Consider the following 57,117-nt stretch of genomic DNA (forward strand, 5'->3'; position numbering starts at 1 on the left):
CCAAACATTAAGCTCACTTGTATTGATAAGGCAGACATCCTTGCTTGACGCTCGGGTGTCTTTTTGTTCCTTATGACTATCAGGTATTCGACAGAGGAGGAAAACAGATGGCGTGGGTGGCTGTAGCGGTAGGCGGTGCTGTCGGTTCATTGTTTCGCTATTGGTTGTCTTTGGCGGCGAATCAGCCGGGGTGGCCAATCGGCACCTGGTTAGCCAACATCATCGGCTCATTTTTGATCGGCGTGTTGTTTGTGATCGGCAAAGAGCGGGGAGGCATTTCTCCCGAAGTGTATATTTTGTTTACCACAGGGGTTATGGGTGGCTTCACGACGTTTTCCACCTTTTCTCTGGAGGTTATTTCTTTTTGGGGCGACGGGCAATGGCTGCGCGGGACGCTGTATGCACTCGCGAGTATCGTGGTCGGGCTGTCCTCATGCGCCGTAGGGATTTGGCTTGCCCGGCAAATGCAATAATAAAAAATAATGGATAAAGCTGAGAGGGGGGATGGGTGTGAGTACCCAGCACCGCGATTACGAAGCAGAACAAAACAAGCTGAAAGAGACGATTGCGCTCATTGACGACGAGATTGTTCAACTGCGTGAGGAAATTAACGAAGCAACCGATGACTATGTGAAACAGGTCGTGAACTACAACAAGGCCAAAGACTTGCGGTATCTGGAAGATCACGGGCGAGACAAACCGTATTTCGGGCGTGTTGATTTTCTCAAAGACGAGATTTACGAGCTGGATCAGGTGTATATCGGAAAACGCGGAATTGTCCGCAGCGATACGTTCGATTCGATTGTCGTGGATTGGCGAGCGCCCATTGCCAGTCTCTATTACTCCGGAGAGAGCAAGGATGCGTTTTACCGGATGGGGCGCGAGATTGTCCGTGGAGAGGTGCGGTTGAAGCGCAACTTTGCGATTGAGGACGGCGAGATTGTCGGGATTTACGATGGAGCGGTGAAAGAGACGATCAATCGGGAAATGGGGCATCCGGACGAGTTTTTGCAGGAAGGTTTCATCGACGAGTTTTTGAACGCGAATTTGAATATGGCCAATGACAGTCGCTTGAAAGATATCGTGGCGACGATCCAGTCGGAGCAAAATGAGATCATCCGGGCGGAAAAAGATCGGCCGATCGTCGTGCAAGGGGTGGCAGGTAGCGGAAAGACGACCATCGCCCTGCATCGGCTGTCGTACTTGATCTACAACTATCAGGATACGATGATGTCGAAAAAATTCATGGTGTTCGCGCCAAACCGGATGTTTCTTACGTACATATCAGAAGTGCTGCCTGAACTCGGCGTCGATGATGTCCAGCAGTCGACATTTGTGGATTGGGCGGCGCGGCTCGTCAAACCGCTCATGCCAAAAGGCTGGCGGATCGTCAGTCCCGACAAGCCGTTGCAGCTATTTTTTGAGGAAGGTCAGGATCAGCGTGAACAGGAGATTACTCGCAACAGGCTGCGCTTCAAAGGCTCACTGGCGTGCAAGGAAGCGATGGAGCAATACATTCGCTACGTGATTGAGACGAGAATCCCTTTCAAGAAACTGAGTTTTCTATACAACAAAACAAAGCAAGTCTTCTCCATTCCGGGAGAGACGATCCGGCAATTTTTCCTGGAGCAGTTCGGGGCGTTGCCGTACCAGCGCAGGGTAGACGCGCTGCGCAAACATTTGAAGCAGGAAATGAACAAGCAGCTGTTTTCGCATTTACGTGAACGAAAAGTCGATCTCGACAAGCAAGGGCTGGCCAAATTTGAAAAAATGCTGGAACAGATTTTGGATACATACCTGGTCAGCTTTCCACGTCTGGATATTTTTGCGGCATATCGGGAGTTGATTGCAGAGGAGGAATTGCTGTGCAAGCTTGCTCCGGCTGCGATCCCGGACAAGGTGATCCGTGATGTCAGCACCTCTTCTGCCGCACTGCTGGAACAGGAGCGCCTGGAGCCGGAAGACATCGCGCCGCTATTGTACTTGCAGCATATTATCGAGGGCATGAACAAAGCGGAGCATTTTGATCATACGGTTGTCGATGAAGCGCAAGATTTGAGCGCATTGGAGGTTGCGGTCATCGGGCTTGCGACGAAGCGAAATTCCATGACCATCGTTGGCGACATTGCCCAAGGCATCCACAGCTATCGCGGCATTCACGCGTGGGAAGAGCTGACGCAAGGCATTTTTGAGCAGCTTCGTCCCGCCTACTATACGCTGGCACAAAGCTATCGTTCGACGATCGAAATCATGCAATGCGCCAATGAGGTGCTGCGACAGATTGATCTGCCGGAGACGGTTCTCGCCAAGCCGGTTTTGCGCCATGGGGAAAAGCCGGTGATGGTTCATGCCCATTCAAGAGCCGAGCTGTGGGACGATATTCGTTCGCGAGTCGCCGCCTTGCAACAGGAAGGCTTTCAAACGATTGCGATTGTCACCAAAACGATTTTGGCGAGCAAAAAGGCGCACAAGGCTCTTGCCGAAAGCATCGCCGATCTGACGCTTCTCGGCAGCAAGGACAACCAGTTTCCGGGCGGCGTAACGGTAATGCCAGCTTATTTGACAAAAGGCTTGCAGTTTGACGCCGTGATTTTGCTCGATGTTGCATCTTATCAAAACAACGAGTGGGACGCGAAGCTGTTGTACGTGGCGATGACAAGACCTGTCCACCGGCTGGTGATGACGCAGATGGCAGGCGAAGAAGCGCCGCTTTTAGCTAACCTCGCACAAGAACTGTATACGCAGGCGTGAACAGGAAAAATCCCCTCTGACTGAATAACAGCAGAGGGGATTTTTGCTGGCTGAACCGATTAATGGTCGCCTGTATTTCCTTTGGACGGATTGGTGATGACGAAGCCTTCCTGTGGCAGGAACAAGTAGTCGATGATGATGCCATCGAGCAATGGCTCGTCTTTTTTCACGATGACGTCAATTTCCTTGTCGGTGGAAACAACTACATCCTCTTCGGTTGGCTTGTCCAGAGCAAGACCGTAGTGCGCATGGTCACCGTGCGCGTGAGTGATATAGGCACGCAGCTTCAGGTCTTTGTCTGCTTCTTGTTCCATGATTGTGCCGAGCTGCTTCGCTGCATTTTTGGTAATCTTTACCTTCATAGGTCAAGTCTCCTAACTGTATGTATGTGAGTTTCTTCTCCATCTTAGCAAAGAGGGAAATGCAGATGCAATGTGGAAAGTGTTCTGGGTGATAGAGTTGCTAGACAAACTTGCGAAAAGGGGACGCTTTCATGAAGATTGATTTGCGCAGCGATACCGTCACAAAACCGACTGAGGCGATGCTTCGGGCCATGGCAGATGCCGAGGTGGGCGATGACGTTTACCGGGAAGACCCGACCGTTAACCGACTCGAACAGATTGCAGCCGAGCTGCTGGGGAAAGAAGCGGCTTTGTTTGTCACAAGCGGCACGCAAGGCAATCAGATTGCCGTGTTGACGCACTGTGTGAACGGCGATGAGGTCATTGCGGAAGCGGATTCTCATATTTTTTATTACGAAGGCGGCGCGATGTCGGCTTTGGCTGGTGTGCAGACACGGACGCTGGCGGGAGAACGGGGCGCCCTGCGTCCAGTAGATGTGGAAAAGGCGATTCGCGGCAACAACATTCATTTTCCGCGCACGAAGCTGGTTTGTATCGAAAATACACATAACCGGGCGGGCGGCGCGGTCGTTACGATCGAGCAAATGAAGGGCGTGCATGAGGTAGCGCAAAAGCACAACATCCCCGTTCACTTGGATGGCGCACGACTGTTCAATGCGGCGGCAGCTCTGGGCGTGCCTGTGTCTGCGCTTAGCCAGCACACCGATACCGTCCAAGTCTGTCTGTCCAAAGGCTTGAGCGCGCCTGTAGGCTCTCTTTTGGCAGGGGATCGGGCCTTTATCGAAGAAGCGAGATGGTGGAGAAAAAAACTCGGCGGAGGCTTGCGCCAGGCAGGGTATTTGGCAGCGCCGGGAATCGTGGCTTTGACACAGATGACGGAGCGGTTGACGGAAGACCACGCGCGTGCGCAGCAGCTGGCTGAAGGGTTCCGCAAGCTGTCGCTCGAAGTGGAGCCTGTCGAGACGAACATCGTGCTGGTGAAGACGGATTCGATCCGGGAGACGGCAGTTGCCTTTTTGCAGCGTCTTGCAGACAAAGGAGTCTTGGCAGTCGATTTCGATGAATACGTGATCCGCTTTACCACTCATCGCCACATTGATGAGCAGCAAGCAAACAGGGTGCTGGAAATCGTGGAAGAGCTCATTGGCACGGCGAAGGTTTCGGGATAACTGTTGCGGGCACCAATCATGGACAAAGCCAGTCTGCTTGAATCGGGGAGCGGATTGGCTTTGTCTGATTGCACCGTTCACTTGCAGCCGACTTTCGACAAATTGTACAAAAATTTTCGGAATAAAGAGAATATTTTTAACCAAGTCGTCCAGTTCCTTTCTCACTGTAATGCGATAGCATAATGATGAGTTGGAGCCTATCTTTCAGTCATCATCGCGAACTCGATACAGACGAGGGGGATGCCAGATTTGAAAAAGCGAATGGGCGCACTTTTGGCTAGTTTTCTGATTTTTCAATTAGTAACTGGATGTAGCACAGCGCAGCCAACAGCTACAGACAACAAGGGAACCGAAGCACCCAAAACAGACACAGCCAAAGCGAAAGAAATGGTCCTGAACTGGAACGCAGATGGGGGAGAACCGCCTACGGCCGACCCGGGACTTGCTTCAGATGGAACTTCTTTTGACGTCATTACGGCCTGTTTTGAGGGTCTGACACGCTATGGGACGGACGGGAAAATTGCGGGCGCGATGGCTGAAACGTATTCGGTTTCGCCAGATATGCTGACGTATACGTTCCAACTGAAAAAAGACGCGCTTTGGTCGAATGGAGATCCGGTAACGGCACACGATTTTGAGTTTGCCTGGAAACGCAATCTCGACCCGCAAACAGGATCGGAATACGCCTACATGCTTTATTTCATCAAAGGAGCGGAAGAATTTAATACAGGCAAAGGCAGCAAGGATGATGTCGGGGTGAAAGCGATCGACGATCATACCCTGGAAGTCAAGCTGAACTCGCCAGCGCCGTTCTTTTACGAGCTGACAGCTTTCCCGACGCTGTTCCCGCTGCACAAAAAAACAGTGGAAACTAACCCGGCCTGGGCGGCATCTCCGGAAAATTACATCGGAAACGGGCCGTTTAAAATGGAAACGTGGGAACACAAAAACAAGCTGGTTCTGGTCAAAAACGACAACTATCACGACAAAGGTGCAGTGAAGCTGGACAAGATCGTCTGGAGCATGATTACCGATACCAATACAGCGCAAGCTCTGTTCGATTCGGGCGATCTGGATTGGGGAGGCCATCCGACGTATACGCTCCCTGTAGATTTGCTGCAAAGCTTGCATGACGAAGGCAAAATTGTCCTCGATCCGTATCCGAACACGGTAGCCGTGACATTCAACACTACAAAGCCACCTTTTACGAACAAAAAAGTTCGTCAAGCGTTCTCGTATGCGATTGAGCGTCAGCCGCTGGTGGACGGCATCGTCATGCCGGGTGTGCCCGCTGCGTATGCCTGGGTTCCGCCGTCGATGAAGCTCAGCGGCAATGATTATTTCCAAGAAGATTCGGCGAAAGCCAAACAGCTTTTGGCGGAAGGTTTGAAAGAGCTCGGTTTGACAACGATGCCGGAATTTACTTTCTCCTATGGAACAGGGGATGACAGGCAAAAGAAACTGGCGGAAGCGCTTCAGGATCAGTGGAAGAAAAACCTCGGCGTAGAGGTGAAGATCAGCGGGTTGGAAGAAAAGGTGTTCCTGCAAAACAAGCGCTCCAAAAATTATCAGTTTGCCTATCGGAACTGGGGAGCGGACTTCAACGACCCGATCAACTTCCTGGAGATTTTCAAAGACAAGACAGTCGGAACGAATGACGCCGCCTGGGAAAATGAACAGTACCGCAAACTGATCGTGGACAGCTATCTGGAACTGGATACAGCGAAGCGCAATGCGATCATGCAGCAAGCCGAGCAAATTTTGATGGACGAGATGCCGATTGCCCCGATTTACTATGGCGTGCGCCCGTACATTCAAAACGACAAGGTCAAAGGTCTGCTTCTGAATCCGTTCGGCGGCAGAGACTTTAAATACACTACCGTAGAAAAGTAAACGAAAAAGGTAGGAACCCCCTTTGTGCCAACGATCAGACCGGCGGCATGAAGGGGGTTTTCTCTGTTCAGCGCGTGTAATTCCGCACACCCAAAGAAATACTATAGCCATTGACTATGGAAGGAAATGAGGGATAGACATGATATCGGCCAAAGAGCGTGAGAGACTGCAGAACCAGATGAAACGCGATGAGAGCAAGATTGTCAACATTGTGCTCCAGGATGCCCGCCAAGTGGCAGGGGAGATTGAAAAAGCCACCCACCAAGGGATTTTCATGGTAGATGGCCGTTACTACGGATATGAAGACATCAAGGAAATCAACGGTTCACTCTAAACAGCGGATGTGCGTGTCCGCTTAAATCAACGGCGGCGGAAAAAAGTGACGCAAAGCATCGGGGAGTTCTTTTTGCCACAAGCCCCAGACGTGGTTGCCCGGTTTTTCCGAATAGGACAGGCTGGCGTTGCGGTCAGTGAGCAGTGTTTTTGCTTCCCGGTTCCATTGAACGAAGTCGAACGTTCCGATATGGGTTTCTACAGCGGTTTCATCCAGTCCCACCACCATCCAGAGCCGCAGCCAGGAAAGGTCTCCGCTGTTTTGGATGGCCGCTTGTGTCGGCTGGAAAAAGGCTCCTGACAGGGCAAGCACCTGGGAAAACAGTTCGGGGTGGTCCAGTGCGAGGTGCAAGGAAACCGTTCCTCCGAGCGAATCGCCCGCGAGCACGCGGGAAGCTTTGTCGCGTCTTACGGGATAGCGCTCCTCGATGTACGGCAGCAGCTCCTCGCAAAAAAAGCGTTTGTACGCTGCATTTTTTGCGCCTACAGGCGAATATTCACTCGTCCGTTTGCTGCGATCCACCGAGACGCCGACGACGAGGAACGGTTCGATGCCTTCTTCGAGAATCAACTGGTTGGCGATGGTGGCAATCCGCCCCATCGTAAAGAAATCGTTGCCGTCCTGACAATAGACGACAGGGTAAGAAAGCAGTTCATTATAGCCCGGCGGGAGGTACACTTTGACCGAGCGGGGAGTGTCTACGTGGACGCTTGGGACTTCTTCTTTTATGATTGTTCGTTTTACATAATCAGACATCGATTTACACTCCTGTTTGCTCAAATGTAAAACTAAGCCTTGAAAAAAACTGATACAGCTTATATAGTAAATGATAACAGAGAGGAAATAAACCCTGTAATATCAATACTATAACACGTTAAACAGACATTTTGTCTGCAATATAACAGGGTTGTGCGGACGGCGCTGTAAGCCCTTTCTTGCACACACAAACTTTCTTCTGCTTTTTATCAGGGGACACTTCCGACACGTTTCGTCTTCCTTGTCGATTGAGCACTGGCTCAGTTGCGTGGGACATGGCGAAGCAAGCAAGGAAGCCCCTTATTCTAGTGACGAGGTGAATGTGATGAGCGTAACCACTGCTGTTGAACAAACAGAGAACAACGCCCCGCTGCAAATTCTTGCTCCGGACGGTACGGTTGTTCGTCCTGACTTGATGCCTAAGCTCTCCGATGATGAACTGCGTGAACTGATGCGTAAAATGGTCTTTACCCGTGTGTGGGACCAACGCGCTATCAGCTTGAACCGCCAAGGTCGTCTGGGCTTTTACGCGCCTGTAGCTGGTCAAGAAGCAAGCATGATCGGTTCCGAGGCGGCTCTGTCCAAAGAAGACTTCATCCTGCCAAGCTACCGCGACATTCCGCAAATGGTCTGGCACGGTTTCCCTATGCACAAAGCGTTCCTCTACTCCCGTGGACACATCGAGGGTGGACGAATCCCTGAAGGCGTAAACGTTTTGATGCCACAAATCATCATCGCAGCACAATGTACACAAGCGACAGGTGTGGCAATGGGCTACAAGCTGCGCGGCGAAAAGCGCGTTGCGATCAACTACTTTGGTGACGGGGCAACCTCCCAAGGTGATTTCTACGAAGGTATGAACTACGCAGGTGTTTACAAACTGCCTGTGATCTTCTTCTCGCAAAACAACGGTTATGCGATCTCCCTGCCGTTCGAAAAACAAACGGCTTCTGAAAATATCGCAGTCAAGGCAGTTTCTGCCGGTATCGCAAGCGAGCGTATCGACGGCATGGACATCCTCGCTGTTTACTACGCAGTTCAAAAAGCGAAAGAGCGCGGTGTTAACGGCGAAGGCGCGACTTTGATCGAGGCGCTGACATACCGTTATGGTCCGCACACCATGGCTGGTGACGACCCAACTCGCTACCGTACTGGTGAAGAGCAAAGCGAGTGGGAACTGCGCGACCCATTGATCCGCTTCCGCAAATTCCTGGAGAGCAAAGGTCTTTGGAGCGAAAAAGACGAAGAAGCTGTCATTGAAGAAGCGAAAGCAGCAGTTGCAGACGCAATCAAAAAAGCGGACGAAACTCCGAAAATGAAAGTGACTGAACTGATCGATGTAATGTTTGAGACACTGCCGCCTGCACTCGAAGAGCAAAAGGCAGAATTCCTGGCGAAGGAGTCGAAATAAGCCATGGCACAAATGACAATGGTTCAAGCCATTACGGATGCAATGCGCGTAGAATTGAAGCGCGATGAAACCGTACTTGTCTTCGGGGAAGACGTAGGGAAAAACGGCGGGGTATTCCGTGCGACAGAAGGTTTGCAAGCTGAATTTGGCGAGCAGCGCGTATTCGATACGCCGCTCGCTGAGTCCGGAATTGGTGGACTGGCAGTAGGCTTGTCCATTAACGGCTTCCGCCCTGTAGCGGAAATCCAGTTCTTTGGCTTCGTATTTGAAACGTTCGATGCGATCGCTTCCCAAGCGACTCGTATGCGTTACCGTTCCGGCGGTCGTTTTAGCAGCCCAGTAACTTTCCGTTCCCCATTCGGTGGCGGCGTGAAAACTCCTGAGCTGCATGCGGACTCTCTGGAAGGCTTGATGATGCAAACGCCGGGTCTGAAAGTGGTTATCCCTTCCAACCCTTACGATGCAAAAGGTCTGTTGATCTCGGCGATTCGCGACAACGATCCGGTTGTGTTCCTGGAGCACATGAAGCTGTATCGCTCTTTCCGTCAAGAAGTACCAGAGGGCGAGTACACCATTCCGCTCGGAAAAGCGAACGTAGTAAAAGAAGGCAGCGATGTTACCATCATCACCTATGGTGCTATGGTGCATACCAGCCTGAAAGCGGCTGAAGAAATCGAAAAAGCTCGTGGCGCCAAAGTGGAAGTCATCGACCTGCGCACCATCAGCCCGCTCGATATCGACACCATCGTAGCATCCGTGAAGAAAACAAACCGTGCGATCGTCGTGCAGGAAGCGCAAAAAACTTCCGGCGTTGCTGCGGAAATCATTACGCAAATCAACGAGCGCGCTATTCTCCACCTCGAAGCACCAGTGCTGCGTATCACGGCACCGGATACCGTTTATCCGTTTGCACAAGCAGAAGACATCTGGTTGCCTGACGTGAAACGCGTGGTAGACGGATTGACTCAAGTGCTCGATTTTTAATCGGTAACAGACATAATGGCGGAAAAGTTGAAAGCTTTCCGCCTTCTTTCCGAAATTTACAGGCTGTGAATACGGCGTAGTGTTTACTAAGGAGGAGATACTGTGAGTCGTTTTACATTCAGACTCCCGGAGCTCGGTGAGGGTATCCATGAAGGCGAAATCGTCAAATGGCACGTTCAGCCCGGAGATTCCGTAGAAGAAGACCAAGTCATTATGGAAGTGCAAAATGACAAGGCGGTAGTAGAAGTGCCATCGCCTGTAAAAGGAAAAGTTATCGAGCTGAAAGTAACAGAAGGAACGGTTTCTGTTGTCGGCGATCCTTTGATCGAGTTCGAGGTTGAGGGCGAAATTCCAAACCTGCCAGACCACGGTCATGGCAGCGCACCTGCTGCTGAAGCGGCGCCAGCACCTGCTGCTGACAAAATGGAGCCAGGTTGCGATATCGGTTCCCAAGTGAGCGCGAATGCGAACCAAGCGCTGGAAACACCAATGGCGCAAGCAACTGCGACAGCAGTAGCGGCTCCAATCGATCGCAAACACGTATTGGCTACTCCTTCCGTGCGTAAATATGCGCGTGAAAAAGGCGTTCAGCTGACACTGGTTCCTGGAACTGGCAAGCTGGGTCGCATCACTCGCGAAGACGTAGATCGCTTCGTATCGGGTGGCGCTGTCGCTCCTTCTGCACAAGCAGTGGAAACGGCTGCTCCAGCAGCAACAGAAGCACCGGCAGCTACGGCTCCAACAGGCGTAGCACAAGCTGCTTCTGCGCCAACTGTTCACTACAGTGCGCAAGCAGGCGAGCTGGAAGAGCGCGTTCCTTTGAAAGGAATCCGCAAAGCGATCGCCAAAGCAATGGTCAAATCCGCTTACACAGCACCACACGTTACTATTTTCGACGAAGTGGACGTAACGGCGCTGGTAGCGATGCGCAAAGACGCGAAACCACTCGCAGAAGAGCGCGGCGTGAAGCTGACTTACTTGCCAATGATCGTCAAAGCAGTCGTTGCTGGTCTGAAAAAGTTCCCAGAACTGAATGCTTCTATCGACGAAGAAAAACAAGAAATCATCTACAAAAAATACTACAACATCGGCATCGCGACTTCGACAGAAGACGGTTTGCTCGTACCGGTTGTCAAAGCGGCTGACAGCAAGTCGATCTTCCACATCGCGGGCGAAATCAGCGAGCTGGCGAAAAAATCTCGCGATCGCAAAGCGAGTGCTGACGAGCTGAAAGGTTCGACTTTCAGCATCACCAACATCGGCTCTGCTGGCGGCATGTTCTTCACGCCGATCATCAACTACCCTGAGGTTGCGATCCTGGGCGTAGGTCGTATCAGCGAAAAACCAGTGGTGAAAAACGGCGAAATCGTGGTTGGCCAAATGCTGCACCTGTCCTTGAGCTTTGACCACCGCTTGGTTGATGGAGAACCTGCACAACGTTTCGTCAACTACGTGAAGCAGCTTCTGGAAAACCCAACGCTGCTCGTCATGGAGGGATAAGAGACAATGGTAGTAGGTGAATTTACGACAGAAGTAGACGTGCTCGTCATCGGTGCGGGCCCAGGCGGATACGTGGCAGCGATTCGCGCCGCGCAAATGGGAAAAACCGTAGCAGTAGTAGAAAAAGCGGAAGTCGGCGGCGTGTGCCTGAACGTAGGTTGCATTCCTTCCAAAGCGATGATCCATGCTGCACATACGTATGAGCACGCTCAACATACCGAATCCATGGGAATCACCATGGAAAACGTCAAAGTGGATTTTGCCAAGGTTCAAGAGTGGAAAAGCGGGATTGTGAAGCAATTGACAGGTGGCGTAAGCTCCTTGTTCAAAGGCAACAAAATCCAGGTGATTCCAGGTGAAGCACTGTTTGTCAGCGAAAACGAAGTGCGCGTCTTCCACGGCTATGACGTGAACCGCTATCGCTTCCAGCATTGCATCATCGCGACAGGATCTCGTCCGATCGAACTCCCTGCTTTCCCGTTCGGCAAACGCGTTCTGTCCTCGACAGAAGCATTGGCTTTGACCGAACTGCCTAAGAGCATGGTTGTAATCGGCGGCGGATACATCGGCATCGAGCTGGGTACCGTATTCGCGAAATTCGGCACCAAAGTAACCATTCTGGAAGGCTCCGATCAAATTTTGCCTGGCTTCGAGCCAGATATGCCTCGTCTCGTTGAGCGCAAGCTGAAAAAGCTGGGCGTGACCATCCATACCAAAGCGCTGGCGCAAGGAATGGAAGAAACCGAGAACGGTGTAATTGTCAAGGCAGAAGTAAAAGGCGAAGCGCAGCAAATCGAGGCGGAATACGTCCTCGTTACAGTTGGGCGCCGTCCGAACACGGATGAGCTTGGCGTTCGCGATATCGGCATGAACCTGACTGATCGCGGCCTGATCGTCGTCGACAAGCAAGGCCGTACGAACATTCCTAACGTGTATGCGATCGGGGATATCGTGGCAGGACCAGCTTTGGCGCACAAAGCTTCCTACGAAGGAAAAGTGGCCGCTGAAGCGATTGCAGGACATCCGGCTGAAGTCGACTACAAAGCGATCCCGGCAGTTGTTTTCTGCGATCCGGAAATCGCAAGCGTCGGTATCAACGAAAGAGAAGCAAAAGAACAAGGCATCGATTATGTGGTGGGACGCTTCCCATTCGCAGCAAACGGCCGTGCGCTCTCTGTCAATGCAGGTGAGGGCTACGTGAAGTTGATTGCCGAAAAAGAAACGAATCTCGTCCTCGGTGCGCAAATCGTTGGTCCAGAAGCTTCGAACATCATTGCAGAAGTGGGACTGGCGATTGAAATGGGCGCAACCCTTGAAGATATCGAATTGACCATCCACGCTCACCCGACTCTTGGGGAAGTGACGATGGAAGCGGCTGAACTGGCACTGGGTCGTCCGATTCACGTGATGAAATAACAGCAGCTTTTACGAAAAAAGCCTTGTACCTTTACGGTTACAGGGCTTTTTTCTTCCACATCTTACCCTTTCCACCTGTACTTATATAATGTAAAATAGTGGGAGACTGACGTGGGTGGAGGCTTGGCAGCATGGAGATTACAAATAAGATGATTGATGACTTGCGCCAAAAGCTGGAACGCGCAGCCAAAGAAGCAGGCTACAATTTTCTTGACCCCGAGATCGTAAAAATAAGTCAGCAGTTGGATAAGCTGATCGTCGCGCATATGTTGCATGAAAAACGCCCTTCGTAAGGGCGTTTTTAGTGGGCAAAATTAGGAGAAGGAATACAGCAGGTGGGCGTTAGACCCCATTTTTCGTAAACAAGGCTCTTGGGCATAATAATAGCTGGGGTACAAAATAAGCTGCTGCGCGTCATGGTTTGGCTCATCACTCGGGTGCGTCAAATGACGAGCCGCTTCATCAAAAACGAACGCAGGGGAAATGGTGTGCAAGTAGGCAAGCATGGCAGGAATATCTTGCACGGCATAGTAGATGCGCTCAGCTTCTTTTACAAACTGCGGGGCGATGATCTCCCAGTTCTCCTCGAAAACCATTTGCCAATAAGACGATACAAACAGGCTGAAGCGGCCTTTTACATAATCGGAGTCTTCCCGTATATCGAGAAGCACTTGTGGGATGCTGTGCTGCTCTAGCCATCGGTCCAGCATCGGGCTCACGCTTCGCACAAACTCTTCGGTTGGCAGGGTGACGAAGTATTCGTACTGATCGTCGACAGCCATGACCCCTTTGGTATGTACAGGATCGAACGAATCGGGGATGCCGTAACGAAACAGCGGCAGCAGATAGTCCCATTCTCTTTTCAGACGAACAGATTCAAATTGTTCAAGCTTGTCTTCCGACCATGAAATGAAGCGCTCAGGAGGAGTTGGCTGGGCAAGGGTATGCAGGCTGGCAGCCAGCTCGTACAAGGGAGAAACACTGTAGCTGATCGCGTTCGAAAGCGGGCTGTTGCCCGGAAGTGGAATAGTGATCATAGTGGGCTAAACCTCCATCATGGATACTGCATCCATCATAGATCATCCCTGTGGGACAATTCAATCTTTTTTATTGTAAGAAAAAGGAAAACCCGCACGGTCTAAACCGTCCGGGCTTCTGCACAATGCCGTTCTTGCATAGGGAAAATCGCTTTTAGCCTTCCCTGGTCTTGATGGAACGAGAATGGTTTTTTTGTTTTACTTTTTTGGAGCCGGAAAGAGGCTCGCCAGTCTGTTCTTGCGGTTTTGCGACATTATTGTAAGTTTGATGAGGGTTCTCATCCAAAATATGATCCTTTTCCATAAAATCAGCTCCTTCTTTCCGTAGTTTGTATCAATCAGATGGTGACGAACCATAGGAAATGCTGGTATTCTATAAGGAAGCGTGCCCGCGATTGGTAGCAATGGATAGGTTGTCAAAAGAGCCAAAAAGCACGATACTGAAAGCATAACAGCATGTTTATTATGCAAACAAAAAACCAGGCTTTGATGGATCGGAAAGGAGCAGCTCATGCCACTGTTGATTGCACCCGTGTTTAATTCGACGACAGAACAGCCCATTCGGATCGAGCTGCCCAATTCGTACTACTTGGTCTCGGGAGCAGAGCGGCCGTACGAGATAGCCTCGCGCTATTTGCGCAACGAAATGGACGAGAACAAGCGCATTTTTGATCAGCGCGTGAGTCGCACCAGTCTGTTTTTGGTTGCAGAGCATGCCGAGATGAAAGTAACGGACGATCGCCCATGGATTGAAGAGATCGAGAACAAGCTGAACTTGTCTGCGTTTGACGGGACATGCTCCATTCCATACGTGCTGACGGTTAGCGGGAATATGTGCGGGATCACGTACTTGAAGCGCTCTATCGACGGAAACAAGCTGGCATTTGACCAGTCGACGCAGAACACGTTTCTGCGGATTTTGGAACATCAGCTGCCATCCCTCGCTTTTCGCCGCTATGTGCTGTCTCTTGAGAAAAAAAGCAATGAAGACCAGCTGCTCGATTTGTGGATCGCGCTGGAATCGCTGTTTGCCCCTGACGGTAAAAAGGGAGAAATCACCTACAAACTGCGGATACGGATGGCGTACTACTTCGGAGACTCGTATGCCCAGCGGCAAAAGATTGCCCAATTCGTCAAAAAATCGTACAATCATCGTTCAGAGATCGCGCACAGCGGAAAAGTATTCGGCGATAAACTGACCGATGAAGTGAATACGCTCAGATTGATGGCGAGAGCGACGATTTTGAATACGGCTATGCAAGGCATCAATCTGCAAGACATGCGCGTGCGCTTGGATGAGTTAATATTGTCTGGCGAGACCTATGAAGAACGGTACGAGCCGGCTTATTTTGAAAGAATCATTTTGTAGACCTCACAGAGGAAACAGGAGGAAGAAGCAAGCATGAGTGTTTTGATTGTAGAAGATTTGTCCCATGGGTTTGGGGATCGGATTTTGTTCCGCGACGTGTCGTTCCGTTTGCAGCCGAATGACCGCGTAGGACTTGTTGGAGCTAATGGTACAGGAAAGTCCACGATGATGGGCATTTTGACGGGCCAAAACATCGCAGATCACGGCCGTATCGAGTGGATGCCGAAAATTCAATACGGATACCTCGATCAGCACACGAAGCTGCAAGCAGGCAAAACCATCCGTGACGTGCTGAAAGATGCGTTCCTGCCCCTTTTGGAGCAAGAACAGGAACTGATGGCGATCGGGGAAAAAATGGCCGAAGCAACGCCTGAGGAACTGGAAGAGCTGCTGGAGCGCATGGGCGAAATTCAGGATAAGCTGGAGACGAGCGGTTTTTATTTGATCGATGCCAAAGTCGATGAGATCGCGAACGCTCTCGGTTTGAGCGCTATCGGTCTGGAGCGCGACGTTGCTTCCTTGTCCGGGGGTCAGCGGACGAAGGTTCTTCTGGCAAAATTGCTGCTGGAGCAGCCGACTGTTCTGCTTTTGGATGAGCCGACGAACTATTTGGACGAAGAGCATATTGTGTGGCTGAAAAACTACTTGCGCGAATATCCGTATGCGTTCATGCTGATCTCCCACGATACCGCGTTCATGAACGAAGTCGTCAACGTGATCTACCATCTGGAGTTTACCAAGCTGAACCGCTATACAGGCAACTACGAGTCGTTCCTTGCACAGTCCGAGATGAAGCGCAGCCAGCACTTCGACGCTTTTGAAAAGCAGCAGGAAGAAATCGCCCGCATGGAAGACTTTATCGCCCGCAACAAAGCGCGTGCATCCACTACAGGGCGCGCGAAAAGCCGTCAGAAGCAACTGGATAAAATGGATCGCCTTGACAAGCCAGAAACGGCAGCGAAGCCTTCGTTCATTTTCAAAGAAGCACGCGCGAGCAGCCGCTTCGTGATTGAGGCAGAGAACCTGGAGATCGGTTATTCGCACCCGCTGCTGCCTAAACTCAGCGTGAAGCTGGAGCGCGGCGAAAAAGTAGCGATTGTCGGAATGAACGGTGTGGGGAAATCGACACTGTTGAAGACGCTGCTCGGCATCATCCCGCCACTTGGCGGCAAGCTGGAGCAGGGCGACTTCCTGCACCCTGCGTACTTCGAACAAGAAGTGAAAGCCAAGCCGATCACGGCACTGGATGACGTCTGGAACGAGTTTCCGGCCATGAACAACCACGAAGTGCGCGGAGCTTTGGCGCGCTGCGGTTTGAAAAACGAGCATATCAATCGCAACCTGAACGCACTGTCCGGGGGCGAGCAGGCAAAAGTGCGTCTCTGTAAGCTTCTGCAACGGGAAAGCAACTGGCTTGTATTTGACGAGCCGACCAACCACTTGGATGTCGTTGCGAAGGAAGAATTGAAGCGTGCATTAAAAGAATTTAAAGGGACTGTCCTGCTCGTATGCCACGAACCTGACTTCTACGAGGATTGGGTGACACAGACGTGGGATGTTGAGAAATGGAGTCTGGAACAGGCAAAAACACCAATCAAGCTGTAATAAAAAAACAGGCAGCCCATTCAGTGGGACTGCCTGTTTTCTTTTGGCCGAAAAGTCGTGAGCTTCGTCAGCGGGCGTTGCGCATGCGAATCATCGAGAAGTGCAGGCTGCTGTCGAGCAGAGCTTCTTTGAGCGGCGTCAGCGACGGTGTGATTCGCAGCTCAATGCCCGCCTCGCCAAGACAGGCGAGCAAATCGCATATGGCTGTGACTTGCAACGGTTGGACAGGCTCTTTGGAGACGAAGTAGCCCGCCCCTTCGTCGAGGCACGAAAAGGAATCGGCCGCAAACGTGTACTGGTAAAGCGTCGTCTGCGCAAGGATCGGATACCAGCGGCTTTCGATCGCAATGACCATTTTGGCGCTAGTCAGCCCGAGAAAACGTTCCTTGTCTGCCGAAGACGAATCTGGCTTCGCATAAAAAGCAATGCGCGGACAGTCGCGCGGGAAGTAATACATCGGTGCACGAGCCGCGTCAATCGCCCAGACGAGGGGAGGCAGGCTTGGGTGGCTGGGATGCAGCCGCGGCTGAAAATCGGCAATGGCAGAGTCTTCACTGTAATGAAACACCGTATGCATGTAAGCAAATTCCTTTCCGTAGGCAAAATGGAGGAAAGACAACCTAAATGACTGCCCAGGCATTTGGAAGGTATCGGCCCCGGTAGTATGGACACGATGTTTTCGTAATCGCTTCGCCGTTATGGAGCATCATCGAGCTGGAGCCGCCGTCCATCGCCATGGCAGTTACAACCCCATGCTCTTCCAGCAGTTCCGCCAGGTCATTCATGCTCGCCCCGATGGAATGCCCCGGCTGGCGGCCGTCGATGACGACGAATACAATCGTGCCGTCCGCTTTTTGCCCGATCGCGGTCCGTGGCTGAATGCCCCAGCTTTTGGCCGGCTTGTCTTTAAACATGTTTTTCCCGTTTACAATCAGTTGCGGACGGAAGCTCATCGCATCGCGAACGCCCATGTTGACCAATTGTTCGGCCGTGTAGTTGCCTGTAATCAGCTTGCCTTCGTAAGTGATGCCCAAGGCCGTCTCGCCGCTTTTGGGATTATAGCCTTGCAAAATTTTCCCGTCGTGGATGACCACGCCGTACGCCTTGGCTCCTTTTCCGTAGCCGTCAGGATCGGAGAAGCCGCTTGCGTTGACGATGCCGATTGCATTGGTTTTTTTGACAAATTCGTCGAGCAGATCGCCGCGGTCTTTGCGGTTTGTTACGACGAGCTGTACCCGTTTCGGGTCGTGGATGTACATGATTTTCCCTTTGAAATAGTACGTCTCTTTGGTCACGTCGATGTCTTCGATTTCGACCAACTCTTTCGGCTTTTCCGGCAGCGTGACGGTTACAGGCTGTTCTGTGGTAGGCGTTTCTTCCGGCTTGGTCGTGCCGTCAGGCTCTGAATTGATCACTTCCGGATTGCGAATTTGCTGCTTTAATGCATTCAATTTTTCTTCCGGCAAAAATGTATACGGCGCCCAGTAGTCGTGCTGCGTGGTCAGCAAGGTGCCTGCCGCCCACTCGCGCAGCTCTTCTCCGTTTTTCGTCCCAAACAAAAAGATGATACTTAACAAAGCGAGCGTCGTGCAAGTCAAAGCTGACACGAGCATCAGGCGCTTGACCCAGCGCCAAGGTCTTTTGCGAGTTGCGCGTTTGCGTGTGCGGGCACGTGATAAAGTTTGCATGATTTCTCCACATCCATCTGGTGTTAAAATTGACTGTTGCTATATGGTAAGGACGGATAAATGGGTAAAAAGTTTCAGGAAAATAATAAACGATCACCAGGGGAAAAATAGGGACAGGAGGTGAGGGCCGTGCGCGGCTATGATGAAGCATTTCAAAAGGAAGTAGAGGAGTATCAGGACAGTCCGAAAGGGACGCGAAACCAGACGACCAGTCGGGATCGCCAAGACCAGGGCGAGAAGCAGGAGACCCGAATCGATTCGAATAACGGGTAAAATGGCTGGCGGGCGGAGTCCACTTTGGATTTCGCCCTTTTTCCGCTCTGGGCAATCGGGCTTTCGCTGGAACGATTCAAGCGCAGGCCCTCTGTTATACATGGGCAAAGTGTGGTAAGCTTACCCAATGTACTTTTTTACGCCAGGAGGGTTCTTGTGAGCACCACGTTTGCAGATTTACAAATTAACGCGCCGCTCGTAGCGATTTTGCGCGACCAAAAAATGGAGACGCCGACACCCGTGCAGGTGGAAGCGATCCCATTGATATTAGCCGGACGAGACGCCTTGATCGAATCGCCTACGGGAACAGGCAAAACGTTTGCCTACTTACTGCCGCTGCTAACGAAAATCGATATGGATAAAAAAGATGTGCAGGTTCTTGTGCTGGCACCGACGCACGAACTGGTCGTGCAGATCGCCAAAGAAGCCGAAAAGCTTTTGCCGGGAGCCGATCATGCGGTTTTGCCGATCATCGGTGGGGTGGACGTCAAGCGCCAGGTGGAGCGCTTGAAGAAGAAGCCAGTGCTCGTCGTCGCTACGCCTGGTCGTCTGCTGGAGCTGATCGATCAAAGAAAACTGAAGGTGCACGAAGTAAAGACTGTCGTCGTCGATGAAGCCGACAGAATGCTCGATGCAGGCTTTGGCAAGCCGGTCCAGGAGGTCATGAAAAAAACATTGCGGGACACCCAGCGCCTGCTGTTTTCCGCAACGATTTCAGACCAGATCGTCGCGGCAGCCAAAGCGTTCACAAAAGAGGCTGCGCTTGTCCGGGCGCAAGCACCAGAAGGCGCAGCAGGAGTCGCGCATCTGTATCTCGTCTCTGATCCGCGAAAAAAAGTGGACACGCTCAGACGGTTGCTTCGGCTCGTCAATGTTCGCTCCTCGATCGTTTTTGTCAATCAGATCGAAAAAGTGGATGAGATCGTATCCAAACTGAACTACCATCATTTGGAATGCCGCCTGTTGCATCGCGATGCATCCAAGGAAGAGCGGGCGCGTACGCTGCAAAAATTCCGCGACGGCGCGTTCCCGGTATTGATTACGACGGATGTCTCGGCCCGCGGAATCGATATCCCGGAAGTCGAGTGTATCGTTCATTACGATCCGGCCCCAGATGCGGATACGTACATTCACCGCAGCGGACGGACGGGACGGATGGGCCGTGCCGGACTTGTGTTCTCGATTCTCAGTCCGCAGGAGCGGTTTATTATCCAAAAGTTCGCCAAGCAGACGGAACTGGCGATTGCAGAAAAAACGATGGCGTACGGCGCTTTGGAAGATCCAAGACCGGAGCGAAAGCCAGCGGCCAAACCAACAGCCAAGCCAGCCGGAAAAGGAAAACCGCAAGACCGCAAAGCTGGTGGCGGCAAACCACCAGTGAATGCAGGCAAAGAGTCTTCATCGGCAAAGCGCGTACATAAGAAGGGCGGCTTTGGAACAAAGTAGGACAAGAAGCACACGTCTTGTTCTAAGGAGGGTTCCATGCGCAAAGATCGTTTGTATGAAGAGGACTTGCTGGTGAATGGCGCGGTTGGGGGAGAAGTGTTGGGCAAGCAAGAGCGGCAAACGCTTCGCCGCGAAGCGGGCGAACTGAAAGAAAAGATAGAAGCGGCCAAACAGGAGCCAATTTCTGAGTAACCCCACTGTAACAGTAAAAAAGAGCAGGGCTGCCGACCAATGCGGCGCCCTGCTTATTTTGATCGATTACTCGTCTTTTGTAAGCTGACATTGTTGCAGCGGAATGACTTTGGTCTTTTTCACGAACTTGTAGCCAAGCCACAGCAGGATGAACATGGGCAAGCCGATGTAGGAGACGAGAATGCCGTTCCAGTCGATGGTGTCGCCAGTGAATGCGCTGTAGTTTTGCCCGATAATAATGAAGGAGCAAAGGACGAAGGCGAACACAGGTCCGAACGGATACCATTTGGCCCGGTAAGTTAAATCGCTGAGGCTGCGCCCTTGGGCAAGGTACGCTTTGCGGAAGCGGTAATGACAGATGGCGATGCCGACCCAGGCAATAAAGCCGGACATGCCGCTCGCATTAAGCAGCCACATGTACACGACGCCGTCGCCAAACAAAGAAGCGAGAAAAGCGAGCATGCCTACCGCTGTCGTCGCGTACAGAGCGCGTGTCGGAATGCCGCGCGAGTTGATCTTTTTCAAAAACTTCGGTGCCTTGCCTTCCATTGCCAAAATCCACAGCATGCGAGCGGAGGCGTACATGCCCGAGTTTCCGCAAGACAAAACGGATGAGAGAATGACTGCATTCATAACCGATGCCGCAAACGCCAGTCCTGCTCTTTCGTAAACTAAAGTGAAAGGGCTTACAGAAATGTTGTCCACATCACCGCTCATCAGGTTGGGATCTGTATACGGAATCAAAAGGCCAATGACGGCGATGGACAAAATGTAGAACAGAAGGATGCGCCAGAAAACTTGCTTGATGGCCCGCGGCACATTGACTCGCGGATTTTCGCTCTCGCCTGCTGCTACGCCGACCAGTTCCGTACCTTGAAAGGAAAATCCAGCCACCATGAACACGCCGATCATCGCCATGAACCCGCCGTGGAACGGAGCGTCGCCGACAGTGAAGTTTTTAAATCCGACTGCTTCGCCGCCCATAATCCCGACGATCATCATCAGTCCGATCGCGATGAAACAGATGATAGCAATGACTTTGATGAGTGCAAACCAATATTCACCTTCACCGAATGCTTTGACGGAGAGAAAATTCAACACGAACAACAAGGCGAGAAACAGACCGCTCCATAACAGCGATGAGCTTTCCGGCAGCCAGAACTTCATGATCAGGGCAGCAGCCGAAATCTCCACCGCAATCGTCACGGCCCAGTTGTACCAGTAGTTCCAGCCCAGGGCGAAGCCAAGTGCCGGGTCGACAAAGCGGGAAGCGTACGAGCTGAACGAGCCTGATACGGGGAGGAAGGTAGCCATCTCGCCCAAACTCGTCATCAAAAAGTAAATCATGATACAGATCAAACCGTAAGCGGCAAGCGCGCCCCCTGGCCCTGCGGATTGAATGGTCGAGCCGCTCGCCAGAAACAAGCCTGTCCCGATCGAGCCGCCGATGGCAATCATCGACATGTGCCTTGCGCGCAAACCTCTTTTCAACTCATACTGCTCTTTTCCCGTCTGTTTGTTTTCTCTAGTGGGTAGTGGAGTATGATTCAAACTTGATGCCCCCTTTTTTACTGTGAATGAAAATTCCTAATATTCAGGTTACAAATATGATAGTTGATTTGGGACAGATAATCTATTCGACCGGGTGTCATAAAAATGAAACCGATTTTTATCCAACATGTACAAATATTCCCTTTTTGTTCGCGGGGAATTATCCGTCTCTTTCTCGGAAAAAAGCAGGGCTGCCGTTTGTTTCCCGGCGCCCTGCTTTGTGTATGGCTTATGCCTGTTCGTATTCGCTGGCAGGGCACTCGCCGGTTTGCAAGTACGCATCCAGATCTGCGAGCCACTCGCGGACGGTTGAGTAGGGCGTGTCCAACTGGAACAGCTTTCGGATCATCAGACGAATCTCTGGCGATAAGGAAAGCTCTTCCTCCCAGCTTCGTTCCGGCGCATTCTCATCCGCAGAGTAGCCGGAATAGAGCAGAAACAGAAAAAAGTGCCCGAGCGCATACAGGTCGCTCGAAGGCGCTACTTCCCGCTTGAGCTGCTTTTCAGACGGATAGGCGCTGAGTGTCTCTTCCGTGTAAGTCGGCTTGTCACCGACGAACCGCGCCAGCCCAAAGTCAATCAAGTACGGATTTCCTTCCTGCCAGATGACGTTTGGGATGCGGACATCGCGATGGATCAGTCCGCGGTCGTGCAAGTAAGCGACAAGCTCGCCAATTTGCTTCATATAGAGGGCGCATTGCCGCTCCGGCACGACAATGCCGCGTTCGAACAGCATCTCTTCAAGCGTAGGCCCCGTCAAATACGTCATGACGAGAAAGGAATCGTTGCGAAACCGAAAGGCGTCCAGACACCGCGGAAATTGCGGGTGCGACAGCGAGGACAGCACTTTGCGCTCGTACTCCTGCATGGCTTCGCCCTTTGGCGTATGGCGCAAGCTTGGTTTGACCTGCTTGAGCACGACTTTCTCACCTGTTGCGCGATGGATAGCCAGGTAGGCGATGCCGTAGCTGCCCATCCCGAGCACTTGCTTGATCTGATAGGCGCCTGCCACCGTTCCCGCGCGATAGGGCTTGTCCCGGACATTGTTTGTCCACCATTCTTTTACTTCCGTCCACATAACCGTTCCCTCCTGTAGCCATCTTACCATGAATGGAAAAAGCCTGACCTTTTTTCATGCAGGTTTGCTATAATCAGTTCGTTACATGTAGACAGGAGCGACGGGTATGAATTTTATCATTGACTGGTTATCCTTTTATTTGATTGAACAACCTGAGGAAGAAGACGGCATCAAGCAGGTGCGCATGACCCGCTATTTGGGGCATGATGAATATCAGCGCAGCGAGTTGCGCGACTTTTTGGATGGCGAGTTCGCACGTATCGCCAAGCGCAAGGTGGAAATGAATCCGAAGACGGACGGGACGCCGACGAAGCTCGGACAATTTGTCCTGGAGCCGGGGCATCCGCTCGATTCCAATCCGAACTATGCCTTGCTCAACCGTTTGCTTGCAGCCGAGACGCCAAGCGAAAGCAGAGAGCCTTGCCAGGAGCTGATCCAGTCTTATTTGCGGACGTCGCAAGTAAGAGGCGGCGTGCTGATTGTGGTGCGCACGCGTCTGGAGCTGCTCGATGAGCGCTACGTCTTTATTTTGAAATGCGATTTTGAACAAAAAACAGCCGTCATTACGGATGAAAAGAGCCTGATTTCCAACGTGCGGATGGCGATCAATGCGAAAAACATGAAGTCGCTGATGTATCCGTACATGATCGAATCCGGGATGAATGATCCGTACCACGTCAAGATTCATCAGTTTTCCCACGCGCGTTACTTCGAGGAATTTTTGCGCTTTATTGAATATCCGCAAACGGTGACGCAAATCGTCTCCGACGAGGTTATTTCTCTCGCCCGCCAACATATCGAGTACACTTATCCGGAGGAATCCGAGGAGCGCGTGCGCGAAGTAGAGGCAATTGAGCTGATTGCCGCCAGCCCCAAGCGGGAGCTGTCCGAGAAGTGGGAGCACGAGACGGTGATGGAAGCGATGCAGATCATCACCGACCGCCAGCCGGAGGTCGAACTGAAGTTCAAGCTCGATCACATGCAAATTCGCACCTTGCTCGCGGATTACGGCTCTACTTTGCATATTGCCAAAGTCAACGGTCGTTATGTCGTCATTTTGGAAGGGGAGCAGCTTCAGTTTGAGCGTGGGGTGTCTCCTGTTGAATTTGCCAAACCGAAATCACTTGCGGAGATCGTTCAAGAAATCGAATCGCGCAGCAGCTATTCTCCGCCAATGGCAGCAATGCCAGGGGAGCCGGACGATACGCCGCCTTGGGAATAGGAGGAGCGAGCATGACGGACAAAAAACTCACTTTAAAAGGGCAGGAGCAAAACGTATACCCTGTCTTGCGCCATGCTTCCATGGTCAAAAAATACCCGGACCGCTGGGTAGTCAAAGAGCACACGGCAGATACACGCGTGCTGTATGCGCTCGATCAGGGAGAGGGCTACGGCTTGATTACGCCTGACATGCTGGTTGCGGCAGAATGGACGGCTGAACAGCTTTATGCGTACGCGATGGACAACTTGCAACAGCTGCCGTATACCGTGAAAACACAAGAGGTAGCGGGCAACCGGATTCATTTTATCAGCCCGCCAGACGGCTATGCGGCGAGCAGGGTGTTGCTCGATTCGCTGCTCCGCCAGTTTGACCAGGAAAAACAAGGAGATTCGCTTGGCGTTGCCATCCCGCATCAGGACGTACTCATTATCGCGGACATGAATGGCGAGGTCGGGGCGAACTTGCTGGCCCGTCTCACTTACGACTTTGCCTCAAAAGGGCAAGTGCCGATCGCCGTACTGCCGTTTTTCTGGGAAAACGGCGAGCTGACACCGTTTTTGGTCGTGTCGCATGATGCGGATACGAAGGGAACCACATAGGATAGAAACGCAACAAGAGAGAGTTGACCCTGGTGTGGTGCAACTCTCTTTTGCTATTTCGGGAAGGGTACGTCCATCTTTGTTGGCGCGATGGCGTTTTGTGTAACGTAGTCGACTACATGATCGTAAAGCTCTCTGCCAAGGGATGAAATCGAGCGCTCCAGGGAAAACCCGCCAATGAGACTGGTCCACCATACCTCGAAGCTACGGAATATTTCGTGGTACGCCTCTTCACTCGTTGCGCTTTTCGTAAACAACGCTTCATAAAACGAGCGATTTTGTTGGAACAATCAGGGAAAGGAGCGTATCCATGAAAAACTTCATGATCGGGCAATACGGGCATTTCGATCGGAAAAAGTACGAGCGAGACTTCCGCAAAGGATTTTATGGAATCGAAGCATGCCTGCTGCCTGCGGAAGAAGATCTTCGCTGCTTGCAGCGCGAAGCAGTGGCCAACGGTTTTCAGATTGGCGTTCATTTTCCGTTGCGGGCTGGTCAAGCGAAGCTGAGGGACGCGCTGTTTATGCACCCAGACGAAAAGGTTCGCGCAGAAGCATTTGCCCGGATTGTCGACGAGCTGGACTACATGCGCGAAATCAAGCCCGCCTACGTCCTGTTCCACTACCCGAAGCCTGTCATTTTGGACGACCGTGTGGACTGGCAAAATTGGCGGTTCGCCGATCCGAGCGACTATGTTTTCGAATCGCAGTATCCGCTCGCCGCGTTTGAGGAAAAAAGCGAGCAATTGTTTGCCTGGCTTAAGGAAATGGGCGAGAAATATGCGTTTGTGCCTGTGCTGGAGTTTGACGCGCTCAATCGTTACGTATACGAAACCGATGTGTTGGAAGTTTTGCTGAACAAGTACCCGAAAATCAAGCTGTGCCTCGATACGGGCCGATTGTTCGTCCAACAAAAAATCGACCCGTACTTCGACGCGAAGCGGGTCATTCAGAGCTATGCGAAATATGCCTGGAGTCTGCATCTTTGGACGATGAAAGCGACGGATACTTTTGCCTACAATCATTTTCCCGCCTTGCCGGAGTGCACAGCCGAGCAGGGCTGGGCGCCGATCGCAGACTATTTGCGCATCGTGCGGGACGAAAATCCGGATGTCAAAATTATGTTTGAACACCGCTCAGACTTGATTGACGACGAGCAGTTGAACATCTGCTACGCGTGGGTGAATCAACTGCTGCCCGGCTCCTGATCGTCCAGCAGCAACTCGATGAATCTTCCTGCTTCGTGAATCAGCCAATACGGCAAACGTGGACCGTGTATGTACAGGTTTGTTGCGGCATCGAGCATCGTGCGGACGCGCTGCTCATCGCCAATCATGCGGGCGCAAACGCCCATGACCATCCACGGGTACATATCGCCAGTGTCAAACGTGTCGAAGCGGGGGAATGCTTTCGTCATCCGCTGATACAGCATGGCGCCGATGTCCGGCTCACATAAGCCGTACACGATGGGAAACGCCTGCGAGGTCACGTCCGGGTACCATTTTCTCCAGCCGGGATGCGAACGGTCGTACATGGCGAACGAGCGGCGAAGACGGCTGTACATGTTGGCAATTCCCGTCTTGCAGGCAACGGCGCGCACAGACGCTTCCCGGGCGAGTGCTTCCTTGCCGAGCAACGCAAACAAATAGCTGGCGTCATCCAGCCCTTTGGCAACCTCGCAGTTGTCCATCAAATATTTGACGCGAAAAGAATGTTTGGCCCAGGTCAGCCCATCCTTTTGCTGCAACCGGGCGATGCCCCGGAACAAGTAAGCAAGCTGCTCCTGATTGGCGTACAGCCAGGAAGTGTCGCCACAACTTTCCACCCATTCGCTGACGAGACTGAAGTAAGTCGCATGGTAGCTGTCTTCGCTGTCGGCGGCTCCCGTGTCGATCTCTTGCCCGGAATCGAGACGAAAGTCGTTGATGTAGCCATTTTGGCTCAGATGCTGCAAATACCAGTCCAAATAGCGGCGCACCGCTTCCCGTTCCTGTAGCCGGACCAGCGAAATAAGGGCGAGGTTGGTAAAATACGGATTGATCTGATCCCGGTCAGGACCAAGGCGAAAAGCTCCGCTCGGAAGCTGGCAGGACAGGAGGTAATCTCGCTGGTGGGCAAGCAGAGCGTTGCGGGGCTCATCGAGCATGGCGGCATGCCCTCCCTTTTCTACGTGATTGCTGTCACCAATTTTACGCCGTATTCGGTCCAGTGCAAAGCCCGTATGTACGCGTCCGTGTCGATCAGAGGCAGTTCGGCTTGCTTTTCCACTTCCAATCGCCATTTCTCATCGCGAAACCAGTCGACGCCATCGGCAGGAGCGTGCTCGACATCTGCCCAGGCGGTTTGCAGCGCAGGGCTGTACAGCTTCGGTTTGCCAGAAATCAGGTTGTCGCCTTCCAGCCGCAGCTCATATCCGGTTTTTGTCTTTGCTTGCGGCAGGTGACGCGGGGTAAACAAGTGCGGCCAGTAGTCCGCGCGCGAGCCCGTATGGGGAATGCGTGTGCAAAACGTCACAATCTTGTCCAGCCGGTACGGATCGTCGAACAAGAGGCGGTAGAGCGTTTTTCCAATCGCGATCCGCTGGGTGAGTTCGGAAAAATGCTGCACGTTCAGGCCGACGATGTTCAACCTTTTGTCGGTCGGATGTGCTTTGTAAGGAAAGAGAATTTGATTGAGCGAAAACAGCGATTGCGTGAAAAATACATACGTCGAAAAAACGCGGTTCGTCGCAAGCGGCTTATGTACGACGCGCTGTTCGATATATTGCTGCTCGTTGACGATCAATGCGCGAGTGAGACGCGAGCTTTCCCGTGAAGCGAGAAACTCTTGCCAATACGAATGCATGAACAGAGATACGCCAAGAGGTTTCAACAGGGCGCTCAAGTCTTCCTGCCGCTGTTTCATCTGGGCATACAAGAGGAGTTGCGGGTAAGCATCGTGAAAAATGAGCCAGTTGCTTCTCTCCAACAACCAGAAAAAAGGCTTGATTTCTTGCGCATCCATGATCGCAGGAAGCCATTCGCCTTTTAGATCCGTCATATTCCAACCGCCATTTCGCGAGACGAGGTGGGCAAGCAAGGCCCAGTGAATCTCGGGATGCTCGCGGTAAAAATCAAGGTACGCTTGTGTCCGCGTGACATTGTTGCGATTGGCTCTCGCTGTTTGCCATCTGATTTGCGCGACCAGTTCTTGTTTGTCCAAGGAAGAAATCGTGGTAGTCGTCATGAATGGGATAGCTCCTTGCCGTTTGTCCGAATACAGGGGGAGGGGGCCTCTCTGCGGTTAAAAAAAGCAGGTCATCAAAAAACGACCCGCTTTTGATTCAGCCAATCATTTCGAGAACAAGAAGCCGCACCATCAGTTTTTCCTTGGCTTCTTCCCACGACTTGGCGAAGATGACTACATGCTCCGACTGGAACTGGGCTTCCGCGACAAACATGCCGTCCTGTTCGTAAATGTTCATAGAAGATCGTCCTTTCCGCTGCCTTTCAAGCATTGTATGCTATCATGAGAGAGTTGATGCATACAAAAGTGCTGGAAAAACAATGCAGGAGCGTGAACACGGTGAGAATCAAGCTGACGAAAGAAGCGGTAGACCAATTGCAAAAAGCGACGCGGCCTGTTCGCATTAGCGGTGAACTGGTAGGCGGCTGCGGAATGACCGTGGAATATTCGCTTTGGCTGGATGAAGCAACTCCAAATGACCAGGTGATGCAGGTCGAAGCGATGACTTTGCTGATTGATGCGGAGACGATCGGCTACATCGACTCGGATTCCTTGACGATCGATTATCGGGCACAGCAAGGGTTTCGGCTCGTGACCCCGCAGCAAATTTTGGCGTACGGCCTTACGTTGAAAGAGCGCTGGGGTTGACCCGTTCGCTTTCCGTTTTACTTGGGCAAAAATTGCAGGAGAAAAGCGAGCATTCCGGCGGCGATCAGCGGGCCGACGGCGACTCCGCGGAAAAAGGTGACGCCGATGATCGTTCCCAGCAACAAGCCCGTGACAATGAGCGGATTGCCGGACATCAGATCGGTTCCTTTTCCCGCCAGGTAGGCGACAAACACCCCCATGATGATCGCCAGAATCGTATGCCAATGGGTGAACAGGGCAAGCACGGAAGCCGGATTGACTTTTCCGCTTGCGAGCGGCGCGAGAATGCCGATGGTCAAGATGATAATGCCTACTTGCAAGCCATGCTGCTCAAGCAGCGGGAAATAGCGTTCGAGCGAAAACAGCCGCATCAAAAGCAGGATGGCTACGGCGATCGAGACGGTCGCGTTATTGCCGACGATGCCGAGCGCAAGCAAGAGGAGCAGAGTGAGGTTAATGACATCCATGCTGGTTGTGCCCGCTTTCGTTTTTGCCAGTAGTATATCCAGATGGGGCACGGCTTGTGTTGCCGCATACGAAAAAAGAGATCAGGCATGGCAGCAGCATGCACGGATCTCTTTTTGCTTAGTCGAACCAAAGTTCCAGCATCCCTACCGGAAAGCCTGTCTGCTCATCCGAATCAGGGAAGCGTCCCCAGGCGAATACACCGTTGAAATAATCAATCGTAAATGGCTGGTCGTATTCGGCAACGCTGTATTTTCCGCCAATGCGAAATTCTTTCGTCCCCAAATAATACGACTTGGCCATGAAATACTTTTGCGTAATGATGGCAAGCTGGGACTCGTCACCCAGTTTCTTTTTCTCCTTGGCTTCCACGTGCAGGCGTTCCATCTCTTCCTGCAGCTCAGCGAGTGTCATTTGACTGTACAAGCGCAACGGACTGCCTCCTTTCCCTACAGGTATATTGTAACAAAAGACAGGGGAAAAGGCGATGGATGGAGAAGTACGAGAGAACGAATGGAGGGAACATCATGACGAGATTTGATTTGACAGGCAAAAAAGCGATCGTAACAGGCGCTGGACGAGGCATCGGAAAAGCATTGGCGATCGGCTTGGCCGAGGCGGGCGCGGCGGTAGCCGTTGTCGCGCGCACAGAAGCGGACTTGCAGGAAGTGGTCCAGGAGATTCAGGCAAGCGGGGGAGCGGCTACGCCGATTACAGCCGATTTGACCGAGGCAGGTGCAGCAGAAAAAGTAGTGGCCGAGACGCTGGAGACACTGGGCGGCCTGCATATTTTGGTCAATAACGCCGGGATGAACATTCGCAAAAAAGCGCATGAGGTCAACGAGGAAGAATGGGATCGGGTTGTCGATCTGAATTTGAAGGGAGCGTTTTTTCTCAGTCAGGCGGCCGGAAAAGTCATGTGTGAACAGCGCTACGGGCGGATTGTGAATATCGCATCCGTGGCTGGACTTGTTGCGCTGCGCACGGGAGTCGCTTATGGGGCGAGCAAAGCGGGTGTCATCCAGATGACGAGAGTGCTTGCGTTGGAATGGAGCAAATTCGGCGTGAATGTCAACGCGATCGCACCTTGGTATTTCCGCACGCCGCTGACGGAAGCGTTGCTCGACGATGAAGCTTTTTTGCAAGAAGTGCTGCAGCGGACGCCGAGCGGAAGAATTGGCGATGTCGAAGATTTGGTTGGTCCTGCGATTTTTCTCGCTTCGGATGCGGCCAGTTACATATCGGGGCAAACGATTGCGGTCGATGGCGGAATGTCGGTCTACGGCTTCTAGCGCGAAAAGGAGAGAACCAGCATGAATAAGGCAAATAGCAAAAAAAGGGGCATTCCCGGCGTGGGAATGCCTAATTATTGGGGGCGATTGAGAAAATGAACGATTGGCGCACATGACCGGATTGCTCTCACCCAACACAGTCAATAGCCAGCTACTGTTAGCGTAGGCATATTTAGATGGAAAAATCGATCTACCCATGCTTACGTTAAAGAAGTCATTCTAGGAAGAACATCGAACTTTTTCTCAATGCGTTGAAAAAGTGCTTACAATGAAAAGATAACAGACAAAAGTAAAGTCGCAATAAAATAAAAATAAATCATTATTAAATTTTTCGGCGTTATCGGGCGAAGCGGTGATTTCCGATCACGACCGTTTGGGGCCTGGACCAAATCCATTTGGATGTTGCGGTATCAGGATTGAAAAAATAAAGGGAACCGTTTGTCGGATCCTTTCCATTCACTGCATCCGCGACAGCCTTTCTGACGCTCTCGTTCGTTCTCGACGAGAGTCTGCCGTTTTGGACAGGCGAGAATGCGTTGGGAGCAAAAATAACCTCCCGCACCGTATTTGGAAATTGTGATGAAGCTACCCGATTCAATACGACAGCAGCAATCGCTACTTGTCCTTCATACGGTTCACCCCGGCCTTCCGCATATACCAACCGGGCAAGCAGTTCCATATCCCTATCTGAAATTTTTACGTTTCCATGGCGAATCACTTTGCGGCGATCATCTCGACTGACTTGGATATGATCGCGTTTTGCTTGCGTTTGAGGGATAGACATTTTTGTTTGCTTCTTGGCTGTCGGCACAGGTGCTGTTGCTGTTTGGACTACATCTGCCAGAGCGGACGCGGACGGCGTTCCCTTTGAATGAGGTGCCATTGCGCTCGTCGGCGTGACGAACAGGCAGAGAAGAAGCAAGGCAAAACTGTTGAGAAAGAAGAAAAAGCGCGTTCGCGCTTCTCGTGTCTTCATGGTAAGAACCACTCCTTTTCGCTTTTTGCTTTTGTGTGCGGAAGCGAATCGGGTCTTTTGCAAGTCTAGCGACAATGTATGCGAAGTGCAAGAGGAAATTGGTTCCATAGGACTATTTACTGTCTGGAAGAGATGGATGAATACAGGGGAGAAGAAGACGAGGGGAGCGGAAAAAATCTTGTTTTTGCAAGGAAAAACACCACTGCGCATAGACAGTGGTGTTTGGTGTGAGCTAGTCACAAAGGCTTATTTTTCCGTAATCGTAATTGTATTGATTTTGATCGTTTGCTCTGGAGAGCTGGGTTCATTTGTTTGCGGGTTCGGTTTCACTTTTGTGGCTGCGATTTTTTGCACGACGTCCATGCCACCCACGACTTTTCCGAAAATCGTGTAATTTGGCGCGTTTTCCAAACCTTCTACATCTTTTCCCGACCCGATGAAAAATTGGCTGCCGTTTGTGTTTGCTCCGGCGTTTGCCATCGCAACAACGCCAGGCTCGTACTTGTGGCCGTTTTTCAACTCATCCTGGAACGTGTAGCCCGGGCCGCCAACTCCGATTCCCAGCGGATCGCCGGTCTGAATCATGAAATTTTGGATCACGCGGTGGAAAATAACGCCGTCATAAAACTTGTCTTTGGCCAAAAAGACGAAGTTGTTGACAGTGACAGGCGCGTCTTTGGCGAACAAATCAATCGTGATGTCGCCCATCGTCGTAGAGATTTTCGCTTGGTAGGACTTGTTTTTGTCGATCTGCATGTCAGGGGCTTTCTCGTACTTCTTTTCCCCGGTAGGAGCAACAGGTTGGGAAGGCTCATTGGAGCCAGGTTTTTCAGTTGGCGCAGTCGGTTGTGTCGGAGCGGTTTCGTTTTTCGCACTGGAACAACCCGCGACCAAGGCGATTGCCATCAGACATGTGAACAGGGTCATGAAAAACTTTTTCATCTTGTGCACCTTCCTTTGTTTCTTGCCATTAGGGTGGTTCGGTTTCGAATTATAGCATAAATGGACAGGCAAATGCCAATCGGGTAGTCTGTCCCGCTTGTGGCGTGGTATGATGGGAGGAAAAGGGTGATTGATGTGGGAGAACGGTTCGAAACAGCTACGGTACATATTGGGCATTCACCTTTGAAACAGGTAACAAGCAAGTCTACGCCGATCTATCAGACATCTGTTTTTGCCTTCGACGGCTTGGAGGAAGTAGAAAAATATTACGCTGGTGAAGGCGAATATTTGTATACGCGAAACGGCAATCCCAATCAGGTAGAACTGGCTGATGCCATCGCCCGGCTCGAACAGGCAGAGGCTGGAGTCAGTGCGGCTTCCGGCATGGGAGCGATCATGGCTGGCCTGCTTTCGATTCTTTCCCCTGGCGATCACGTACTCGCATCGCATGAAATATACGGGGGCACTTACGCTCTTTTGCATAAGGAATTGTCGCGGTTCGGCATCGAGCTGGAGTGCATTGTACTGGATCAGGGCACCAGGCTGAGCGATCATGTCCGCCCGGCGACGAAGCTGTTTTTCCTGGAGACGATTACGAATCCGTTGCTCACGGTTGTCGACTTGCCGCAGTGGATTCGTCAGGCGAAAGAACTCGGTCTGACTGTCATGGTCGACAACACGTTTGCCACGCCTTATTTGGTGCAGCCAATCGCGTTTGGCGCCGATCTCGTTGTTCACAGCGGAACCAAGTACATCGGTGGACACAGTGACGTTACGTGCGGTGTTCTGGTCGGGAACCGTGCCCTGGTGAAACGCGCAGCCGAAATCGTCGTCAATTACGGTGCGTCCCTCAGTCCGTTCGAAGCTTGGTTGACGGCGCGCGGTCTGAAAACATTGGCAGTGCGAATGGAACGGCAGTGCGACAATGCAAAGGAAGTGGCCCGTTTCTTGCAAAGCCATCCTGCTGTTAGCCGCGTCTACTATCCGAGCGACGAAGCGACTTCCTTTTTCACAAGGCAAAAGCAAGGGGCGATGGTTTCCTTCACGCTCAAGGAAGAGAGCAAGATTTACGACTTTTACCGCGCACTGGATTGGATTCAATTCGCGCCATCTTTGGCTGGAGTAGAGACGAGTGTGTCCCATCCGGTTACGACTTCGCACCGGGCGTTTACCGAGGAGCAGAGACTGGCGACCGGAATTACGATGGGACTGGTGCGCATGTCTGTAGGGATCGAAGCGGTCGACGACATTGTCAGCGAGCTTTCCCGTGCTTTAAGGAATTAATTGAAAAAAGCAGGGAACCTTGTAACTTCTTGGCGGGCTTATCGTATAAATTAGGTAGGATGGAGTCAGGATGAACGAGGGTTATGTATCTTGACTCGATGCAACAAAATGGGAGAAACCGAGGAAAACCGCAATGGGAATGGCGATACAGCGTCCCGCGCAATCATCGGACCAAGCATCTGGAGACTATTACGAATCTCGTCCATTTACAGAACTGTACGACGAGTATTTTGATCGCGTGAATCGTTATTTGCGATGCCGTGTCCAGAGTACGTGGGATGCCGACGATTTGACCACCGTGGTCTTTTTGAAAGCGCTGGAAAAATTTGAACAATATAGCAGAACAAGTCCGTTTGCCTCTTGGATTTTTCGCATTGCGCACAATACATACGTGGATTTCATGCGAAAAAACAGAGAGCTTCCCGTCGATCAGGAAGATTTTTTGGGAGCTGAGCCGGATGATACCTGGCAGCCGGAGCGGCAGGCGTTGACCAACGAGGAAATTCGCCTGCTTCGCGACCGGCTCGACTTGTTGTCGCAGGATCAGAAGGACGTTCTCATGCTGCGTTATTTTGCCGATTTGAAAATCAGCCAGGTTGCTGAGGTGCTGGGTAAGACAGAATCAAGCATCAAAATGATCTCCTATCGAGGCTTGCAAAAACTTCAGAAGATGTATGAAAGGGGGGACTCCGAGTGAGAGAAGAGGAGAAATACCCCCAAGGTCATACCGATGATCAGACTGTAGCTCAACTCTTGACCCATTTAAAACGCATGCGCCGTTCTGTTCCCGTCAATTATCAGTTGAAGGCTGATTTGAAAAAGCAGTTGCTGGAACGAATGAAAGAGTTGGAAGCGAAAAAGGTTCAGCCTCAAGCGGAGCGACCGTGGATGAAGCGAAAGTGGGTCTGGTCCGGTGGTACTGTCCTGGCAGCCGTATTGCTCATCGGCGCTTATTTATTATGGTGGGGCGACAGCTCGGTGACGATAAACAAACAAGAGGTGCTCACACTTCCAGCCGAGGCGACTGTAGAGCAGGTGGATATTGATAAATCTGCCACGCAAATCGCTTACATTGTCCAGTCGTCCGAGTTGCGGACCATCCCGATTGACAGCGAAACTAAGCCTGTCACTTTCAAATTGCCGCCAACGAAAGGCAAGTATGTGGCAGTGGCGTGGTCCAATTTGGGCAAGCAGATCGCCGTTGTCGAGCAAGTCGAGCAGACGTCCCGGATTTGGCTCGTCGATTTGCCAACGACATACAATGTGGGCAGTAGCCGTCTGCTCAAGGAAGAGGAAGGGGTAGCTTTCAGCTCTCCGAGTTGGTCGCAGCACGACGACTCCCTTGCGTATACGCGCTCGAAAAACGGCATGGATGAAATTTGGGTCAGCAGCACCATCTCGTTTCAGGAATGGAAGCTCGCCGAAGGCTCTCAGCCGGAATGGTCGCCTGATGGCCGTTTCCTGTCACTGCACAAAGATGGAGAGATCGCTGTCATGGAAATGAGGACGGGGCTGATCACGATACTGGGGCAGGGGCAGTGGGCTTCCTGGCGTTCAGAGCACGAGCTTACTTATACCAAAGCGGATGGCCAGTTGATGGAGGCCGAACTGGGAGACGAGTCTTTCGTGAACAGAGAGCTGCATTTGCGCAACCAGTCTGCTGCTGAATTTGTTCGCGGCAATTGGGCAGCGAAAGGCAAGCAACTCTTGCTCATTTCGCGGGAAAGTCAGCCTGTAGAGCTGGTTGTCTCACTAGCGTCACGATAACGAGCGGAGGAACAAGCATGAGAAGGAGCTGGATGTTGGCCTTTGTCGTGGCATGGGTCTGTTTTTTGGGACAGCCAGCGTCGGCAGAGAACAACGTGGATATAGAAATAAACATGCCGATGAGCGGCTTGATCAAGTATGAATCATGGGCGCGGGTCGGCGTGACGATTTCCAGTCAGGAAAAAGATGTTGCGGGCTTCGTGGAACTGTCGAGAAACCCTTTGGCAAAAAATCAGCGTCAAACGAACTTGCGCCAGCCTGTGAAGTTGGAAAAAGGCAAAAGCACTACTCTGTTTTTTGATTTGCCTGTGCAACTGTTGCTCGATGACTGGTACATCCAGGTGACACAAAATGGACAGGTGATCAAATCAGAGAAATTGCGCCTCCCCTACCCAAAGGACGGCCAGACGATCGGCGTCGTGAACGAGGGAGGCAACGCGTTTCATTTTCTGGCGGTAAATGCTTCCCAGACGAAGCAAAATCGGTCGATCTCCGTCCAAACGGTATCTCCCGACATGCTGCCTGATCAGTCGTGGATGTTGGAGAGCCTTGATGTGTTGGCGATCGGCGGGAAGCAGGAGACGCCGATTAACGATACACAGTTGAACGCGATCAAGGAATGGATCAAGCTCGGCGGTGTCGTCATCTTGTCCGCAGGTCCCGAGCAGGATGGGCTGGTGCAAAGGTTTGCAGACATTTTGCCGATCCCGCCGGGGAACAAGGGAAGCGTGAACATTGCGGATGCGCTGCGGGTATACATGGACGACAAGCCTGCTCCACCCGGGAATATCCCTGTTTACAACAAAGATTTTCCGCTGTTTGTTGCCAAGCCCAGCGGAAAAGGACTGCTGTTGTTCGTCAACTACGATGTGACTTTGGAGCCGCTTGCTTCCTGGCAGCACAACTTGCCGCTCTGGCAAAATGTTATGGTGCAGCAGGGCGCGACGACCATTTTGGAAAACAAGCGCTACCTGGATCAAATGTCGCGGCCTTTTTTGGAGTTGAGCAAGAAAATCCCCGATGTACAGACTCCGACGCCTGTTTGGATGGTCGTCCTGTGGGGCGGATACGTGCTGCTGGTTGCCCCCTTGGCTTACATCGTGCTGAAAAGAATCGGCAGACGGGAGTGGGCGTGGGGAATCATCCCAGGGGTTGCCGTCTTGTTGACTATCGGTATTTTCGCGTTTGGAAAACCGTTGGTGGTGAAAACGAATGCCAGCTATACGGTTTCGGAAATCAACATTTTGGACGAACATTTGGCCAGGGCCCGAACGGCCGCAACCTTTTTGTCCGTCGACAAGGATGGCTACGACGTGATTGTGGAGCCTTCCATCGTGGCTGTGCCTTTGACTCAGGGCCGCAGGGATTACGAGCCGGAAGGGCTGACAGATGGCTCGCGCCTGTTGTCTTACCGCAACCTTCCTTACCTGACTCCTAAACAGGCGACCGGGTTTGGGGTGCTGCGAGAGATCGGAGCTTTTGACGTGAACGTGCATGTGGAGGAGAACCGGATTGTCGGGCAAGTGAAGAACAATACGCTTTACTCCTACGAGCAGGCGTACATCGAAGTCGGCTTGCAGCGGATTCCGATCGGAGCATTGAAAAAAGGCGAAGAAAAACAGATTGACGGAGCGGTGGAAGCCTTGTTTATGCCGCGCGATCAACTTCAAGAAGAAGCGGATTCGCCTGAAAAGAGACGAAAAGAGATGCAAGAGAACGTCATCGGGTATGGACAGGGCGGTCAGGTTCGCTTGATCGGGATCACGACAGACCCGATTCCGCTGATGAAAATGCAGGAGCCGCATCAGTCGTACTACTGGAATGTCGTCAACCAGACGGTACAGCTAAAGCCGCAAGAAAACGGGAATGTGGTAATGCCTTACGGGCTTTTGAACGTCGATCTGCTGGAAACGACGGGAGACTACGATTCAATCAATGGCTATTTGTGGCAGCTTGGAAAAGGCAGCATCACTTTTGAACTGCGCACCGACATGACGAATTTGGACCTGAAGCGTTTGCTTGTTCCGCTTGATCACAGTTCCTACCGTCCGTTCCGGGTGGAGTATTTCCAGCAGAAAAGCGGGAAATGGCGCCTGGTTGACCGGGGAACAAAGCTCGTGCTGGATCGGGAGCTTCAGGATGCGTTGACCGTGAATCATACGCTGCTGCTGCGCTTTTCCAATGACGGACCGTCGCGCTTGTCGCTGCCTGTGCCATTCTTCCAGGTTGAAGGGGTGAGAAAATGGTAATTGAAACCGTGCATCTTGGGAAGCGCTACGGAACCCTGCAAGCCTTGTCAGACTTGAATTTGGCCATCGAACCGGGAAAAGTATTCGGATTCATCGGTCCGAATGGCGCGGGCAAATCGACAACGATGATGATTTTGTCTACTTTGCTTGAACAGAGCGAAGGGGAGGCGTATGTGTGCGGCTACAACGTCCGCAAAGATCCGGCCAGCGTCCGCCAGTCGATAGGATACATGCCCGATTTCTTTGGCGTGTACGACAATTTGACGGCAGTCGAGTATTTGGAGTTTTACGCAGGCGCTTTTAAAATCCCTGCCCGAAACAGGCGATCCCTGGTCGCCGATTTGCTGGAGCTGGTCAACCTGTCGCCGAAAGCGGATGCTTTTGTCGATTCTTTGTCGCGCGGAATGCAGCAAAGGCTCGGTCTGGCGAGGTGTCTCGTGCACGATCCGGCTGTCCTGATTCTGGATGAGCCTGCTTCCGGTCTGGACCCGCGCGCACGCATCGAGCTGCGGGAAATCATCAAGCAGCTGCGGGAGATGGGCAAGACGATTTTGATCAGCTCGCACATCCTGCCGGAGCTGGCTGAGCTGTGCGATGATATCGGAGTGATCGAACACGGCAAGCTGATCGCCTGCGGCTCCGTCCACGAAGTGAGCAATCGCGAGACGGGTGGCAGCGTCATGCAGCTGCGGGCGCTGCGCAATCTGGACAAGGCAGCGCTGTTGCTCGAAAGCTCGCCGCTCGTCAACCATCTTGAGGAATACATGGGCGGCTTCCGCTTTTATTTTCAAGGCACCGAGCAAGAAAAAGCAGAGTTGCTGCAAGAGCTGATGGATGAGCAAGTGGCTGTCGTCTACTATGGGGACGCGAAGAAAAATTTGGAAGATGTTTTCTTGGCGATTACGGAAGGAGTCGGTATGGAATGAACGGCTTCCTTTTCAATCCGATTCTCGTCAAAGAGATGAGAGAAAGATTTCGCTCGCGCAAAACGGTGTGCATCCTTGCCATTTATTTGCTGATCATGGGCGGCATTCCGCTCGGTTTTTTGCTGACGGATACGCTGAAGGCCGAGGCGTTGGGCGAGAACCGCAATCTGTTTCTTATTTCCGCAGCGATTCATTATGCGATGGTCTGCTTTGTGGCTCCGGCATTGACCGCAGGCGCCATCAGCGGGGAGCGTGAACGGCAGACGCTGCACATTTTGCTGACGACACAGTTGTCGCCGACTACGATCGTCTGGAGCAAGCTGATCACATCGCTTGCGTTTTCGACACTGCTGATCGTCGCGTCGATGCCGCTATACAGTATCGTCATGCTGTACGGCAGCGTGTCGCCGGAACAACTGGCCCAGCTGATCCTGTTTTTGGCGGTCAATATTTTCTTTTTGGGCTCGCTTGGACTGTTTTGCTCTACCTGGATCAAGCGCACCTCGATCAGCACCATTACAGCGTACGGAATCGCGTTCTTTTTCGTCGTCGGAACCGGGCTGTTGTTCTTTTTCATCGGGGAATGGCTACAGCAAAGCTATCCGGACATGTACCCGGACCAAGGAGTTTGGAATTTGCCCGAGCTGCAAGTGCTGGCGGGGATGAACCCGGTGATTGTCCTGTTCGGCATTTTGGGAGAGTCGTTGGATCATTCCGAGCAGCTGGCGTTTTCACCGTGGCTGTTTTTCTCCTGCACGTATGTGGTGCTAGGCTTGCTCCTCGTAGTTTGGAGCGCTTATTTGCTGAAACCGATCCGCCGCAGATGGTGGAGTTGGAAGAAAGCGTCTGGTCGTGTAAAATGAGATGGATGTGTTGGAAAAGGAGGTATGTTTTGTGAGCAAACAGGAAGAAGTGCAAATCATCGATTTTGAAGAAATGCTCAGATCGATTGAAAGTCGTCTAGCATCTGCCGGCATGTACGTGCAGCGGGAAGCGATCATCACGATTTTGCAAGCAGAAGAAGCGTTTCTGCTGGAAAAAGGCGTGCTGCAAGAGTATAGCGAGTAAAAACGGACAACCTGCCCTTTTCGGTAGGTTGTTTTTTTGTCAAAAGACGCATGCATGGAAATGGCAGATGTGCTCAGTGCTTCATGGCGTATACGCGAATGCTTATGGATGGTTAGACGGAAAAAAGAGGAAATGCGACTTCTGTGGTGAATTTGTCCATATCCTTACGACCGAAGAGGTGAATGCTCGTTGCGTGCACAAGGCGTCGAAGCTGGAGCTGCTTCACCTAAAAATGAATGGCTCCATATTATCCAAAACGTACATAACCATATTTTCAAATTCATTCGGAATGAACAGGACGAGTTTATCTTGGAGCTGTCGGAAGGGAAGCTTGCGCATGAGTACGGGATTCACACGGATGCATTGAAAGGCATGCGCATGGAGGATATTTTTCGCAAAACCGATGTAGAGTATATCCTGCCTTACTACCAGGTAGCCGTTGCCGGGCAGACTGTAGAGTATGAACTCGTTCTGGGCGAACGGTATTTTGCCTCGGTATTAACCCCGATCAGCCATGACGGCGTCGTTACGGAAATCATCGGTTCAGCTACGGATATTACTGAATACAAGCTGATGAAACAGCAGATGCAAGAGGCAGAGGAGCTGTACCGCAGTCTGGTCGAGGACACTTTGATCGGCGTTTACATCGCATATGTCGAGGAGCCAGGGTTTGTTTACGTCAATCCGCGGTTGGGGGACATTTTTGGATACAGCCAGGAAGAGCTTGTGAGAATGACCGCCTCTGATCTGGTCATCGAGGAAGAGCGCGGGATCATTCACGGACATCAGGAGCGAAGATTGAACGGCGATCGTTCCAATATCCACTATCAGTTTCGCGGGCTGTGTAAAAACGGCAGCAGGATCGATGTCGAAGTTTTGCAAAAAACGAGCATGTACAGAGGCAAACCGGCGGTCATCGGCATTTTGCAGGATATAACCCAGCGCAAGCAAGCGGAGGAGCTTGTGCGCAAATCGGAATTGTTGTCGGTGATCGGCCAGATGGCGGCAGGCGTTGCTCACGAAATTCGCAATCCTCTGACGTCTTTGAAAGGGTTTGTCCAACTGCTGCGAGCGTACCCGGAGGGCAAGGACGAATATTTTGGCATCATGCTGTCCGAACTGGATCGGATCGAGTTTATTATCAGCGAATTTCTCGTGCTGGCCAAGCCGCAGGTTATCCTCCAGCGCAAGCGGGAAATGCGCCCGCTTCTGGAGCAGATCGTCATGATCGCGGACACACATGCGATTATGCACAATGTCCAAATCATCACAAGCTACGCCGAAAACCTGCCGTCGATTGTCTGCGAGGAAAACCAGCTGAAGCAAGTTTTTCTCAATCTGCTGAAAAATGCGGTGGAAGCGATGCCGAACGGCGGGGAAGTGAAGGTGACGGCGGCTGTGGAAGGGGAGACGATGGTCATCGCCTTTTCCGATCAGGGCTGCGGGATTTCCCAGGAACAGCTGGCGAAGCTCGGCGAGCCATTTTTCACGACGAAGCCGAACGGGACGGGCCTCGGCTTGATGGTCAGCTACAAAATTATCGCCAATCACGGCGGGACGATTAGCGTGCGTAGCGGTGAAGGGACAGGCACGACCTTTGAAATCAGATTGCCGATCGGATAGCGCCATTTGCCCGTTTGCTTCTGCCGGAAAAAAACGGTATGATGGTGTAGAGAACCAATATCAGCATAAGGACGTGAACGCATTGACAGAAGATAACAAAGACCTCGAATTGGGCGATATCATTACGCTGGACGATGAAAACGGTGAACCGTTGGGTGATTTTGAAGTAATCGCGATGTTTGACCTGAACGGTAAAGAATATATTGCCTTGACGGAAGCAATCGAAGATGAAGAGGCAGAAGAAGACCTCGATGAAGAAGTAGACATCTTCGTATTCCAAGTTGACGGCGGCGAAATGGTTCCGCTGGAAGAAGACGAGGAAGGCGTTGTTTACGCGAAGCTGAACGAGGTTCTGGAAGGCATTGAACTGATCGACAAAGGCGAATAATCGGGTTGCCCCCAGGAAGCAAGCGGCACTCGTACGCATGAAGAAGCCACTGCTGGTGTCAATGACCAGGCAGTGGCTTTTTGACGTCTCAGTTTTTCATTTGAATAATATTGTCTTTGAGATCGCGCACGACCAACAGGCAGGTGTAATCCGTTTCTTGCAGTTCTCTGACCAGCGCGGAGCATTCGTCTTTGGTCAGCCCGAGCTTTTCCAGACGGGTGCGCAGTTCCTCGCCGCCATTGTCAAAAAAGTGGGCTTTGCTGTCGATGTCTCCTACGGCACTCTCGAAGTGGGTGCTGTATTTATAAAAATTGTTGCGCTGGTTCGAGTGGTTTTTATCGGGATTCCATTTCAGCACCCAGATGTCATCCTTATGATAGCCGGACGAATTCAGCGCCTGGATATCTGAAACCAGCTCCTGATCGTAGCGATGAAACTTCACAAACGGCTTGGTAGCACTGATCAAAGTTGTTCCCCCCTATGTCGGCTCAGGAATCGATGCCTTACTAGGATGCCCGCTGGAGCGTTCACGATGAATGGAAAATAGTTCGCCGCAGGCCACACTTGATGCGAAAAAAAGCACAACGGGAATAATTTCCGGCAGAAGAGAAGGGTTTTTCCAAAACAACCAAGAAAATAAGTAAGAGCAAGCGAGGTTGCTTCGCTTTGACCTTGCTTTGTTGCAAATGCTACACTAATGAAGAAGCGTCATATGCTGGAGTGAATGCGGTGCGTGATCGGCCATCTCGCTAGGGCGGGGTGGTTTTTTTGCCCCATTTTGTGACTGGCGTTGAATACTATGGGAAGCATACGGTACAATAGCGATTAAGTGTTCGCTTTTTTCTGTGAAAAATTCCCTAGGTGGATCGCAAGGGGTTTTTGCGAAAAACAGGCGATGACCTGCGCGGTTACCAAAACGCCAGCAAGTTTTGGACGCTTTTCGAATTAGTAGAGGGGAGAGCGCGATTGAAGGAAACAGACACACTACATACACTGACCTATACCGAGGAAGATATCCAGGTACTGGAGGGCCTGATCGCCGTCCGTAAACGTCCTGGGATGTACATAGGCTCTACCGGAAGCAGAGGTTTGCACCATCTCCTGTGGGAAATCGTCGACAATGCCAAGGACGAGGCGTTGGCTGGCGTCAATGATACGATCATCGTTACTTTGTACAAGGACGGCAGTGTCAGCGTAGAAGACCACGGCCGGGGGATTCCGACCGGGATGCATAAAACGGGACGGCCTGTTCCCGAAGTCATTTTTACGACACTCCACGCCGGAGGGAAATTCGGCGGCGGCGGATATAAAAAAAGCGGCGGCTTGCACGGGGTAGGCTCCAGCGTCGTGGTCGCCTTGTCCAAATGGCTTGAGGTGGAAATCCACCGGGAAGGCAAAGTGCACAAGCAACGCTTCGCTTACGTGGTCGATGAAAAAGGCGTCGAGCATGTCGGCAAGCCGGTTACCGATCTGGAAGTGACAGGTACGACGAGAAGAACGGGAACGACTGTGCGCTTTTTGCCGGACGAAGCCGTATTTGGCAGCGCGCGTTTTGATTACGAGACGATTCGCGACCGTTTCCGGGAGACCGCCTTTCTGTTGAAAAAGCTGCGCATGGTCTTGATCGACGAGCGCGGACCGGAGAAAAAACGCGAAGAGTTTTACTTCGAGGATGGCTTGAAATCGTACGTCTCTTATTTGAATGAGGGCAAAAACACGCTGCACCCCATCGTTTATTTCGAGGGAGAAAAAGACAACGTCTACGTCGAGCTGGCGTTTCAATACAACGACGGTTATGCAGAGACGCTCGTATCGTACGTCAACTCGATTGTCACGACAGACGGCGGTACGCACGTAACGGGCTTCCGCAACGGAACGACCCGGATTTTCAACGAATTTGCGCGGAAAAAAGGGTACTTGAAGGACAAAGATCCCAATCTGACGGGAAACGATTTGCGGGAAGGTTTCCTCGGAGTGCTGTCATTGCAAATGGCTGATGTCCAGTTCGAGTCCCAAACCAAGGACAAGCTGGGGAACGAAGAAGCGCGGGCAATCGTCGAACAAATTGTCTCAGAAAAGCTGGGCTTCTTCCTCGAGGAAAATCCGGAAATAGGCAAGCTTTTGATCGACAAGGCAGTGCGGTCTGCCGAAATTCGCGAGGAGCTGCGCAAACAGCGCGAAGCTTTGCGCGGAGACAAGAAAGGCAAGACGGCGAAAAAACGCAAATCGATCTCGGAAAAATTTACCCCTCCGCAATACCGCGATTCCAAACGCAACGAGCTGTTCCTCGTCGAGGGTGACTCCGCAGGCGGCTCGGCCAAGCAAGCGCGCAATTCCGAGTTTCAGGCGCTGTTCTCCTTGCGAGGAAAACCGTTGAACACGGAAAAGGCCAAGCTGTCCGAAGTGTTGGCAAACGAGGAATTTCGGACGATTTTGGAGGTACTGGAGACGGATATCGGGGAAGAGTTTGACATCGAAAACTGCGCTTTTGACAAAGTCATCATCATGTCAGACGCGGACGTCGACGGCTCCCACATCCAGACGCTGCTCCTCACCTTCTTTTTCCGCTACATGCGTCCGATGATCGCAGCAGGCCACTTGTACATCGCCCAGCCGCCGCTTTACCAGGTGAAAAAACAGGTAAAAGGCAAGCAGACGGAAGCGATCTACTGTTGGAGCGATCAGGAGCTGGAGCAGGCGCTCAAGCGGGTAGGACGAGGTGCAGAAGTACAACGATACAAAGGCTTGGGTGAGATGAACGCCGATCAGCTGTGGGAAACGACAATGGACCCGGAAACGCGCAAACTCATCAAAGTCGAGCTTGAAGACCTCGCTCACTGTGAAAAACTCGTGACGGTGCTGATGGGAGACAAAGTTCCGCCTCGTCGCGAGTGGATCGAGAACCACGTTACCTTTGAAGTGGGAGAGGATGAATAAACATGTTGTCCAATCAGATCATTAACCAGAGCTTCGCGGAGATCATGGGGAAGCGGTTCGGAGACTATGCCAACCTGGTCATTCTCTCCCGCGCGATCCCGGACGCCCGCGACGGTCTGAAGCCTGTACAGCGCCGGATTTTGTACGCGATGTACCAAGAGGGCAATACGAATGACAAGCCGTACCGGAAATCGGCGAAAACAGTCGGGTACGTGATGGGTACATATCACCCGCACGGCGACTCGGCGATTTACGAGACGATGGTGCGCATGGCCCAATGGTGGAAAATGCGTCAGGTGCTCATTCAGGGACACGGGAACTTCGGCAGTCTGGACGCCGACCCGCCAGCAGCGATGCGTTACACGGAGTCCCGCTTGTCCGCACTCGCCAACGAGCTTTTGCGCGATATTGAAAAAGATACTGTCACCTTCATCCCGAACTACGACAACTCGGCACAGCAGCCGGCTGTATTGCCTTCGCGTTTTCCCAACCTTTTGGTGAACGGCGCTTCCGGGATTGCTGTCGGCTTTGCCACGGACATTCCGACCCACAATCTGGGGGAAGTGATCGACGCGGCGATTGCCCAGATGAAAAATCCGGACATCTCGCTCGACGAGCTGATGAAGCACGTCAAAGGGCCGGATTTTCCGACGGGAGGCATCGTGCAAGGTCTGTCGGGAATCCGCAAGGCGTTTGAAACAGGCCGCGGCCAATTCATCATCCGCGCCAAGACGCATGTGGAGGAGCCAAAAGGCGGCAAGGTGAAGAAAATCGTCGTCTCGGAAATTCCTTACGAGGTGGTCAAGTCCAAGCTGGTCGGGCAAATTGACGAGCTGGTCATGGACCGCAAAATCGAGGGCGCGCTGGCTGTTCGCGATGAGACGGGGCGCAAAGAAGCGGAGATGAACAAAGTCCGCATCGTCGTCGATATTCGCAAGGAAGCGGACGAGCAGGCGATTTTGAATTACTTGTACAAAAATACTGACCTGCAAATTTACTACAACTACAACATGAACGTGATTCACGAGGGAACCATCCACCAGATGGGACTCAAAGGACTGCTCAAGGCGTACGTCGATCACCAGAAGGAAGTCGTGACAAAGCGCTGCGAGTACGATTTGGAGCGCAAGTCGAAGCGCGAGCATATCGTGCAAGGGCTGATTCGCGCCAAGTCGATTTTGCGCGAGATCGTCGACACGATCATGGATTCCGAAGACCGTGCCGACGCCAAGAAAAACATCATGGAGAAGTACGGCTTCTCGGATGAGCAGGCAGACGCGATCCTGAGCATCCAGCTCGCTTCCTTGACCCGCCTCGATATCGTCAAGCTGGAAAAAGAGCTGGCGACCCTGGCGAAAGAAATCGAGGAGCTGAAAGCGATTCTTGCCAGCGAGAAAAGGCTGATTCAGGTCATTACAGGCGAGTTGAACGAGATCAAGAAAAAGTACGCGGAAGAGCGCCTGACGGAAATCCAGGGCGAAATCGAGGAAATCAAAATCGATATCGCCATGCAGATCAATGCAGAAGATTGCATCGTCACCCTCACGAACGAAGGGTACATCAAGCGGACAAGCCCGCGTTCCTTCAAGTCGGTCGGGGGAACTCTGGAGACGTGCGGAGTGAAGGACGGGGATAAGGTTCGCTACTTCGTGGAGACGAACACGTCCCATACGGCCCTGTTTTTCACGCAGGACGGCAAGTATTTCGCCACACTCGTCAATGCTTTCCCGGACGACAAGTGGAAAGATATCGGCTCTGCTCTGGTCAACGTCATCCCGCTGGAAAAAAATCAGCGGATCGTCGGATTCACCATCGTCGAGAACTTCAAGCAGCCGTTGTTTGTGTACCATGTCAGCAAAAACGGCTTGATCAAAAAGACCGCGCTGTCCGAATATGAAACCAATCGTTCGAGCGCACTCGTGGCTGCCAAGCTGAAATCAGAAGATGACGAATTTGTCCATGTATTCGTAACGGCGGAAGCTGGCGGGATTTTGGGGGCAACCCGCGACGGGATGGGGATTCGCTTCTTGCAGGCAGAAGTCGGGGCGACAGGTCGCGCTTCCAGCGGCGTAAAAGCGATTACACTCGCAGCGGGAGATGAAGTCGTGACGATGCTGCCGACTGAGCTGGAAGACAGCCGAGCGTTTACGCTGTTGACAGAGGAAGGCGTAGTGAAGCGGACAGCGATTGCCGCCATGCCGCTGCAAGGACGTGCTGGCAAAGGCGTGCAGTTGATTCGCAAGCGCAAAAACCATCCGCACCAGCTGACGGCGATTTACCTGGAGGAAACCGTGTACGCCTGGACGGCGCAAAACGAGTGGGTGCCAGTGGACGCGAGCCAGGTGATCGTGAACGAGCAGGGCGGAATTGGCCGCGTCGTCGTGGAAGGCGGCGTCAAAGCGGTTGTCTTTGAAACCGTTTTGCCAACTGATGAACCAAAAGAGGAGCCGACCGCAAAAGGCTCTGGAGAGGGAGAATCCGCAAGCTCGCAGCAAAAGGCGACAGGTGCTCCTGTCAGTTTGTTCGATCTTGGCGAAGAGAAGGAATGATGGAAAATGGCAACTCCGTTTGAATCGTTTGTATCACCGTTGAGCTGGCAGCAAGTCTCTCTTCTGCTCGACACGGTTCAGTATTTTGAAGAAGCGCCCAAGCTGCTTTCCCTTCCGCAAGAGGAAGGGCCGAGCGTGCCAGTGCCCGTTACGGCAGATACACTGCGGCAGATGCTGGCGAGTTTGGACGAGGACGATGCTTTTTCGCGCAAGCCGTTTGCTCTCCGCTGGGAAGCGGGCGAGGATGCGGACGCTGGAGCTCTTATCGTTGAATTGCCTACTGGCGAAACCGTGAAGCAGCCTGCGGTTTTGTCCGCGTTTTCTCCGGTTTAACCGAATCAGGATGGCTTTAAAGGACGCTTTGGCACATGCTCATGCACCCGCGCAGGGGAAGGGCGGTGCCAAAGCGTTTTTTTACAGTTGCAAGGATTGCCAAAAACTTGGCATGTATGGTACAGTTTGAGCACGTTTCTTTTTGTTTCAAAATGTTAGTTACTTACTGATTGGAGGAGCAAGCAGATGGAACAAACGATGAACCAAAAAGCTTTTGCGGATGTCATTCGCGAACGCAGATCGGTACGTCATTACGACGCATCCGTCAAAATTTCCCGCGACGAGTTGAAAGAGATGCTGGCCGAAGCGACATTGGCGCCATCCAGCTCGAATCTTCAACCTTGGCGTTTTCTGATCATCGACGAGCAGGAGCTGAAAGAAAAGCTGCTCCCGATTGCCTTCAATCAAAAGCAGGTCGTCGAAGCTGCCGCAGTGATCGCCGTACTTGGCGACTACGAGGGCTACAAGCAGGCGGAGCAAATTTACCAGAAAGCAATCGACACCGGCTACATGACAGAAGAAGCGAAAGCAACCATGATCGCCAACATCAACCGCCGTTACGAAAACCGCGAGCGCAGCGTGCTGAAAGAAATTGCGCTTGTAGATGGCGGACTGGTCGCGATGCAATTCATGCTCGTTGCCAAAGCTCGCGGGTATGACACCGTTCCGATGGGCGGATACAACGACGAATTGTTCAAAGAGGCGTTCCAAATCTCGGATCGCTACGAAACGGTCATGCTGATCGCCGTAGGAAAAGCGGCACAGCCTGGACATCCGACTACCCGGCTAGACGTAGATGCCATTACGTTCTGGAATGAGATGCCAAGTAAATAAGCAAGTGTGTGGTACGACAGTCACTGGTCTATGAACCGTGACTGTTTGTTTTTTGATCAGGCAATCTTCCTGTCGGGGTAGAAATCGGGCAGGAGGGGGCGTACAATGAAACAGGACAAGCAACAACCTTACAGACAGAAGAAAGAAGGGTTAGCATGAAACGGATTTTGGCAATCAGCGATATACATGGGGAACTGGACAAGCTGGAGTCGCTGATGGAGCTTGTGAATTACGATGCGCAAAACGATCAGCTGATTTTGCTCGGGGATTACGTGGATCGCGGCCCCAAATCGCGAGAAGTGGTCGCAAAAGTGAAACAGCTTCACGAACAAGGAGCAGTTGTCCTGATGGGCAACCATGACCATATGATGGTGAAATCGTTTGAGCAAGACCCTGTTTTTATCGAACGCTGGTTCCGCAATGGCGCTCAAGCTACGCTGGCGAGCTACGGTCACGCAGGCGCTGCTACCGAATCTGGCGCACCCGAAGCGTTGGAAGTGACGCCAGAAGTACAGGAGCATCTCGATTTTCTCGGAGGACTGCGCTGCTTTTTTGAGACAGACGATTATATTTTCGTCCACGGAGGCGTGCATCCCGAGACTCCGGTGGCGGAAACAGACCCGTACAAGCTGATGTGGATTCGCGATGAGTTCCACAAAGGCTATCGCGGGGAAAAGACGGTTGTATTCGGGCATACCCCGACGGAAAATTTGCACGGAAAACACGATGTTTACTTCGGGGACAACAACATCATCGGAATTGATGGCGGCGCTGTTTTTGGCGGGCGCTTGCATTGCCTGGAGCTGCCGAGTCGCAAGGTGTACTCGGTCGAGTAGTCAAGAAAAAGAGACGGCATACCTGTCAGGGACAAGACCAGGGACCGTCTTTTCTTTGTTTGTGATCGTCTGTATAATGAGAATATTAAGATAAATATGAAGGGAGAATAAGCATTGACCTTAAAAGTCGGCATTATCGGTTGCGGTTCCATTGCCAATCACCGCCATGCTCCCGAATATCGGCAAAATCCTTACACGGACATTTTGCTTGTCTACGATCCGAATCCAGACCGGGCGAGGAAGCTGGCAGACAAATACGGCGGACAAGTAGCGGGGAGCTGGGAAGAAGTCGTACGACATCCTGAAATCGACGCGATCAGTGATTGTTCAACCAACGAAATGCACCATCTGATTACGACACAGGCGCTTTTGGCGGGCAAGCATGTGCTGTGTGAAAAGCCGATTGCGACGACAATCGCAGGGGCGAAGCAAATACTCGCAGCAGCGAACAAGTCGGGCAAAGTGTTGATGATTGACCACAACCAGCGCCTGGTCAGTGCGCATGCCAAAGCGCGGCAGCTGATTGAAGCCGGGGAGTTGGGAAACATTTTGTCGTTCAAAACAAGCTTTGGTCATCAAGGCCCTGAACATTGGAGCGCCAACGGGACAAACGGAACGTGGTTTTTCAAAAAAGCCCGCTCCGCGTTTGGCGTTGTAGGTGATTTGGGCATCCATAAAGTCGATCTGCTCCGGTATTTGCTCCAGGACGAGATTGCGGAGATTAGCGCTTTTTCCGGCGTTTTGGACAAAAAGGATGAACACGGACAGCCGATCGAGGTTTGCGATCATATGTCGTGCCTGCTCAGAACCAAATCGGGTGCGATCGGGACGGCATCTTTTAGCTGGAGCTATTATGGCGATGAAGACAACAGCACGATCTTGTACGGCGAGCGGGGTATCATGAAAATTTTTGCCGAGCCTGAAAAAGACCTGGAGATCATCAAGGCGGATGGACAGCGAGTGCTCTATCAGCTCGGGGCGATGCAAACGAACGACAACCAGACGGCGAGCGGCGTGATCGATGCTTTTGTCGAAGCCATCCGCACGGGACAAGCGCCGATCGCCACAGGCGAGGACGGATTGGCTGCGCTGCGCATTGTCGAGGCGGCGATGGAGTCGGCTGCCACGGGGAGAAGTGTCCGCTTGGAGACGTGACAGGGAATGAGAGCACACATGGCTGGTCACACTAGAAGGGGAGGTGTGATCACATGGAAGGAAACATTCAGGTCAATGGCAAGCATTATCAGTGCGAATGCACATATGATGGGGATTCCCAGTACAACGTTCAAGTGCGCAATGGCAAAAATGTAGTCGCAAACTATAAAATCTCGGCAGGTTCGGAAGGCGAAGTGCTGGAGTCTGCCCAGGCGCATTTTGCCGCAGACGTGGAGCTGGGCAATGTAAAAGGGTAAAACCGGGCAAAACGCAGCCGCCTATTCAGCGGACTGCGGTTTTTTCTTGTCAGCCGCCGCAGAACGTGATACAGTAATATTGTTTCCTTGGAAACCAAATGCATGACAAAGGAGCTGACCGCTGAATTGGATCAGAAAACGAAAATTTGGAATCAGTGGCTGACTCTGCTACATAAACAGGAGGATCGCAGCAAACGGCGCGAGTCCTTACTGCTTGCGAAAATCCGCAGCAGCATCCCTGATTACCAGCATTTGGACAGCCTATCGATAACCGAACTGCACGTCATTTCCGAAATCGGCAGCAACGCACGGGTGAACGTGACGACGATTGCCCAAAAAATCGGGGTGACCAAAAGCGCCATATCCAAAATCACGGTGAAGCTGTTGAAAAAAGGCTTGCTGGAGCGCTATCAGTTGGAAGACAACCAAAAAGAAGTTTTTTTTCGGCTGACAAAAGTAGGCGAGTTGGTCAACTCGATACACGACAGCTTTCACGCGAAGCTGGAGAACGACATGATTCGCTTTTTGGATCGGTACAGCAAGGAAGAGTTGGCTTTTGTCTCCCGGTTTATTGGCGAGGCGACGGAGCAACTGCAAAAGAACTGGACAGAGGACTAGCGAGGGAGAGAGCATCTCCCTTATTATTTCGGAATATTGTTTCCTTGGACACAAAAATGATGAGGTGAAGCTGAAAGATGAACGCTAAAAAAGTATTAATGCTGCTCGGGATCACCATTTTGTTCGGTACGTTCGCGCAAAATTTGTTCATGCCGATCCTGCCAGCGATGCAACAAGAGTTTCAGACGAGCGCGTTTCTCGTCAACCTGACGATTTCGCTGTTTACGGTCATGCTGGCGGTTATGCAAATTGTCTACGGTCCGCTCGTGGATCAGTATGGCCGGAAAAAAATCTTGATTCCGGCGCTCGTGTTGTACGCGCTCGCTTCCATCGGTTGCTATCTGGCAGATTCGATTGATACGTTGCTCGTCTTTCGGGCGCTGCAAGGGATCGGTTTCGCAGCGATTCCGATTGTCGCGGCGACGATGATTGGCGACCTGTTTGAGGGCAGCGACAGAGCGAGTGCCATGGGAACGTATCAAATGATGCTGGCAATCGGTCCAGCAATCGGGCCACTGCTCGGCGGCTGGATTGGCGGAGCAGGCGGACATACGGCGGTGTTTGCATTTTTGGCGGCTACGGCTGTGCTGCTGCTCGCTGGAAACGGACTTTTGCTGCCGGAAACGAAAAGCAGTCAGTCTAGCTCCAGACGGTTTCAACTGAGCGGCTATCTCGCTGTATGCCGGCAACCGACTGGTTTGTCCGTGATCTTGCTTGGCTTTTCACAGATGTTTACGTACTACTGCTTCTTGCTGTTTATCCCTGTGCAGTTGACAAGCTACTATCACTTGTCTGCCGACAAAATCGGCTTGCTCTATTTGCTCGCCTCTGTCGTCTTCATGTTCAGCAGCAAACAGGCGATTCGCTTGCAGAAGAGGTGGGGATCGCGAAAAGCACTCCTTTGGACGGCGGGAATGCACGCTGTGGCTACTTTTTTCCTCATGGTGACAGCGAACGTGTCCCTGCCGTTGCTCGTGGCAAGCAGCGCGTTGTTTGCCTTTGCGCTCGGGATCGGGATGCCTGTGCATACGACTCTGCTTTCGGAAGTGTATGAACAGGAACGGGCAACGGCAATCGGCGTCTACAATTTGATCCGCTACCTGGGAATGGCCGTTGGGCCGATTGCTGGAGCAGCCTTGTACGGCGCAGGCGGTGCTTTCCTCGAATTTGGCGGTGCAGGCATTTTGCTCGTGCTGGCGACTTTGCTTGCGAAAAAGCAGATCGGCGCAGCAGCGGCAAACCGAAGCGTGTAAAAGCGAGTTTTGGCGATATCCTTTTCTTCCTCCAGTAAATGTGCTACAACAAAGATTGACACAGAAGAGCGGGAGGAACCAAAACATGCAGCAACAACATGAGCGAGAGCGGCAACCTGACAGGGAGCGCGCGTTTGACAACCCCGTATGTATTCAAACGTTTACCGAGGGCGAATGCCTGGCCCTTTTGCAAAAAATAGAAGAAAGTCGCACCATTCATTCCGAAGAGCAGCTTGATCAGGCAGAAGCCGCTGTTCTTGCCAGACTGTCAATCTTGCGCATGATGAAAAAAGGCGGAACAGCCATGGCGCAGGAGTGGCTGGACCGGGCTTTGGCGTTGCAACCGAACGATCCGTATGCGCTCGGTGCCCAGCTACGGCTTTTCTTGCTGCAGTTGCGCAGTCATGAACTGGAGACAGCGTTTCCGACCTTGCGGGAGACGGACAATGTAGTCGCCAAAAGGCGGGCGGTGGAAGTGCTCGTAGATAAGGCGCTTCAGGCCCAAGACGACATCGGCAACTGGCAGGCGATGGCCAAAGCAGCGCTTCGCGTAGCCAACATGCTCGCAGACGAGCGGACGACGGCGTTGGCGGAAGCGATGGTCGCCCTGTACGACAGGCGACAGATGCTGCTGGAAGAGCTGCTTGCGCGCGTGCAAGCTTATGGAGCCTCGCTCTCCGGCGTCTTTTTTTCCGCCGAGCTGCTTACGCAACTGCAAGAGACGATTCGCGCCCTCAACCAGCAAGCGCAGGAAAAAGAGCAGTTGCTGCCAGAGGAAGATAGCGAGCTGGCGCATGACGGGCCGACCAGCGAGGACCAGGACAAACGGACGGCATTGGAGCAGTTGGAGAGTTTGATCGGTCTGGACGAGATCAAACAGCGCGTGCGCCAGTTGGCCCAGTTTTTGCAATATCGCCAGCTTCGCGAGCAAAAAGGCTGGCACATGCACGACCAGCTCCCGTTGCATCTCGTGCTCATGGGCAATCCTGGCACCGGAAAGACGACATTGGCGCGCTTGATTGCCCGCCTGTACCATGAGCTGGGGCTTTTGGCCAAGGGACAGCTGATTGAAGTAGATCGCTCCCATCTGGTCGGCGGCTATGTCGGCCAGACGGAACAGCGGGTGATGGATGCGATCAAGCAGGCAGACGGCGGCGTCCTGTTTATTGATGAAGCATACAGCTTGAAGCGGCCGGACAGCTCGGGCAGCGACTACGGGCAAAATGCGATCGACACGCTGGTAGCCGCCATGACGAGTGGGGAGTACGCCGGGCGCTTTGTCGTCATGCTCGCTGGCTACCCGGAAGAAATGCGGCACTTTTTGTACGCCAATCCCGGTTTGTACAGCCGTTTTCCCCAGACAGGCCACTTCGTTTTGCCGGATTACTCGGCGGACGAGCTGGTGCAAATTGCCGATGCGGTGGCGGCGCGCAACGATTTTACCTTGACGGATGCCGCCAAACTGGCCTTGCGCGAGCGAATCGAGAAAGCGCAAGTGGACGACACATTCGGCAACGCCAGAACGGTCACCAGCCTCGTCCTGGATGCGATTTTTGCCAAAGGACGAGCCACGGCGGGCAAAGCTTTGCAATGGGACGATTTCACGATTTTGCGCCCGGAGGATGTCCGCGAGCTGGCTGCGCCCCAGGCGGAAAAGCCTGCGGAGGCAAAGCTTCAGGCGTTAATCGGACTCGATCAGGTGAAATCCGAGTTGAAAAAAATCGCGGCGTACGTCGCGGTGCAGCAGGAGCGCTCGGCAAGAGGCTTGCCCAAGAGCGCGATCGAACTGCACGCTGTATTTACGGGCAATCCGGGTACGGGCAAAACGACCGTCGCCCAGTTGTACGCGCAAATTTTGCAGGAGGTCGGGTATTTGAAGCGCGGCCACCTGGTCACCGTGAGCCGAGCCGATTTGGTCGCGGGATTCGTCGGACAGACCGCCGCTCTCACTCGCAGAAAAGTGCGTGAAGCATTGGGCGGTGTCCTGTTTATCGACGAGGCGTACGCCTTGCTCGGGAGCAGCCAGCAAGACTTCGGTCAGGAAGCGATTCACACGCTCGTGGAAGAAATGACGCGGCACGCGGAAAACCTCGTCGTAGTGCTGGCGGGCTATCCGCAAGAGATGAGCGGCCTTCTGCTGAGCAATCCCGGGCTTGTGTCCCGCTTTAAAAAGTACATTCACTTTGCCGACTACTCGGTGGCGGAGCTGGTCTGCATCTTGCAACAGGCGGCACAGCAGGCAGGCTATGTGATCGAGGCGAACGCCGTTGCAGCGATTGCGCAAAGTCTGGAAACAGCCGAGCAGAAGCAGATGCTGCAAGGAAACGGACGGTTGAGCTACAATCTTTTGCAGGAAGCGATCCAAAACCAGGCGATGCGACTCACGAGTATTCCGCGGGAAGCCTGGGATGAAAAGTTGCTCGCGACGCTGTCGTGGAGTGACTTCGAACCGCTTCTGACCTTGCAATCAGAAGAAACCGGGACAAAAGACTAGGTTTTGTCCCACACATCTGTCTTCCTACTCTTTTGACAATTCACCCGATCCCGTATAATGGTAATACAAGCCATGAGGGGAAGGGTGTTTTTTCGTTGCAAAAGAAATGGCATGCTACACTATCTACTACCATCGCCGTAACGATGCTGCTGACCAGTTTGCCAGCGGCGGCCAGACAAGAAGGGGAGAGACGGGGCAATATTGAGATCGAAGCCAAAGAGGGGCTGGCGATCGAGAAAACGTCAACCAAAAAGAGCGCGTCCGAACTCGTCATCATCCAGCTGTCAGGCCCTGTCCGTGAAGAGTGGAAAGAGAAGCTGACAGATATGGGAGCGACATTGGGCGATTACATACCGGACTACGCTTTCCTGGCAAAGCTTGCAGACGAAGAGCAGCAAGAAGAAATCGAGCAGCTTTCCTTCGTGAAAAAAGTGATTCCGTTTCAGCCGAAAGCCAAACTGGCACCGCAGCTGCGCTCCTCGCTGGAAAAAGACAAGGCGGTAGAGGTGGCGGTGATCGGTTTTGACCAAAACGTCGACATGGTGCGAACAGTAAGCCGTTTAGCCGATGACGCCGATATGGCAGGGCTTGCCACGCCAGAGGACGCGCCGCATATTTCGATCGCTACGATGAACGAGGACGCGATTGGGCAGGTCATCGAGTCAGAGGATGTGATCGCGATCGTTCCGGTGCCGCAAAACGAGCTGCACAACGACATCGCGGCCAGCATCATTCATGCGGATGAGCTGTACTCGACAGGATATACAGGAAAAGGGCAGATCGTCGGCGTAGCGGATACCGGGCTTGATACAGGCAAGCTCAGCTCCATGCACCCGGATTTTTCCGGCCAGGTGAAAAGCTTGTACGCGCTTGGACGACCAGACGATGCGAGCGATCGGCACGGGCATGGGACGCACGTAGCTGGCGCGCTGCTCGGAACGGGAGAAGCTTCGGATCAGCAATATAAAGGAATGGCTCCCGGGGCCAAGCTTGTCTTTCATTCGATTCAGGATCGCAGCGGCAACCTGGTGACGGACGTGGAAACGATTTTGCAGGAGGCGTATGCCGACGGAGCGCGGATTCACTCCGACTCATGGGGAGCGAATGACAACGGGGATTACAGTTTAAGCTCGTTTCTGTTCGATCGCTTCTTGTGGGAGCATCCCGACATGACGGCATTGATCGCTGCCGGAAACAAGGGGCTGGCAGGCTATCAAACGATCGGCAGTCCTGCCACGGCGAAAAACGTCATTGCAGTCGGGGCGAGCGAGAGTGTTCGTCCCAGCTTGGGCGAGCATTCCGACAATCAAGACGAAGTGTGGGAAGAAAGCAGTCGCGGCCTGACAGCAGACGGACGCCTGAAACCGGATATCGTAGCGCCAGGGACATCCATCTTGTCGACCAGGTCTTCGCTTGCTCCGAGCAAAAATTTTGACAAGCGCTTCAACGATTATTATGCCTACATGAGCGGGACGAGCATGGCGACCCCGATTTTGGCGGGCGGTGTCGCGCAAATTCGCCAGTACCTGGACGAGCAGGGGGAAAAAGAGCCAAGCGGAGCGTTGCTCAAGGCCATACTGTTGGCCAGCGCAGATGATTTGGGAGAAGACATGCGCTTGCAAGGCTTTGGCCGTGCCAATCTGCAAGAAGCGATCCAGACGAATTACAAGGATGTACAAGACGGGCTGCGAACGAGAGAAAAAGCCGAGTATGCGATCAAGGTGACGGACAGCTCCAAGCCGCTTGCCATCACGCTTGCCTGGACAGACTATCCCGCGTCTTTTGCCGCCCGGCGCACGCTTGTCAACGATTTGAACCTCAAGGTCACTACGCCAAGCGGCGAGCGCCTGAACGGAAACGACTTTTTCGAAGCGCCTTATGACGATCAGGTCGACAACCTCAACAACGTGGAACAAGTGTGGATTGTGGAACCGGAAAAAGGGACGTACACGGTGACCGTGGAAGGCTACAACATTCCGAAAGGTCCGCAGCCATACGCTCTGGCGACGACGGGAAAATGGGCAAAAGCTGACAATGACGGCGGCGACGATGATGGCGAGACAGGGAATGGCGATAACTACGAAGTCAAGAGCGAACTGAAAAAAGGGACACTCGGCAAGAAAACGCCCTACAAGGAATTTACGATTCGCACCTATAACGCGGGCGAACTGGACGTGTCTGCGCAATGGGATGAGGAAGCCGATGTGAATGTGTACGTGTACGACAACAACACGCGGGAGGAATTGGCCGCTGCAACAGGAACAGATAACCCGGAAAAGCTGACGGTGTCGTTGCCAAAGTCCGGCTTGTTCAAGATTCGCGTCGAGCTTGCGGATGGCAAAGAAGCGAAGTTTCAGATGAAC

57 protein-coding genes (2 of these 57 running past the window's edge) are annotated in these 57,117 nt (G+C 52.4%); 41 read left to right on the forward strand and 16 right to left on the reverse strand.

The genetic code is table 11. The features are described 5' to 3' along the window. The 3 genes from EDM60_RS19040 to EDM60_RS19050 all read left to right on the forward strand — a co-directional run. Nucleotides 1-11, forward strand: partial view of a DUF896 domain-containing protein gene (locus tag EDM60_RS19040; protein ID WP_063228478.1) — the final stretch only. Its footprint begins 187 nt before the window's first position; the window shows 11 of its 198 coding nt (coding positions 188-198); the start codon falls outside the window, past its left edge; the stop codon is at nt 9-11. A gap of 96 nt (nt 12-107) precedes the next feature. Then, complete coding sequence (crcB, locus tag EDM60_RS19045) at nt 108-473, forward strand: fluoride efflux transporter CrcB (RefSeq protein WP_122965362.1); 366 nt, start codon at nt 108-110, stop codon at nt 471-473. A 37-nt stretch (nt 474-510) separates the two neighbouring features. After that, on the forward strand, nt 511-2,751 hold the full coding sequence (locus tag EDM60_RS19050; RefSeq protein WP_122965363.1) for a HelD family protein: 2,241 nt from the start codon (nt 511-513) through the stop codon (nt 2,749-2,751). Nucleotides 2,752-2,810: 59 nt separating this feature from the next. On the opposite strand, the gene EDM60_RS19055 is transcribed toward EDM60_RS19050, so the two are convergent. Beyond that, on the reverse strand, nt 2,811-3,113 hold the full coding sequence (locus tag EDM60_RS19055) for a HesB/IscA family protein (protein WP_063228481.1): 303 nt from the start codon (nt 3,111-3,113) through the stop codon (nt 2,811-2,813). A gap of 131 nt (nt 3,114-3,244) precedes the next feature. Here EDM60_RS19055 and ltaE point away from each other — a divergent pair, with 131 nt between their 5' ends. The 3 genes from ltaE (at nt 3,245) to EDM60_RS19070 (ending at nt 6,509) form a co-directional block, all read left to right on the forward strand. Next, nucleotides 3,245-4,282 carry a low-specificity L-threonine aldolase gene (gene ltaE / locus EDM60_RS19060; RefSeq protein WP_122965364.1) on the forward strand — a complete coding sequence of 346 codons (1,038 nt, stop codon included), beginning with the start codon at nt 3,245-3,247 and terminating at the stop codon, nt 4,280-4,282. Nucleotides 4,283-4,531: 249 nt separating this feature from the next. Next, nucleotides 4,532-6,175 (forward strand): peptide ABC transporter substrate-binding protein, encoded by a 1,644-nt coding sequence (locus EDM60_RS19065; protein WP_122965365.1) that lies wholly within the window; start codon nt 4,532-4,534, stop codon nt 6,173-6,175. Between the two features lie 139 nt (nt 6,176-6,314). Continuing rightward, the gene (locus EDM60_RS19070) at nt 6,315-6,509 is read left to right on the forward strand and encodes a hypothetical protein (RefSeq protein ID WP_063228484.1); all 195 of its coding nucleotides are present in this window, start codon (nt 6,315-6,317) and stop codon (nt 6,507-6,509) included. A 21-nt stretch (nt 6,510-6,530) separates the two neighbouring features. Here EDM60_RS19070 and EDM60_RS19075 read toward each other — a convergent pair whose 3' ends face one another. Continuing rightward, nucleotides 6,531-7,265: an alpha/beta hydrolase gene (locus EDM60_RS19075; protein ID WP_122965366.1), complete on the reverse strand. Its 735-nt coding sequence runs from the start codon at nt 7,263-7,265 to the stop codon at nt 6,531-6,533. Between the two features lie 325 nt (nt 7,266-7,590). Here EDM60_RS19075 and pdhA point away from each other — a divergent pair, with 325 nt between their 5' ends. The 5 genes from pdhA to EDM60_RS19100 all read left to right on the forward strand — a co-directional run bounded on the left by pdhA (nt 7,591) and on the right by EDM60_RS19100 (nt 12,869). Then, nucleotides 7,591-8,676 (forward strand): pyruvate dehydrogenase (acetyl-transferring) E1 component subunit alpha, encoded by a 1,086-nt coding sequence (gene pdhA / locus EDM60_RS19080; protein WP_122965367.1) that lies wholly within the window; start codon nt 7,591-7,593, stop codon nt 8,674-8,676. Between the two features lie 3 nt (nt 8,677-8,679). Then, nucleotides 8,680-9,660, forward strand: coding sequence for an alpha-ketoacid dehydrogenase subunit beta (locus EDM60_RS19085; RefSeq protein ID WP_122965368.1), 981 nt, complete (start codon nt 8,680-8,682; stop codon nt 9,658-9,660). Nucleotides 9,661-9,762: 102 nt separating this feature from the next. Next, nucleotides 9,763-11,160, forward strand: a complete 1,398-nt coding sequence (locus EDM60_RS19090) for a dihydrolipoamide acetyltransferase family protein (RefSeq protein ID WP_122965369.1) — start codon at nt 9,763-9,765, stop codon at nt 11,158-11,160. A gap of 6 nt (nt 11,161-11,166) precedes the next feature. Then, complete coding sequence (lpdA, locus tag EDM60_RS19095; protein WP_122965370.1) at nt 11,167-12,576, forward strand: dihydrolipoyl dehydrogenase; 1,410 nt, start codon at nt 11,167-11,169, stop codon at nt 12,574-12,576. Nucleotides 12,577-12,707: 131 nt separating this feature from the next. Beyond that, a complete protein-coding gene (locus EDM60_RS19100; RefSeq protein ID WP_063228490.1) occupies nt 12,708-12,869 on the forward strand; it encodes an aspartyl-phosphate phosphatase Spo0E family protein in 162 nt (53 codons plus the stop codon). Nucleotides 12,870-12,890: 21 nt separating this feature from the next. Here EDM60_RS19100 and EDM60_RS19105 read toward each other — a convergent pair whose 3' ends face one another. Together EDM60_RS19105 and EDM60_RS19110 are read right to left on the reverse strand one after the other, a co-directional pair. Then, nucleotides 12,891-13,613: a hypothetical protein gene (locus EDM60_RS19105; RefSeq protein ID WP_122965371.1), complete on the reverse strand. Its 723-nt coding sequence runs from the start codon at nt 13,611-13,613 to the stop codon at nt 12,891-12,893. A gap of 154 nt (nt 13,614-13,767) precedes the next feature. Then, the gene (locus EDM60_RS19110; protein WP_063228492.1) at nt 13,768-13,917 is read right to left on the reverse strand and encodes a small acid-soluble spore protein P; all 150 of its coding nucleotides are present in this window, start codon (nt 13,915-13,917) and stop codon (nt 13,768-13,770) included. Between the two features lie 207 nt (nt 13,918-14,124). On the opposite strand from EDM60_RS19110, the gene EDM60_RS19115 reads away from it, so the two are divergent. Next, complete coding sequence (locus tag EDM60_RS19115) at nt 14,125-14,982, forward strand: HEPN domain-containing protein (protein WP_122965372.1); 858 nt, start codon at nt 14,125-14,127, stop codon at nt 14,980-14,982. Between the two features lie 33 nt (nt 14,983-15,015). Further along, entirely contained in the window at nt 15,016-16,587 is a 1,572-nt protein-coding gene (locus EDM60_RS19120) for an ABC-F family ATP-binding cassette domain-containing protein (protein ID WP_122965373.1), read from the forward strand. 67 nt (nt 16,588-16,654) lie between these two features. Here EDM60_RS19120 and EDM60_RS19125 read toward each other — a convergent pair whose 3' ends face one another. Next, on the reverse strand, nt 16,655-17,164 hold the full coding sequence (locus EDM60_RS19125) for a DUF6886 family protein (protein WP_122965374.1): 510 nt from the start codon (nt 17,162-17,164) through the stop codon (nt 16,655-16,657). 43 nt (nt 17,165-17,207) lie between these two features. Beyond that, entirely contained in the window at nt 17,208-18,275 is a 1,068-nt protein-coding gene (locus EDM60_RS19130) for a phosphodiester glycosidase family protein (protein ID WP_122965375.1), read from the reverse strand. Between the two features lie 129 nt (nt 18,276-18,404). Here EDM60_RS19130 and EDM60_RS28755 point away from each other — a divergent pair, with 129 nt between their 5' ends. From EDM60_RS28755 to EDM60_RS28760, 3 genes are all read left to right on the forward strand, one after another. Next, nucleotides 18,405-18,548, forward strand: a complete 144-nt coding sequence (locus EDM60_RS28755) for a hypothetical protein (protein WP_167470337.1) — start codon at nt 18,405-18,407, stop codon at nt 18,546-18,548. A 156-nt stretch (nt 18,549-18,704) separates the two neighbouring features. After that, nucleotides 18,705-19,994: a DEAD/DEAH box helicase gene (locus EDM60_RS19135; protein ID WP_122965376.1), complete on the forward strand. Its 1,290-nt coding sequence runs from the start codon at nt 18,705-18,707 to the stop codon at nt 19,992-19,994. Nucleotides 19,995-20,030: 36 nt separating this feature from the next. Next, on the forward strand, nt 20,031-20,186 hold the full coding sequence (locus EDM60_RS28760) for a hypothetical protein (protein ID WP_167470338.1): 156 nt from the start codon (nt 20,031-20,033) through the stop codon (nt 20,184-20,186). Between the two features lie 66 nt (nt 20,187-20,252). Here the strand turns inward: EDM60_RS28760 and EDM60_RS19140 are convergent, their stop codons facing one another. Both EDM60_RS19140 and EDM60_RS19145 read right to left on the reverse strand, forming a co-directional pair. Beyond that, nucleotides 20,253-21,737, reverse strand: a complete 1,485-nt coding sequence (locus tag EDM60_RS19140; protein WP_122965377.1) for an amino acid permease — start codon at nt 21,735-21,737, stop codon at nt 20,253-20,255. A gap of 229 nt (nt 21,738-21,966) precedes the next feature. Next, on the reverse strand, nt 21,967-22,815 hold the full coding sequence (locus tag EDM60_RS19145; protein ID WP_122965378.1) for a serine/threonine protein kinase: 849 nt from the start codon (nt 22,813-22,815) through the stop codon (nt 21,967-21,969). Between the two features lie 106 nt (nt 22,816-22,921). Between EDM60_RS19145 and EDM60_RS19150 the strand changes: the two genes are divergently transcribed. The 3 genes from EDM60_RS19150 to EDM60_RS19160 all read left to right on the forward strand — a co-directional run bounded on the left by EDM60_RS19150 (nt 22,922) and on the right by EDM60_RS19160 (nt 25,843). After that, a complete protein-coding gene (locus EDM60_RS19150) occupies nt 22,922-24,037 on the forward strand; it encodes a DUF3900 domain-containing protein (RefSeq protein ID WP_063228500.1) in 1,116 nt (371 codons plus the stop codon). Between the two features lie 11 nt (nt 24,038-24,048). Beyond that, complete coding sequence (locus EDM60_RS19155; RefSeq protein WP_122965379.1) at nt 24,049-24,636, forward strand: DUF1444 family protein; 588 nt, start codon at nt 24,049-24,051, stop codon at nt 24,634-24,636. 310 nt (nt 24,637-24,946) lie between these two features. Further along, nucleotides 24,947-25,843 (forward strand): sugar phosphate isomerase/epimerase, encoded by an 897-nt coding sequence (locus EDM60_RS19160; protein ID WP_122965380.1) that lies wholly within the window; start codon nt 24,947-24,949, stop codon nt 25,841-25,843. Here EDM60_RS19160 and EDM60_RS19165 read toward each other — a convergent pair. The 3 genes from EDM60_RS19165 to EDM60_RS28765 all read right to left on the reverse strand — a co-directional run bounded on the left by EDM60_RS19165 (nt 25,822) and on the right by EDM60_RS28765 (nt 28,098). Then, nucleotides 25,822-26,781 carry a prenyltransferase/squalene oxidase repeat-containing protein gene (locus EDM60_RS19165; RefSeq protein WP_122965381.1) on the reverse strand — a complete coding sequence of 320 codons (960 nt, stop codon included), beginning with the start codon at nt 26,779-26,781 and terminating at the stop codon, nt 25,822-25,824. The two genes, EDM60_RS19160 and EDM60_RS19165, sit on opposite strands and share 22 nt — an antisense overlap. A gap of 20 nt (nt 26,782-26,801) precedes the next feature. Further along, on the reverse strand, nt 26,802-27,860 hold the full coding sequence (locus EDM60_RS19170; RefSeq protein ID WP_122965382.1) for a DUF2515 family protein: 1,059 nt from the start codon (nt 27,858-27,860) through the stop codon (nt 26,802-26,804). Between the two features lie 97 nt (nt 27,861-27,957). Then, entirely contained in the window at nt 27,958-28,098 is a 141-nt protein-coding gene (locus EDM60_RS28765; RefSeq protein ID WP_167470339.1) for a hypothetical protein, read from the reverse strand. Between the two features lie 101 nt (nt 28,099-28,199). Here EDM60_RS28765 and EDM60_RS19175 point away from each other — a divergent pair, with 101 nt between their 5' ends. Continuing rightward, nucleotides 28,200-28,508 carry an iron-sulfur cluster biosynthesis family protein gene (locus EDM60_RS19175; RefSeq protein WP_063228506.1) on the forward strand — a complete coding sequence of 103 codons (309 nt, stop codon included), beginning with the start codon at nt 28,200-28,202 and terminating at the stop codon, nt 28,506-28,508. A 17-nt stretch (nt 28,509-28,525) separates the two neighbouring features. On the opposite strand, the gene EDM60_RS19180 is transcribed toward EDM60_RS19175, so the two are convergent. Together EDM60_RS19180 and EDM60_RS19185 are read right to left on the reverse strand one after the other, a co-directional pair. Further along, nucleotides 28,526-28,975 (reverse strand): DUF441 domain-containing protein, encoded by a 450-nt coding sequence (locus EDM60_RS19180; protein WP_122965383.1) that lies wholly within the window; start codon nt 28,973-28,975, stop codon nt 28,526-28,528. Nucleotides 28,976-29,093: 118 nt separating this feature from the next. Further along, entirely contained in the window at nt 29,094-29,405 is a 312-nt protein-coding gene (locus EDM60_RS19185) for a YfhH family protein (RefSeq protein ID WP_063228508.1), read from the reverse strand. 95 nt (nt 29,406-29,500) lie between these two features. Here EDM60_RS19185 and EDM60_RS19190 point away from each other — a divergent pair, with 95 nt between their 5' ends. Further along, nucleotides 29,501-30,265, forward strand: coding sequence for an SDR family NAD(P)-dependent oxidoreductase (locus EDM60_RS19190; protein WP_122965384.1), 765 nt, complete (start codon nt 29,501-29,503; stop codon nt 30,263-30,265). Between the two features lie 337 nt (nt 30,266-30,602). On the opposite strand, the gene EDM60_RS19195 is transcribed toward EDM60_RS19190, so the two are convergent. Further along, entirely contained in the window at nt 30,603-31,241 is a 639-nt protein-coding gene (locus tag EDM60_RS19195; RefSeq protein ID WP_122965385.1) for a cell wall hydrolase, read from the reverse strand. 246 nt (nt 31,242-31,487) lie between these two features. After that, on the reverse strand, nt 31,488-32,183 hold the full coding sequence (locus EDM60_RS19200) for a peptidylprolyl isomerase (RefSeq protein WP_122965386.1): 696 nt from the start codon (nt 32,181-32,183) through the stop codon (nt 31,488-31,490). Nucleotides 32,184-32,309: 126 nt separating this feature from the next. Here EDM60_RS19200 and EDM60_RS19205 point away from each other — a divergent pair, with 126 nt between their 5' ends. From EDM60_RS19205 to EDM60_RS19245, 9 genes are all read left to right on the forward strand, one after another. Continuing rightward, nucleotides 32,310-33,467, forward strand: a complete 1,158-nt coding sequence (locus EDM60_RS19205) for a trans-sulfuration enzyme family protein (protein ID WP_122965387.1) — start codon at nt 32,310-32,312, stop codon at nt 33,465-33,467. A 133-nt stretch (nt 33,468-33,600) separates the two neighbouring features. After that, nucleotides 33,601-34,164, forward strand: coding sequence for an RNA polymerase sigma factor (locus tag EDM60_RS19210; RefSeq protein WP_063228514.1), 564 nt, complete (start codon nt 33,601-33,603; stop codon nt 34,162-34,164). Then, nucleotides 34,161-35,234 (forward strand): TolB family protein, encoded by a 1,074-nt coding sequence (locus tag EDM60_RS19215; RefSeq protein ID WP_122965388.1) that lies wholly within the window; start codon nt 34,161-34,163, stop codon nt 35,232-35,234. Before EDM60_RS19210 ends, EDM60_RS19215 begins: the two co-directional genes overlap by 4 nt. A gap of 17 nt (nt 35,235-35,251) precedes the next feature. Beyond that, the gene (locus EDM60_RS19220; protein ID WP_122965389.1) at nt 35,252-37,483 is read left to right on the forward strand and encodes a hypothetical protein; all 2,232 of its coding nucleotides are present in this window, start codon (nt 35,252-35,254) and stop codon (nt 37,481-37,483) included. Continuing rightward, entirely contained in the window at nt 37,477-38,409 is a 933-nt protein-coding gene (locus EDM60_RS19225; protein WP_122965390.1) for an ABC transporter ATP-binding protein, read from the forward strand. Before EDM60_RS19220 ends, EDM60_RS19225 begins: the two co-directional genes overlap by 7 nt. Beyond that, nucleotides 38,406-39,272: an ABC transporter permease gene (locus tag EDM60_RS19230; protein WP_122965391.1), complete on the forward strand. Its 867-nt coding sequence runs from the start codon at nt 38,406-38,408 to the stop codon at nt 39,270-39,272. The genes EDM60_RS19225 and EDM60_RS19230 overlap by 4 nt, the downstream gene beginning before the upstream one ends. A gap of 1 nt (nt 39,273) precedes the next feature. Next, nucleotides 39,274-39,477: a hypothetical protein gene (locus EDM60_RS28770; RefSeq protein ID WP_122965392.1), complete on the forward strand. Its 204-nt coding sequence runs from the start codon at nt 39,274-39,276 to the stop codon at nt 39,475-39,477. Between the two features lie 189 nt (nt 39,478-39,666). Next, a complete protein-coding gene (locus EDM60_RS19240; RefSeq protein WP_122965393.1) occupies nt 39,667-41,100 on the forward strand; it encodes an ATP-binding protein in 1,434 nt (477 codons plus the stop codon). A gap of 82 nt (nt 41,101-41,182) precedes the next feature. Beyond that, complete coding sequence (locus tag EDM60_RS19245) at nt 41,183-41,488, forward strand: DUF1292 domain-containing protein (protein ID WP_063228520.1); 306 nt, start codon at nt 41,183-41,185, stop codon at nt 41,486-41,488. An 88-nt stretch (nt 41,489-41,576) separates the two neighbouring features. On the opposite strand, the gene EDM60_RS19250 is transcribed toward EDM60_RS19245, so the two are convergent. Continuing rightward, a complete protein-coding gene (locus tag EDM60_RS19250) occupies nt 41,577-41,954 on the reverse strand; it encodes a YflT domain-containing protein (protein WP_122965394.1) in 378 nt (125 codons plus the stop codon). 500 nt (nt 41,955-42,454) lie between these two features. On the opposite strand from EDM60_RS19250, the gene EDM60_RS19255 reads away from it, so the two are divergent. The 11 genes from EDM60_RS19255 to EDM60_RS19305 all read left to right on the forward strand — a co-directional run. Continuing rightward, on the forward strand, nt 42,455-44,425 hold the full coding sequence (locus EDM60_RS19255; RefSeq protein WP_122965493.1) for a DNA gyrase/topoisomerase IV subunit B: 1,971 nt from the start codon (nt 42,455-42,457) through the stop codon (nt 44,423-44,425). Between the two features lie 2 nt (nt 44,426-44,427). Then, nucleotides 44,428-46,974 (forward strand): DNA topoisomerase IV subunit A, encoded by a 2,547-nt coding sequence (gene parC / locus EDM60_RS19260; protein ID WP_122965395.1) that lies wholly within the window; start codon nt 44,428-44,430, stop codon nt 46,972-46,974. 6 nt (nt 46,975-46,980) lie between these two features. Beyond that, nucleotides 46,981-47,307: a hypothetical protein gene (locus tag EDM60_RS19265; protein ID WP_122965396.1), complete on the forward strand. Its 327-nt coding sequence runs from the start codon at nt 46,981-46,983 to the stop codon at nt 47,305-47,307. Between the two features lie 186 nt (nt 47,308-47,493). Beyond that, on the forward strand, nt 47,494-48,141 hold the full coding sequence (locus EDM60_RS19270; RefSeq protein WP_122965397.1) for a nitroreductase family protein: 648 nt from the start codon (nt 47,494-47,496) through the stop codon (nt 48,139-48,141). 155 nt (nt 48,142-48,296) lie between these two features. Next, nucleotides 48,297-48,977: a metallophosphoesterase family protein gene (locus tag EDM60_RS19275; RefSeq protein WP_122965398.1), complete on the forward strand. Its 681-nt coding sequence runs from the start codon at nt 48,297-48,299 to the stop codon at nt 48,975-48,977. A gap of 114 nt (nt 48,978-49,091) precedes the next feature. After that, a complete protein-coding gene (locus EDM60_RS19280; RefSeq protein WP_122965399.1) occupies nt 49,092-50,132 on the forward strand; it encodes a Gfo/Idh/MocA family protein in 1,041 nt (346 codons plus the stop codon). A 53-nt stretch (nt 50,133-50,185) separates the two neighbouring features. Further along, a complete protein-coding gene (locus tag EDM60_RS19285) occupies nt 50,186-50,389 on the forward strand; it encodes a hypothetical protein (protein WP_063228527.1) in 204 nt (67 codons plus the stop codon). 102 nt (nt 50,390-50,491) lie between these two features. Then, the gene (locus EDM60_RS19290) at nt 50,492-51,007 is read left to right on the forward strand and encodes a MarR family transcriptional regulator (protein ID WP_233454132.1); all 516 of its coding nucleotides are present in this window, start codon (nt 50,492-50,494) and stop codon (nt 51,005-51,007) included. A gap of 77 nt (nt 51,008-51,084) precedes the next feature. Next, nucleotides 51,085-52,260 (forward strand): MFS transporter, encoded by a 1,176-nt coding sequence (locus tag EDM60_RS19295; RefSeq protein WP_122965400.1) that lies wholly within the window; start codon nt 51,085-51,087, stop codon nt 52,258-52,260. Nucleotides 52,261-52,345: 85 nt separating this feature from the next. After that, entirely contained in the window at nt 52,346-54,754 is a 2,409-nt protein-coding gene (locus tag EDM60_RS19300; protein ID WP_122965401.1) for an AAA family ATPase, read from the forward strand. Between the two features lie 143 nt (nt 54,755-54,897). After that, a protein-coding gene (locus tag EDM60_RS19305) for a S8 family serine peptidase (protein WP_122965495.1) crosses the window boundary here: on the forward strand, nt 54,898-57,117 show its 5' portion. Its footprint extends 33 nt past the window's final position; 2,220 of the gene's 2,253 nt are visible here — the first part of the coding sequence; the start codon lies at nt 54,898-54,900; its stop codon lies beyond the right edge, outside the window.

Origin of the sequence: Brevibacillus parabrevis (genome assembly GCF_003710905.1) — a bacterium.
In the GTDB taxonomy this organism is placed as follows: domain Bacteria; phylum Bacillota; class Bacilli; order Brevibacillales; family Brevibacillaceae; genus Brevibacillus; species Brevibacillus parabrevis.

What these genes read in the sequence shown, in the direction of transcription:
- crcB (WP_122965362.1), top strand. Translation starts at nt 108, where the DNA reads ATGGCGTGGGTGGCTGTAGCGGTAGGCGGTGCTGTCGGTTCATTGTTT.
- EDM60_RS19055 (WP_063228481.1), bottom strand. Translation starts at nt 3,113, where the DNA reads ATGAAGGTAAAGATTACCAAAAATGCAGCGAAGCAGCTCGGCACAATC.
- ltaE (WP_122965364.1), top strand. Translation starts at nt 3,245, where the DNA reads ATGAAGATTGATTTGCGCAGCGATACCGTCACAAAACCGACTGAGGCG.
- EDM60_RS19070 (WP_063228484.1), top strand. Translation starts at nt 6,315, where the DNA reads ATGATATCGGCCAAAGAGCGTGAGAGACTGCAGAACCAGATGAAACGC.
- EDM60_RS19075 (WP_122965366.1), bottom strand. Translation starts at nt 7,265, where the DNA reads ATGTCTGATTATGTAAAACGAACAATCATAAAAGAAGAAGTCCCAAGC.
- pdhA (WP_122965367.1), top strand. Translation starts at nt 7,591, where the DNA reads ATGAGCGTAACCACTGCTGTTGAACAAACAGAGAACAACGCCCCGCTG.
- EDM60_RS19085 (WP_122965368.1), top strand. Translation starts at nt 8,680, where the DNA reads ATGGCACAAATGACAATGGTTCAAGCCATTACGGATGCAATGCGCGTA.
- lpdA (WP_122965370.1), top strand. Translation starts at nt 11,167, where the DNA reads ATGGTAGTAGGTGAATTTACGACAGAAGTAGACGTGCTCGTCATCGGT.
- EDM60_RS19100 (WP_063228490.1), top strand. Translation starts at nt 12,708, where the DNA reads ATGGAGATTACAAATAAGATGATTGATGACTTGCGCCAAAAGCTGGAA.
- EDM60_RS19105 (WP_122965371.1), bottom strand. Translation starts at nt 13,613, where the DNA reads ATGATCACTATTCCACTTCCGGGCAACAGCCCGCTTTCGAACGCGATC.
- EDM60_RS19110 (WP_063228492.1), bottom strand. Translation starts at nt 13,917, where the DNA reads ATGGAAAAGGATCATATTTTGGATGAGAACCCTCATCAAACTTACAAT.
- EDM60_RS19115 (WP_122965372.1), top strand. Translation starts at nt 14,125, where the DNA reads ATGCCACTGTTGATTGCACCCGTGTTTAATTCGACGACAGAACAGCCC.
- EDM60_RS19120 (WP_122965373.1), top strand. Translation starts at nt 15,016, where the DNA reads ATGAGTGTTTTGATTGTAGAAGATTTGTCCCATGGGTTTGGGGATCGG.
- EDM60_RS19125 (WP_122965374.1), bottom strand. Translation starts at nt 17,164, where the DNA reads ATGCATACGGTGTTTCATTACAGTGAAGACTCTGCCATTGCCGATTTT.
- EDM60_RS19130 (WP_122965375.1), bottom strand. Translation starts at nt 18,275, where the DNA reads ATGCAAACTTTATCACGTGCCCGCACACGCAAACGCGCAACTCGCAAA.
- EDM60_RS28760 (WP_167470338.1), top strand. Translation starts at nt 20,031, where the DNA reads ATGCGCAAAGATCGTTTGTATGAAGAGGACTTGCTGGTGAATGGCGCG.
- EDM60_RS19145 (WP_122965378.1), bottom strand. Translation starts at nt 22,815, where the DNA reads ATGTGGACGGAAGTAAAAGAATGGTGGACAAACAATGTCCGGGACAAG.
- EDM60_RS19150 (WP_063228500.1), top strand. Translation starts at nt 22,922, where the DNA reads ATGAATTTTATCATTGACTGGTTATCCTTTTATTTGATTGAACAACCT.
- EDM60_RS19155 (WP_122965379.1), top strand. Translation starts at nt 24,049, where the DNA reads ATGACGGACAAAAAACTCACTTTAAAAGGGCAGGAGCAAAACGTATAC.
- EDM60_RS19160 (WP_122965380.1), top strand. Translation starts at nt 24,947, where the DNA reads ATGAAAAACTTCATGATCGGGCAATACGGGCATTTCGATCGGAAAAAG.
- EDM60_RS19165 (WP_122965381.1), bottom strand. Translation starts at nt 26,781, where the DNA reads ATGCTCGATGAGCCCCGCAACGCTCTGCTTGCCCACCAGCGAGATTAC.
- EDM60_RS19170 (WP_122965382.1), bottom strand. Translation starts at nt 27,860, where the DNA reads ATGACGACTACCACGATTTCTTCCTTGGACAAACAAGAACTGGTCGCG.
- EDM60_RS28765 (WP_167470339.1), bottom strand. Translation starts at nt 28,098, where the DNA reads ATGAACATTTACGAACAGGACGGCATGTTTGTCGCGGAAGCCCAGTTC.
- EDM60_RS19180 (WP_122965383.1), bottom strand. Translation starts at nt 28,975, where the DNA reads ATGGATGTCATTAACCTCACTCTGCTCCTCTTGCTTGCGCTCGGCATC.
- EDM60_RS19190 (WP_122965384.1), top strand. Translation starts at nt 29,501, where the DNA reads ATGACGAGATTTGATTTGACAGGCAAAAAAGCGATCGTAACAGGCGCT.
- EDM60_RS19195 (WP_122965385.1), bottom strand. Translation starts at nt 31,241, where the DNA reads ATGAAGACACGAGAAGCGCGAACGCGCTTTTTCTTCTTTCTCAACAGT.
- EDM60_RS19200 (WP_122965386.1), bottom strand. Translation starts at nt 32,183, where the DNA reads ATGAAAAAGTTTTTCATGACCCTGTTCACATGTCTGATGGCAATCGCC.
- EDM60_RS19210 (WP_063228514.1), top strand. Translation starts at nt 33,601, where the DNA reads ATGGGAATGGCGATACAGCGTCCCGCGCAATCATCGGACCAAGCATCT.
- EDM60_RS19220 (WP_122965389.1), top strand. Translation starts at nt 35,252, where the DNA reads ATGAGAAGGAGCTGGATGTTGGCCTTTGTCGTGGCATGGGTCTGTTTT.
- EDM60_RS19225 (WP_122965390.1), top strand. Translation starts at nt 37,477, where the DNA reads ATGGTAATTGAAACCGTGCATCTTGGGAAGCGCTACGGAACCCTGCAA.
- EDM60_RS19230 (WP_122965391.1), top strand. Translation starts at nt 38,406, where the DNA reads ATGAACGGCTTCCTTTTCAATCCGATTCTCGTCAAAGAGATGAGAGAA.
- EDM60_RS28770 (WP_122965392.1), top strand. Translation starts at nt 39,274, where the DNA reads ATGGATGTGTTGGAAAAGGAGGTATGTTTTGTGAGCAAACAGGAAGAA.
- parC (WP_122965395.1), top strand. Translation starts at nt 44,428, where the DNA reads ATGTTGTCCAATCAGATCATTAACCAGAGCTTCGCGGAGATCATGGGG.
- EDM60_RS19265 (WP_122965396.1), top strand. Translation starts at nt 46,981, where the DNA reads ATGGCAACTCCGTTTGAATCGTTTGTATCACCGTTGAGCTGGCAGCAA.
- EDM60_RS19270 (WP_122965397.1), top strand. Translation starts at nt 47,494, where the DNA reads ATGGAACAAACGATGAACCAAAAAGCTTTTGCGGATGTCATTCGCGAA.
- EDM60_RS19275 (WP_122965398.1), top strand. Translation starts at nt 48,297, where the DNA reads ATGAAACGGATTTTGGCAATCAGCGATATACATGGGGAACTGGACAAG.
- EDM60_RS19285 (WP_063228527.1), top strand. Translation starts at nt 50,186, where the DNA reads ATGGAAGGAAACATTCAGGTCAATGGCAAGCATTATCAGTGCGAATGC.
- EDM60_RS19290 (WP_233454132.1), top strand. Translation starts at nt 50,492, where the DNA reads ATGACAAAGGAGCTGACCGCTGAATTGGATCAGAAAACGAAAATTTGG.
- EDM60_RS19295 (WP_122965400.1), top strand. Translation starts at nt 51,085, where the DNA reads ATGAACGCTAAAAAAGTATTAATGCTGCTCGGGATCACCATTTTGTTC.
- EDM60_RS19300 (WP_122965401.1), top strand. Translation starts at nt 52,346, where the DNA reads ATGCAGCAACAACATGAGCGAGAGCGGCAACCTGACAGGGAGCGCGCG.